This window comes from Bergeyella cardium, from assembly GCF_003614945.1.
In the GTDB taxonomy this organism is placed as follows: Bacteria; Bacteroidota; Bacteroidia; order Flavobacteriales; family Weeksellaceae; genus Bergeyella_A; species Bergeyella_A cardium.
In genome coordinates this window covers 1-57671 of record NZ_QYCZ01000002.1, presented here as the reverse complement: position 1 = coordinate 57671, position 57671 = coordinate 1, and the positions used below count along the sequence as shown (strand labels likewise).

The 57671-nt window shown below is 39.5% G+C and carries 54 protein-coding genes and 3 tRNA genes (1 of these 57 running past the window's edge); 41 read left to right on the top strand and 16 right to left on the bottom strand.

Going from position 1 to position 57671, the window contains the following annotated elements:
- Both D8991_RS08550 and D8991_RS08545 read left to right on the top strand, forming a co-directional pair.
- Positions 1-261: the end of an outer membrane beta-barrel family protein gene (locus tag D8991_RS08550; protein WP_120489798.1), read on the top strand. Its footprint begins 2097 nt before the window's first position; the window shows 261 of its 2358 coding nt (coding positions 2098-2358); its start codon lies beyond the left edge, outside the window; its stop codon occupies positions 259-261.
- Positions 261-632, top strand: a complete 372-nt coding sequence (locus tag D8991_RS08545) for a DCC1-like thiol-disulfide oxidoreductase family protein (RefSeq protein WP_245957222.1) — start codon at positions 261-263, stop codon at positions 630-632. The genes D8991_RS08550 and D8991_RS08545 overlap by 1 nt, the downstream gene beginning before the upstream one ends.
- Before the next feature lie 689 nt (positions 633-1321).
- Here D8991_RS08545 and D8991_RS08535 read toward each other — a convergent pair.
- Positions 1322-3478: a DUF5689 domain-containing protein gene (locus tag D8991_RS08535; RefSeq protein WP_120489795.1), complete on the bottom strand. Its 2157-nt coding sequence runs from the start codon at positions 3476-3478 to the stop codon at positions 1322-1324.
- A 22-nt stretch (positions 3479-3500) separates the two neighbouring features.
- Complete coding sequence (locus D8991_RS08530; RefSeq protein ID WP_120489794.1) at positions 3501-6332, bottom strand: TonB-dependent receptor; 2832 nt, start codon at positions 6330-6332, stop codon at positions 3501-3503.
- 232 nt (positions 6333-6564) lie between these two features.
- Here D8991_RS08530 and D8991_RS08525 point away from each other — a divergent pair, with 232 nt between their 5' ends.
- Positions 6565-7752, top strand: coding sequence for an endonuclease/exonuclease/phosphatase family protein (locus D8991_RS08525; RefSeq protein ID WP_120489793.1), 1188 nt, complete (start codon positions 6565-6567; stop codon positions 7750-7752).
- 76 nt (positions 7753-7828) lie between these two features.
- Here D8991_RS08525 and D8991_RS08520 read toward each other — a convergent pair whose 3' ends face one another.
- Positions 7829-8359 (bottom strand): SPOR domain-containing protein, encoded by a 531-nt coding sequence (locus D8991_RS08520; RefSeq protein ID WP_120489792.1) that lies wholly within the window; start codon positions 8357-8359, stop codon positions 7829-7831.
- A 475-nt stretch (positions 8360-8834) separates the two neighbouring features.
- Here D8991_RS08520 and D8991_RS08515 point away from each other — a divergent pair, with 475 nt between their 5' ends.
- The 7 genes from D8991_RS08515 to metF all read left to right on the top strand — a co-directional run bounded on the left by D8991_RS08515 (position 8835) and on the right by metF (position 18377).
- Positions 8835-10205 (top strand): cytochrome c3 family protein, encoded by a 1371-nt coding sequence (locus D8991_RS08515; RefSeq protein ID WP_120489791.1) that lies wholly within the window; start codon positions 8835-8837, stop codon positions 10203-10205.
- A 23-nt stretch (positions 10206-10228) separates the two neighbouring features.
- Positions 10229-13330 (top strand): TAT-variant-translocated molybdopterin oxidoreductase, encoded by a 3102-nt coding sequence (locus tag D8991_RS08510; RefSeq protein ID WP_120489790.1) that lies wholly within the window; start codon positions 10229-10231, stop codon positions 13328-13330.
- A gap of 25 nt (positions 13331-13355) precedes the next feature.
- The gene (gene nrfD / locus D8991_RS08505; protein ID WP_120489789.1) at positions 13356-14750 is read left to right on the top strand and encodes an NrfD/PsrC family molybdoenzyme membrane anchor subunit; all 1395 of its coding nucleotides are present in this window, start codon (positions 13356-13358) and stop codon (positions 14748-14750) included.
- Positions 14737-15258, top strand: coding sequence for a DUF3341 domain-containing protein (locus tag D8991_RS08500; RefSeq protein ID WP_120489856.1), 522 nt, complete (start codon positions 14737-14739; stop codon positions 15256-15258). The genes nrfD and D8991_RS08500 overlap by 14 nt, the downstream gene beginning before the upstream one ends.
- 1 nt (position 15259) lies before the next feature.
- Positions 15260-15946, top strand: a complete 687-nt coding sequence (locus D8991_RS08495; protein ID WP_120489788.1) for a c-type cytochrome — start codon at positions 15260-15262, stop codon at positions 15944-15946.
- A 15-nt stretch (positions 15947-15961) separates the two neighbouring features.
- Positions 15962-17308: a quinol:cytochrome C oxidoreductase gene (locus D8991_RS08490; RefSeq protein WP_120489787.1), complete on the top strand. Its 1347-nt coding sequence runs from the start codon at positions 15962-15964 to the stop codon at positions 17306-17308.
- Between the two features lie 109 nt (positions 17309-17417).
- Positions 17418-18377: a methylenetetrahydrofolate reductase [NAD(P)H] gene (gene metF / locus D8991_RS08485; protein ID WP_120489786.1), complete on the top strand. Its 960-nt coding sequence runs from the start codon at positions 17418-17420 to the stop codon at positions 18375-18377.
- 21 nt (positions 18378-18398) lie between these two features.
- Here metF and D8991_RS08480 read toward each other — a convergent pair whose 3' ends face one another.
- Positions 18399-19466 carry an arginase family protein gene (locus D8991_RS08480; protein ID WP_120489785.1) on the bottom strand — a complete coding sequence of 356 codons (1068 nt, stop codon included), beginning with the start codon at positions 19464-19466 and terminating at the stop codon, positions 18399-18401.
- A gap of 241 nt (positions 19467-19707) precedes the next feature.
- Between D8991_RS08480 and rseP the strand changes: the two genes are divergently transcribed.
- The 4 genes from rseP (at position 19708) to D8991_RS08460 (ending at position 23868) form a co-directional block, all read left to right on the top strand.
- Complete coding sequence (rseP, locus tag D8991_RS08475) at positions 19708-21177, top strand: RIP metalloprotease RseP (RefSeq protein ID WP_120489784.1); 1470 nt, start codon at positions 19708-19710, stop codon at positions 21175-21177.
- An 84-nt stretch (positions 21178-21261) separates the two neighbouring features.
- Positions 21262-21335, top strand: a tRNA-Asn gene (locus tag D8991_RS08470).
- Positions 21336-21470: 135 nt separating this feature from the next.
- On the top strand, positions 21471-23267 hold the full coding sequence (lepA, locus tag D8991_RS08465) for a translation elongation factor 4 (protein ID WP_120489783.1): 1797 nt from the start codon (positions 21471-21473) through the stop codon (positions 23265-23267).
- Between the two features lie 190 nt (positions 23268-23457).
- Positions 23458-23868, top strand: a complete 411-nt coding sequence (locus D8991_RS08460; RefSeq protein ID WP_160224143.1) for a hypothetical protein — start codon at positions 23458-23460, stop codon at positions 23866-23868.
- A gap of 68 nt (positions 23869-23936) precedes the next feature.
- Here the strand turns inward: D8991_RS08460 and hemH are convergent, their stop codons facing one another.
- Both hemH and D8991_RS08450 read right to left on the bottom strand, forming a co-directional pair.
- Positions 23937-24971, bottom strand: coding sequence for a ferrochelatase (hemH, locus tag D8991_RS08455; protein ID WP_120489855.1), 1035 nt, complete (start codon positions 24969-24971; stop codon positions 23937-23939).
- A 41-nt stretch (positions 24972-25012) separates the two neighbouring features.
- The gene (locus D8991_RS08450) at positions 25013-25894 is read right to left on the bottom strand and encodes a NifU family protein (protein WP_120489781.1); all 882 of its coding nucleotides are present in this window, start codon (positions 25892-25894) and stop codon (positions 25013-25015) included.
- A gap of 150 nt (positions 25895-26044) precedes the next feature.
- On the opposite strand from D8991_RS08450, the gene D8991_RS08445 reads away from it, so the two are divergent.
- The 14 genes from D8991_RS08445 (at position 26045) to rnpA (ending at position 36516) form a co-directional block, all read left to right on the top strand.
- Positions 26045-26581, top strand: a complete 537-nt coding sequence (locus D8991_RS08445; protein ID WP_120489780.1) for a gamma carbonic anhydrase family protein — start codon at positions 26045-26047, stop codon at positions 26579-26581.
- 245 nt (positions 26582-26826) lie between these two features.
- Positions 26827-27852: a rod shape-determining protein gene (locus D8991_RS08440; RefSeq protein WP_120489779.1), complete on the top strand. Its 1026-nt coding sequence runs from the start codon at positions 26827-26829 to the stop codon at positions 27850-27852.
- 23 nt (positions 27853-27875) lie between these two features.
- Positions 27876-28724 (top strand): rod shape-determining protein MreC, encoded by an 849-nt coding sequence (mreC, locus tag D8991_RS08435; RefSeq protein ID WP_120489778.1) that lies wholly within the window; start codon positions 27876-27878, stop codon positions 28722-28724.
- A 6-nt stretch (positions 28725-28730) separates the two neighbouring features.
- Positions 28731-29237, top strand: a complete 507-nt coding sequence (locus D8991_RS08430; RefSeq protein ID WP_120489777.1) for a rod shape-determining protein MreD — start codon at positions 28731-28733, stop codon at positions 29235-29237.
- A 166-nt stretch (positions 29238-29403) separates the two neighbouring features.
- Positions 29404-29796: a tetratricopeptide repeat protein gene (locus tag D8991_RS08425; RefSeq protein ID WP_160224146.1), complete on the top strand. Its 393-nt coding sequence runs from the start codon at positions 29404-29406 to the stop codon at positions 29794-29796.
- 133 nt (positions 29797-29929) lie between these two features.
- Positions 29930-31171 carry a bifunctional folylpolyglutamate synthase/dihydrofolate synthase gene (locus D8991_RS08420; RefSeq protein ID WP_120489854.1) on the top strand — a complete coding sequence of 414 codons (1242 nt, stop codon included), beginning with the start codon at positions 29930-29932 and terminating at the stop codon, positions 31169-31171.
- 32 nt (positions 31172-31203) lie between these two features.
- Positions 31204-31278: transfer RNA gene (locus tag D8991_RS08415), tRNA-Val, on the top strand.
- Positions 31279-31286: 8 nt separating this feature from the next.
- A tRNA-Val gene (locus D8991_RS08410) sits at positions 31287-31364 on the top strand.
- A 160-nt stretch (positions 31365-31524) separates the two neighbouring features.
- On the top strand, positions 31525-32802 hold the full coding sequence (gene hemA / locus D8991_RS08405) for a glutamyl-tRNA reductase (RefSeq protein ID WP_120489775.1): 1278 nt from the start codon (positions 31525-31527) through the stop codon (positions 32800-32802).
- Positions 32789-33694 carry a hydroxymethylbilane synthase gene (gene hemC, locus D8991_RS08400; protein ID WP_120489774.1) on the top strand — a complete coding sequence of 302 codons (906 nt, stop codon included), beginning with the start codon at positions 32789-32791 and terminating at the stop codon, positions 33692-33694. Before hemA ends, hemC begins: the two co-directional genes overlap by 14 nt.
- Positions 33695-34375, top strand: a complete 681-nt coding sequence (locus D8991_RS08395; protein ID WP_120489773.1) for a uroporphyrinogen-III synthase — start codon at positions 33695-33697, stop codon at positions 34373-34375. It abuts the gene before it with no gap.
- Between the two features lie 21 nt (positions 34376-34396).
- Positions 34397-35422, top strand: a complete 1026-nt coding sequence (gene hemE / locus D8991_RS08390) for a uroporphyrinogen decarboxylase (RefSeq protein ID WP_120489772.1) — start codon at positions 34397-34399, stop codon at positions 35420-35422.
- Between the two features lie 21 nt (positions 35423-35443).
- Entirely contained in the window at positions 35444-36172 is a 729-nt protein-coding gene (locus D8991_RS08385) for a tRNA threonylcarbamoyladenosine dehydratase (protein ID WP_120489771.1), read from the top strand.
- Entirely contained in the window at positions 36169-36516 is a 348-nt protein-coding gene (rnpA, locus tag D8991_RS08380) for a ribonuclease P protein component (RefSeq protein WP_120489770.1), read from the top strand. Before D8991_RS08385 ends, rnpA begins: the two co-directional genes overlap by 4 nt.
- 51 nt (positions 36517-36567) lie before the next feature.
- On the opposite strand, the gene D8991_RS08375 is transcribed toward rnpA, so the two are convergent.
- Positions 36568-37455, bottom strand: a complete 888-nt coding sequence (locus D8991_RS08375; RefSeq protein WP_162926764.1) for a glycosyltransferase family 2 protein — start codon at positions 37453-37455, stop codon at positions 36568-36570.
- A 21-nt stretch (positions 37456-37476) separates the two neighbouring features.
- On the opposite strand from D8991_RS08375, the gene D8991_RS08370 reads away from it, so the two are divergent.
- The 3 genes from D8991_RS08370 to D8991_RS08360 all read left to right on the top strand — a co-directional run bounded on the left by D8991_RS08370 (position 37477) and on the right by D8991_RS08360 (position 40099).
- Positions 37477-38547, top strand: coding sequence for a glycosyltransferase (locus D8991_RS08370; protein WP_162926763.1), 1071 nt, complete (start codon positions 37477-37479; stop codon positions 38545-38547).
- Entirely contained in the window at positions 38544-39623 is a 1080-nt protein-coding gene (locus tag D8991_RS08365) for a glycosyltransferase (protein WP_120489768.1), read from the top strand. The genes D8991_RS08370 and D8991_RS08365 overlap by 4 nt, the downstream gene beginning before the upstream one ends.
- Before the next feature lie 83 nt (positions 39624-39706).
- Positions 39707-40099 (top strand): sugar 3,4-ketoisomerase, encoded by a 393-nt coding sequence (locus tag D8991_RS08360; protein ID WP_120489767.1) that lies wholly within the window; start codon positions 39707-39709, stop codon positions 40097-40099.
- Positions 40100-40162: 63 nt separating this feature from the next.
- On the opposite strand, the gene D8991_RS08355 is transcribed toward D8991_RS08360, so the two are convergent.
- A complete protein-coding gene (locus D8991_RS08355) occupies positions 40163-40600 on the bottom strand; it encodes a hypothetical protein (protein ID WP_120489766.1) in 438 nt (145 codons plus the stop codon).
- A 10-nt stretch (positions 40601-40610) separates the two neighbouring features.
- Entirely contained in the window at positions 40611-42239 is a 1629-nt protein-coding gene (locus tag D8991_RS08350; protein ID WP_120489765.1) for an ABC-F family ATP-binding cassette domain-containing protein, read from the bottom strand.
- A 102-nt stretch (positions 42240-42341) separates the two neighbouring features.
- On the opposite strand from D8991_RS08350, the gene smpB reads away from it, so the two are divergent.
- Both smpB and D8991_RS08340 read left to right on the top strand, forming a co-directional pair.
- Positions 42342-42800 carry an SsrA-binding protein SmpB gene (gene smpB / locus D8991_RS08345; protein WP_120489764.1) on the top strand — a complete coding sequence of 153 codons (459 nt, stop codon included), beginning with the start codon at positions 42342-42344 and terminating at the stop codon, positions 42798-42800.
- A 76-nt stretch (positions 42801-42876) separates the two neighbouring features.
- On the top strand, positions 42877-44343 hold the full coding sequence (locus tag D8991_RS08340) for an OmpA family protein (RefSeq protein ID WP_120489763.1): 1467 nt from the start codon (positions 42877-42879) through the stop codon (positions 44341-44343).
- Between the two features lie 145 nt (positions 44344-44488).
- Here the strand turns inward: D8991_RS08340 and recA are convergent, their stop codons facing one another.
- The 3 genes from recA to D8991_RS08325 all read right to left on the bottom strand — a co-directional run bounded on the left by recA (position 44489) and on the right by D8991_RS08325 (position 47295).
- The gene (recA, locus tag D8991_RS08335) at positions 44489-45523 is read right to left on the bottom strand and encodes a recombinase RecA (RefSeq protein WP_120489762.1); all 1035 of its coding nucleotides are present in this window, start codon (positions 45521-45523) and stop codon (positions 44489-44491) included.
- A 203-nt stretch (positions 45524-45726) separates the two neighbouring features.
- Positions 45727-46359, bottom strand: a complete 633-nt coding sequence (locus tag D8991_RS08330; protein WP_120489761.1) for a 7-carboxy-7-deazaguanine synthase QueE — start codon at positions 46357-46359, stop codon at positions 45727-45729.
- A 48-nt stretch (positions 46360-46407) separates the two neighbouring features.
- Positions 46408-47295 (bottom strand): bifunctional 5,10-methylenetetrahydrofolate dehydrogenase/5,10-methenyltetrahydrofolate cyclohydrolase, encoded by an 888-nt coding sequence (locus tag D8991_RS08325; RefSeq protein WP_120489760.1) that lies wholly within the window; start codon positions 47293-47295, stop codon positions 46408-46410.
- Between the two features lie 149 nt (positions 47296-47444).
- Between D8991_RS08325 and ytxJ the strand changes: the two genes are divergently transcribed.
- Positions 47445-47777, top strand: a complete 333-nt coding sequence (gene ytxJ, locus D8991_RS08320; RefSeq protein ID WP_120489759.1) for a bacillithiol system redox-active protein YtxJ — start codon at positions 47445-47447, stop codon at positions 47775-47777.
- 430 nt (positions 47778-48207) lie between these two features.
- On the opposite strand, the gene D8991_RS08315 is transcribed toward ytxJ, so the two are convergent.
- From D8991_RS08315 to D8991_RS08305, 3 genes are read right to left on the bottom strand one after another with little or no spacing between them, the layout of a single operon-like run.
- Entirely contained in the window at positions 48208-48939 is a 732-nt protein-coding gene (locus D8991_RS08315; protein WP_120489758.1) for a YebC/PmpR family DNA-binding transcriptional regulator, read from the bottom strand.
- Between the two features lie 30 nt (positions 48940-48969).
- Positions 48970-49710, bottom strand: coding sequence for a uroporphyrinogen-III synthase (locus D8991_RS08310; RefSeq protein ID WP_120489757.1), 741 nt, complete (start codon positions 49708-49710; stop codon positions 48970-48972).
- Between the two features lie 8 nt (positions 49711-49718).
- Complete coding sequence (locus D8991_RS08305) at positions 49719-50363, bottom strand: DUF4271 domain-containing protein (protein ID WP_160224162.1); 645 nt, start codon at positions 50361-50363, stop codon at positions 49719-49721.
- A gap of 89 nt (positions 50364-50452) precedes the next feature.
- Between D8991_RS08305 and D8991_RS08300 the strand changes: the two genes are divergently transcribed.
- The 7 genes from D8991_RS08300 (at position 50453) to D8991_RS08265 (ending at position 54877) form a co-directional block, all read left to right on the top strand.
- The gene (locus D8991_RS08300) at positions 50453-51169 is read left to right on the top strand and encodes a polyprenol monophosphomannose synthase (RefSeq protein WP_120489755.1); all 717 of its coding nucleotides are present in this window, start codon (positions 50453-50455) and stop codon (positions 51167-51169) included.
- Between the two features lie 21 nt (positions 51170-51190).
- Positions 51191-51586 (top strand): DUF4296 domain-containing protein, encoded by a 396-nt coding sequence (locus tag D8991_RS08295; protein WP_120489754.1) that lies wholly within the window; start codon positions 51191-51193, stop codon positions 51584-51586.
- Positions 51587-51675: 89 nt separating this feature from the next.
- Entirely contained in the window at positions 51676-51987 is a 312-nt protein-coding gene (rplU, locus tag D8991_RS08290; protein WP_120489753.1) for a 50S ribosomal protein L21, read from the top strand.
- Positions 51988-52042: 55 nt separating this feature from the next.
- Positions 52043-52300 carry a 50S ribosomal protein L27 gene (gene rpmA / locus D8991_RS08285; protein WP_120489752.1) on the top strand — a complete coding sequence of 86 codons (258 nt, stop codon included), beginning with the start codon at positions 52043-52045 and terminating at the stop codon, positions 52298-52300.
- Positions 52301-52387: 87 nt separating this feature from the next.
- Positions 52388-53170, top strand: coding sequence for a threonine/serine exporter family protein (locus tag D8991_RS08280; protein WP_120489751.1), 783 nt, complete (start codon positions 52388-52390; stop codon positions 53168-53170).
- Positions 53154-53711 (top strand): threonine/serine exporter family protein, encoded by a 558-nt coding sequence (locus D8991_RS08275; protein WP_120489750.1) that lies wholly within the window; start codon positions 53154-53156, stop codon positions 53709-53711. The genes D8991_RS08280 and D8991_RS08275 overlap by 17 nt, the downstream gene beginning before the upstream one ends.
- 701 nt (positions 53712-54412) lie before the next feature.
- Positions 54413-54877 carry a PEGA domain-containing protein gene (locus D8991_RS08265; RefSeq protein WP_120489749.1) on the top strand — a complete coding sequence of 155 codons (465 nt, stop codon included), beginning with the start codon at positions 54413-54415 and terminating at the stop codon, positions 54875-54877.
- A 43-nt stretch (positions 54878-54920) separates the two neighbouring features.
- Here D8991_RS08265 and alaS read toward each other — a convergent pair whose 3' ends face one another.
- On the bottom strand, positions 54921-57518 hold the full coding sequence (gene alaS, locus D8991_RS08260; protein WP_120489748.1) for an alanine--tRNA ligase: 2598 nt from the start codon (positions 57516-57518) through the stop codon (positions 54921-54923).
- Positions 57519-57671: the final 153 nt, after the last annotated feature.

Sequence of the window (57671 nt, the reverse complement as noted above, 5' to 3'; positions counted from 1 at the left end):
TCTTTCTATGGACTAAGTTTAGGAATTAATCGTAATTTTATGAATAATCAGCTAAGATTTTCATTAACAGCTAATGATGTATTTAATAGAAAGGAGATTAAGAACCATTTATTGGCACAGGAGCAGAGCTATTTCTCTCGACAAACCTTTGACTCTCGATGGATAAGGCTCTCCCTAACCTACATTTTTGATAAAGGTACAAAGAATAATACCTCTTATGATGAAGATACAGTAGATAAACTAAAATCAAGACTTAAATAATGAAACTCATTATCCTTTATGATAACTGGTGTCCTAAATGTACCTCCTTTGCAAAGCTTATCAGTAAATTAGATTGGCTTCATTTGATAGATTGTAGAGAGCTTAGAAATATAGAAGAGCATTCATTAGATGAACAAGGACTAAATATTTTACTCGCTAAGCAACAAATGGCATCATTTACAGATAAATGGCAGTATGGTTTTACTTCCATCTATCTTATTTTTCTAAGATTGCCTGCTTTTTGGATATTTCTTCCTGCAATTATTCTCTTAAAGCTAACAGGAATAGGACAAATCCTATACAAAAACTTTGCTGTCAATAGAAAAATAATACCTCTCCATTGCGATACCTACTGCAAGAAGGAGGCATAGCCTCTTTCTTTGAGGCATCGCCCCTTTCTTTGAGGCATAGCCTCCTTTTTTGAGGCATCACCTCCCTTTTTATTCTTATAAAAAAAGAAATTATATACAAAAAAATATAAAATGGGGTCTTAGACCCCTTTTGTGTATGCAACAATTTCATAAATCGGACAATTTGTCCTTTTGTGTATGCACAAAAGTGCAAAATGAAAAGAAAAAATACTTTTGTGTCGACACAAAAGCGCAAAATCAAAATAAAAAATGGTTTTTTGTATGCAATAATTTCATAAATCGGACAATTTGTCCTTTTGTGCATACACAAAAGTATAAAATGGGGTCATTGACCCCTTTTGTGTCGACACAAAAGTATAAATTTAAAAGAAAAAATGGTTTTGTGTATGCACAAAAGTATAAAATAAAAATAAAATATAGTTTTGTGTAAAGACAGAAGTATAAAATGAAAATAAAAAATGGTTTTGTGTCAGCATAAAAATATAAAGTGGGATCTCTGACCATAAAATAGGGGGCTCAGACCCCTGTTTTTATCTTAGAGGAGAGAATTATTGTTAAGAGGATAGGGATTTGGAGAGCAGGGGAGGGGAGTATAGCAAATTGGAGAGGGATAATGAGAAAAAGAAAGCGGTGCTGGCAAAGCCAGCACCGCTAACAGTAATTAAAAAATCACTTTAATTATGAAGATATTATTTTTTATTTGCTTTTACGATAACATTATCTACTTCCCAACGGGTAGATTTGCCGTTTTCGGAAGTATATTTGAAGGCAATTCTTATGTTTTTGCCAGCAAAGTTATTCAAACTAAGCTTGCCGGAACCTACGAAACCTTTAAATCCAGATAAATCTGTATCAAAAACAGCGCTTGTGATTTCCGTCCAGCTTGTTGTAGTGGCATCACCTGTATAGTTATCGGTTACGAATACCTTTAGAGGGTTGCCATCAAAGGCTCCATCGGTTTCAAAGGAGAAATAAGCGGACTTAAATCCATTGAGCGAGATTTCTTTGGAGATAAGCCAGTCGGTATTTTTCTTTTTCTTCCCGTCGAAGAAAGCAGAAGGCTTCGGATTTCCGAAAGTTGTGGTTGTCCAAACCTCATCTCCCTCAATACTTACCGCAGTCCAGTCATTGAGATTCTCAAAACCTTCGTTAAATAATGTTACATCTTTGGTTGGGAGTGTACCATCACATCTTGGATTGTCTAAATCTGCCCCTCTAAGGTTAAGAATCCAGAGCTGAAACTTACCATTATAGTAACCGAGCACACCTGTTACATCTCCTTTACCTGTATCTACTTCTACATCGCTTGCGAGGAGCTTGTTATCATTTGTCCCGAAGTTGGCGCGCCCATTTGTTCGGAGTAGAATGGTATTCCCAGCGCAGTCTTCAAGGGTTCTGTTGCTGGTATTGGTTCCATCGGCATAGGTTTTCCCTAAATCGGAGCTTACAAACTGTAAGTCTTTTATTTTAATGTATCTACCGACATCATTAATGCTAAGTTCGGGGAGGGTTTTCAGTGTTGGGGTTACATTAATCAGAGGCTTCTCTGTACGGAAGAAGTGTTTGTATTTATCAACATCTTCTACACGGCTTACTTCACCCTTGTATAGTCCGCCCAATTGTATTTCTCCGTTTTTGGAACCGATGTATAGGTCCTTTAAATTGACTGTAAGCGTTCTACCTACTTGGAATCGTTGGTCAGAAAACAGTCCCGTACCACTACGATCGGCAAATTGCTGATGAGAAGCGATATTAATTTTGATACCTCCTGTGTTGTCTTCCACATAAACGAATCCTGTATGCTGCTTTCCATCTTTAAAGTTGTATGCTGCGAGGTTCCCAGACTCATCGTTTGCTGTTACAAGGGCAGTAAGGGTAGCATTTTCGGAGATTTGGGTAAGATTGCCTTGTAGAAGGGCTTTTACTTCGGCTACGCTGAGGGCAACGGCATCTGCACTGGCTTCGCACGGCGCAATAATCTTATCTATCCTCTCTTGATTCATATTCAAGTCAGCATCATCTACGATATAGAGCTGATAAGTGGTATTAAACTTGCTGAAAATACCCACGATATCTCCATTTCCAGAAGGAATGGTCTTAAGGGCAAAGGATGCATAGCCGCTCATTCTCGCTACTTTGTTGGCCGTAGTGCTTGTAGCGTCTATTAATTGTTTATCTGCACTCGAGCCTGTAGGAGCAAACTGCTGACAAAGGTGTTTAGCGGCAAATTCTGCGTTTTCTATCTTCACTAAACAGCCAAGATACTGCTCGTTTCCTTTAATCATATCACCTAAAGTCATTACTTTCGGAACGATAGTCTCTTTTTCAGAGCAAGAACGGATAATAACTTTTGGCAAATCGGATTCAAGGATTCTGGAAACCGAAGTTGCATTTTTTTCATTACCAAACTTCACCCCTAATTGTATTACGCCACCATACTCACCGATGGATAGCCCTGCAAGTTTTATATAAACCTTTGAGCCTTGAGGATAATGGTTGTAGGTAGAAGTAGCATCTACTGTGATTGTCAAACCTTGCGTAGGGTTTTCAGGTTTGTCCTGTATGAAAATGCTTTTGTAGATGTTACCCGTGTGGTCAGACGAAGAAACATAGCCCTCGATGTAGCGATTATCATCTTTCGGGAAGTCAAAAGTCTTTTTACCATCGTATAATTTCTTTAAGTTCTCCAAAGAAATTAAAGATAGGCTTGTGTCTTGGGATAAATCACCGCACTGATAGGTATTTGTATCTGGAATATCGAATTTATCTTCTTGTACGCAGGCTGTGAAGAGCAGCACAGAGGCTACAAGAGAAATCTGCTTTATTGTATTGAATATGTTTTTCATTTCTGATGATTTAAAAAGTTAATTAAAACCTAAGATATACATTAGCAAAGAACGTAGTACCCCTGTCATACCACAGTTTTGGTCCAAATATAGGGGTGCCTCTTTGACTTTCTACATAGGCATCGCGGAAATTAGATTTCCTGCCTTGCTCGAAGCCCCCCGTTACATAGTTTCTATTGTTGAGGATATTGTTTACACTTACGCTAATACCCATTCTGTACTTACCGAGAAGGAAAGATTTGCCCGCATTAGCATTGAGCATAAACTGGTCATCAAATTTTGTCTGCCTTACGAGGGGTTCAACGGTTTCAGGAGTAGCTTCTGGGATGCTGATTCCCGTTTTTGGATCTACGATAGCGGTGTAATTGTCGCCTGTACTTGGGTCGGTATAGAATTTATCCGTTCTGTTGAGCACAGAAATATCCAAATACTGATCCATCAAGTAGTTTGCACTTGCACCTATCCACCAGTATTTCGGGGAGTTGTATTTAATCCCTACCGAAAAAGCAGATTGTGGAGTGCCAGAAACCCTGTAATTTTTAATATTTGCTTTTCCAAGGTATTCAAAACCTCGTGCATAGTTCTCATTATCTGCACTTACATACACATTAGGAGTGTTTTTGTACTTATATTCTCCCCAGCTACCTGCAGCAGTTAGATTAAGGGTAGAAGAAAGTTTTAAATCTATTCCCAGCTCTGCACCTAAGTATTGTTTATGGGTTCCCGTCATAATTTCAGAGACGAAAGCATCCTGAGGCGTCTGTGAGCTACCGAGCTGAATACCTTCTGCATAGTATCTTGATACTTCTACTGCATTTTGAATGTCTGTAAGGTAGCCTGTAAGCCTTAGTTTAAGAGTCTGACCTCTCAATATGTAGCTCAAATCATTTGCATTTACGATCTGACTGGAAAGTTCAGGGGTAAGGATGTTTGACACCCTTGGGTTTACGAAGATTTCGTTTAAAGTAGGTGCTGCAGAGTAAAGCGTACCATTATATACGATGAAGTTTTTACCATTAATTGTATAGGTAACCCTACCTTTTAGCCCTGCATTGAGAGAATTGTACTTTGCACTCTTGCCTTTGGAATTGTCAGCATAGAAATGATTCCTGAATTTGCCCTCTCTTTGAGACTCGGAATAGGAACCGAATATGGAACCAACGACATTCCATCGGGATAAATCTACTTCTGTGGAAGCATTAAAGGTATAAGAGCTCCTAAGAAGGTCGTAAGAATACTGAGTTCTGTCTCCTTCTTTCACTTTTGTATTTGGGTTGTCTAAGTCATAAGGTTTATCATTGCCGAAAGCATTTACATTATTTGCGAATGCCGCTCCAAGGAGGTCTTTTATCTCTCGGAAGTTATCGGAGACCAAATTTTGATACGCAAAGTTTAAGTTGAGCCTCCAATTGCTTGCAAGTTTAGTATCAAAGTGAGAGATAAAGTTGAAAGTTTTGTCTTTATTCACATCTTCTACGATGGAATACCTTGCGCCTTTATCATAGTTGAGACGATTCATATTATAGAGTGCCTCCCAATTAATTTGGCTCTTATTATTGAGGAAATCATTCCTTTGAGCATCAATAATGGCTTGTTCTATGTCTGTAATATCTTTTCCGCCAAGGCTATTGTTCTCTTGGAATTTAGAAATCCAGTAGCTTGGGAGATTTCTGTAATAAGTAGGGTTTGGATCTGCGGCGTGGAACCAATCAAGGCGGCTTCTTCCGTCTCTACCGAACTGATAAGAGAATGTGTTGTTCCAATTTGAGGTTTTTCCCAGTTTATTATAGAATTGTAGTTGGAACATAGGCTCGTGCATCTTTTTGATTCTCGAGTTTCTCTTTTCACCATTCTGCCAGCCCCAGTAAGCGTTGTAGTTTTTACCCATTAAATCATATACTTCTTGGGTATTTGGACTGTTTGATGCCCTATAAGTAGGAGCTCCAAAGGCGGTTAGGTTAATAGAGAATCTATCGCTAAATTTCTTCTCGATAGAACCGAAATAGGCATAAGAATCTTGGTATAAACCATCAATAATACCTGTATTTGCCCATCTTCTACTTCCTGAGAAAGTAAATGCCCAGCCGCTTTTGCTCATACCAGTGGAGTAAGTAGCCATTAGTCTGTGGAAATAGCTTCTGTTAGTAAATGAATATGCGAGGGAAGTGCCTTTTCTGTAAGAAGAAGCCCTTGTGTTGTAGTAAATAACCCCTCCTAAGTTACCGAAAGTATATTCTGATGGGGTGATGTTGTCTGCATTCTCTATCGGATAACGGGTTACATCATTTAGCCCACCCCAATTTGAGAAGTCAATTCGTCCATCATCATTTTTAGACATAGGAACACCGTTGAACAAAACATCTTCATAGCGGTTATCTACCCCTCTTGGGCGGAACCAATATGCTCCTAATTCAAATGCAGCTACACTTTGGAAAGCATCTTTGCCTGCATTTAGGAGACCTACGGTTGGTTGCATAGAGCCACCGTCATCATCAGACATAGATTCATCTACCATCATAACACCAGAGTCCATAGCTCCTGCCATAGGCACTAAGTTGATTACCCCAAGGTCTTTTCTCTTTTCATTTGCAGTTACACTAAACTGGATAATCTGAGTCTCGAATCCAAATTTGGAAATAGTTACCTGGTACTGGCCTGGCTTTAAATCCACAAATTGGAAATAACCGATTTTATCGGCAGTAACATCATCATTAGACTGTAAAAGGTCTACTTCTGCTCTTTCTACCGGTTTACCGTGGTTATCTTTTACATACGCATAGACCGTGGTTTGTGCATAGTAAAAGGATGCAGGTAACAAGGTAAATAAAGAGATGAGAGATAAGTTCTTTATCATAGCATATCATTATTTAATTATCTTATTAGAATTGAATTTAGAGGGACAAAGATAAATCTATTTTTGAATATTGTTAATTTCTATTAACATTTTAGCTATGGTATCAATACTAAAAAACTAATGCTAAAACTTCAATATAAATCTCTGTTTTATTAATTTTGCCACAATTTATAAGGGGATAATTAATGTAGGAGTTAATTATCATTTCTGATAACATTTAACATTTTTAAAGATGAAGAAGTATGTATTATTCGGGCTGTTAAGTTTTACACTTATGCAGGCTCAGCAAAAACAAGTTCAGCGTGCTGCAATTGGTTTTATGAATGTGGAGAATCTATGGGATATTTATCCGTCTGCTGATTATATAGATGGTACTTTATCTCCCGATAATCCTGCTTTTCATAGGAGTGTGCTATTAGATTCATTGCAATACCTTCCTGTTACAGAAGAATACAGAGGAGAGTGGAGCGATGAGAAGCTTATCGGTAAAAAAGTAGTGAGAAAACAGATTTTAAGTGATGATTTTACTCCACTAAGCCCTAAAAAATGGGATAAAAAACTCTATGATGATAAAATGGGAAGGCTTGCAAAAGTGATTTCAGACCTCGGTAGAAAATATACGAATACAGCACCTGTGATAGTCGGGCTTATAGAGGTAGAAAACAGACAAGTGGTGGAAGAACTTACCAAGCAGCCCGCTCTCGCAAGGTATGATTACGGTGTAGCTCATTATAATTCCTATGATGCAAGGGGGATAGATGTAGCAATTATTTATCAGAAGAAAAGGTTTCTGCCTATTAAAATTTCCAAAAAGGAGATGAAAATCTACAGAGAAGATGGTAAGAGAGAATATACTCGTGATTTATTAATCGTTCAAGGGCTGTTAGACGGCGAGAAAATCGCAGTTATAATGAACCACTGGCCATCGAGGAGAGGAGGTACGGCCTCAAATCCTAAGAGAAATGCAGCTGCGGTCTATCTAAAAGAAGAGATGGACAGGCTGAGAGCAGAAATCCCAGGTATAAAAATATTAGCAATGGGAGACTTTAATGATGACCCCGATAATGAGAGTATCACTAAATATTTAGGTGCTGTGGGTAGAGAGAAAGACCTCTCTGAGACTTCTCCTTACTTCAACCCTATGTGGAAGCTCTTCAAAAACGGTGTGGCATCTTATGCTTACAGAGATGCACCTAATATGTTTGATCAGATTATTATGACTAAAAATCTCGTTCAGAATAAGGATAAGAAAACCTACGCTATGTTTACTACCAACATTTTTGCACCGTCTTATCTTATTACAGATTCTGGGCAGTATAAGGGGTATCCTTTCCGCTCTTGGGCAGGAGATCAATATACAGGTGGGTATAGCGACCACTTCCCAGCATTTACGGTTCTCCAAAGGGAGTTTTCTAAATAGAATTTAATGTTTTACTGTATAAAAAATGCTTGCTGAATCTATTCTCAGCAAGCATTTTTTTTTGTTAGGTTACTTTTTATTTTCCTTCCTCGCAGAAGATGTAGTATTGTACAGCTACTGCGGATTTAAAATGCGCCTTTATACTTTTTAAATCCCCCGAAGCGCTTTCTTTTGTAAAGTAGCTCCCCGCTAAAATTTTATAATTAGGTCTTAGGGAGGCGTCTACTATCGTTTTTGTATGTGGGAATTTCTGTCTAAAACTCGCCTTTATTTCATTTGCTTCTTTATTGCTTTTTACTACCGCTACTTGTATCTTGTAGCCCAATACTCGTGGGTTTTGCCTGCAAATCTCAGCAGTAGAGAGCTTCCTTTTCGGAACGGATATTCTTCTTGAGTCTAAGTCATCTGTATAGGAAAAACTACTATCATTTGTTGACCTTTTACAGTTATTGCTATCCATTTTGTTTATCAGTTCACTTACTTTTGGGCTTGCGGTTATCGTTAGTGGGGTTCCGTTTATTGTATCCACCTTCGTTACCGTTTGAGCGGTGCTGAAAATAAAAAATGAGGATAGATTAAGGCTGAGAGCTAATATTAATTTCTTCATCACGAAAATATTTTGAGCAAAAATAATAATAAATTTGATATATTATAGGAGTTCTGAGCTCTTAAAGATTGAGACCTAATTTTTTTATAAGGGATATATAGAAATATAGATAAAAGATGTGCTTATCAGAATGAATTATTATGAGTTTTGTAATTTTGTTCAGATCTCCTTTCATCATTGTACCATTTTGGTGTGTTTTGAGGATTTAGATGGTGAAGGTTAATATTTTTGAATATTTTATAAAGAGGTTTTTAGTTAAAAATCTTTATTATAATTAACAGTTTGATAATGCTTGTGTGTTTATTTAATTTATTGATTTTTAATGTAAATAAAGTGCGCTTGCAATTTAGACTACATACAAATTTAACTCGTATAAGGAAACAGGGGGTGGGGGTCTCTTAATTTTCTGTTAAATGTTATATTTTTGCCGGCGAGAAATAAAATTCATTTTTTTCATAACCCAATTTTACTATAAATGATTAGTTGGAGAAAGCATTACAGGAAAGCATTGGTAGCAATAGGTCTATTGCTATCTACGAGTGCTTCTATTTACGCGCAAGATGCCGCTACAGGTGATCCTAAAAACGGGGAGACTTTGTTTAAAACCAATTGTGCTGCTTGCCACGCATTGGATAAGCAGTTGGTAGGTCCGTCATTAGGAGGAGTTGTAGAGCGATTAGAAAAAGAACACGGTCTTGGGAAAGATTGGCTACACAAGTGGATTGTTAATTCTATGGATGTAGTAAACTCAGGAGATAAATACGCTAATGAGGTGTTTGAGAAGTTTAACAAAATCCCAATGTCTCCGTTTCCTAATCTTTCTGAGAAGGATATAGATGATATATTGGCTTATACTTCTAACCCTCCTGCACCAGAGCCAGCAAAACCAGCTGCAGCTCCAGAAGGTGCAAAACAGGCAAATGAAGAATTAGCACAGGAAAGCAAAGCGGATTTACAGTCTAAATTGATTATAGGTTCTCTACTTGCAGTTGTAGGCTTGCTTATCTGGGTTCTGCTCAGGTTAAGAGGGCTTATCAAACTTCAAAGGTCTGGTAACTTAGACCCTGAGAGAGCAAGAAAGGTAGAACGCCTTTATAATAGATTTAACCTCGTAGGTAATGGTTTGATGACCGTATTGGCAGTGGTAGCGCTCTATGGAGTTTGGAACTGGCTGATGTGGATTGGAGTTTATAAAGGATATAAACCAGAACAACCGATTTACTTCTCGCATAAAATTCACGTGGGAGAGAATAATATTGATTGCCAGCTTTGCCACTCTGGGGCTAAATATGGCAAGGTCTCCGAAATCCCGTCTATGAATGTTTGTATGAACTGCCACAGAGGTATTTCAGAATACAAAGGGGCTTATATCGAGCCAGGAAAAACAAAAGAATTCTATGATGGTGAGATTCAGAAAATCTACCAAGCTACAGGTTGGGATGCAGGTAGCCAGTCCTACACAGGGAAAACAAAACCTGTACAATGGGTGAGAATCCATAATATGCCAGATTTTGTATTCTTCAATCACGCTCAGCATGTGGTGGCAGGAGAGAAAGCGATTATTGATTCTCATAACAAGAAAAACCCTAATGATAAAATAGATGTTGTTTGTAAAGCCTGCCACGGCAAAGTAGATGAAATGAATGTGGTACAAATGGCAAATGATTTTACGATGGGATGGTGTATAGAATGCCACAGAACTACAGAGGTAGATATGACCAACGGATATAATAAAGAATATTTTGCGAAGCTGCACGATAAACTTAAGAAACAATATCCTAAATCTCAAGGTAAGATTACGGTAGATGCTATCGGAGGACTTGAATGTGGTAAATGTCATTATTAATAACGAAAAAATTAGAAGTATAAATGGCTTCAAATAAAATACAATTCAGAAGTATTCACGAACTAAAAGACCCAACGCTTACACAGAAGTTGGCTCAGAAAGAGTTTATAGAGGAAATCCCAGTAGATGAAATAAACGCTGCTGAGGAAAATGCAAATACTCCTCTCACTTCACGAAGAGATTTCCTTAAAATAGCTGGTTTCTCCACTGCAGCTGTTGCATTAGCGGCTTGTGAATCGCCAGTGATTAAGACAATTCCTTATGTGGTAAAACCGCATAATATTATACCGGGTGTTCCTAACTATTACGCTTCGGCTTACTATGATGGGTATGACTTTGCGAGCGTTTTAGTAAAAACAAGAGAGGGAAGGCCTATTAAAATTAATCCAAATCCTGCTGCAAAAGGTTTCGGTTGTACCAATACAAGAGCTCAGGCTTCTGTGCTTTCACTTTATGATAATGATAAGGTAAAACAACCTAAACTCGATAAGAAAGACGCAACCTTTGATGCACTTGATACTTACGCATTGAAGTCCTTAGAGGGAGCAGCGGCAAGTGGTAAGAAGATTGTTCTTCTCTCCCACTCATTACCTTCTCCTACATTTAAGAAGCTGTTTGCAGATTTCAAAGAGAAATATCCTACAGCAGAATTGGTGATATATGATGCAATCCCACTCGCTGCAAATCTTGATGCTGCACAGGAAGTTTTCGGAATGAGAGCATTGCCTGTTTATGACCTTACAAAAGCAGAATTGGTAGTATCCTTCCAAGCAGATTTCTTAGAGATGTTTAATGGTCAGAGCTTAGAGCATTCTTATGCAGAAGCGAGAAAACCAGGTAAGGGAATGCTAAGGCACATCCAAGTAGAAGCTAATATGTCTCTAACAGGAGCTAATGCTGATACAAGATACAGACTAAAACCAAGTGCGGTTCTCAATACATTGGTAGAGGTTTATAAAGGACTTGATGGAGAAACTTCTAACAAGGAGGCAAAAGAAATACTAAAAGAGCTTAAAGCAAAAGGTAATAAAGCTGTTGTTTTAGCGGATGGTTCTAAGGCGGCTATCGTTCTTTCTCACTTAATCAACCAAAAACTTGCATCAAGTGCATTTACTGGTGAGGCTTGCTTCCTTAAAGAGTATGATGGGGAAAGATATAAGCAATTGCTCTCTTGGCTTAATGCTGGTGAGGTAGATACGCTAATCATTAATAATGTAAACCCGATATATTCTTCCAACCAAGGGGAAGCATTCAAAACCGCAGCTACCAAAGCTAAAAATATCATCTCTTTCTGTGATAAGAAACACGAGGTTTATGATATTTCCAAAGCGGTAATCCCAGTAGCGAACTGGTTAGAATCTTGGGGAGATATCGCTCCACAGACAGGAGTTTATGCACTTACCCAGCCTACAATCCAAAAAATATTTAAGCCAAGACAATTAGAAGAATCTCTATTGGTTTGGATTAATGGAAAAGATAGCGAAGCGAATAATTATTACGATTATTTAAAAGCTAATGCTACAACTATCTTGCATAATGCTACATTTAATCAGGCTTTATATCACGGTATTAATGAAACTCCAAATATTGCTGGAAGACTTTCTTATACTGGTGGAGATGCAGAAGCTGCGATAAATGAAATAGCATCATTTAAAGCGACAGACTTTGAATTAACATTATATACAAATTCTATCGGAGATGGTACTCAGGCTAATAACCCTTGGCTTATGGAGCTTCCAGATCCTATTACGAGACTTTCTTGGGATAATTACTTGACCATTTCTCCAAAAGATGCAGAGAAACTCGGTATTAAGAATAAACTCAATGCAAGAATGCAGCTCGATGGAGATAAAGTAAACCTCTCCGTAAATGGAAAAGTTATACTGAAAGATGTTCCTGTATTTATTCAGCCTGGTCAGGCAGATGGTTCTTTAGGTATAGCTCTTGGTTATGGTAAGAAAAATTCAGGTAAAGTAGCTGCTACAGGTATTAATGCTTATCCACTCTTTGATGGGGTAAACTTTAATATCAATAATATTAAGATTGAAAAAACAGGCGAAGACTATGAATTCGCTGGAATGCAGCTCCAGAATACATTAATGGGTCGTTATGATATCGCGAAAGAAGTAAGCCTTAATGACTTCATTAATGTACCATTTGATGACCCTAAAAAAGGTTGGAATAAGCCATTGGAATATCATACGCTTAATGGCTCTCTACCTGCTGAAAAAATCACCCTTTGGGATTCTTATGATGATACAGATGGTCATCACTTCAATCTCTCAATAGACCTTAATGCTTGTACAGGATGTGGTGCTTGTATCATTGCCTGCCAAGCAGAGAATAATACTCCTGTAGTAGGTAAGCAGGAGATGAGAATGTCAAGAGATATGTACTGGTTGAGAATCGACCGTTACTACTCTGCTGATATTCCAGAAAACTTGGATACTGATAAAGACGGAAAATTAACGCCTGAGGAAGCAGTAGCTGGAGGTCTTGATGTTCCAGGTATGTATGGTAACGCATTTACAGATGGAGGTATCTTAAACCACGCAGCGGAAAATCCAAAAGTGATCTTCCAGCCTGTGATGTGCCAGCACTGTAATAATGCACCTTGTGAGAATGTATGCCCAGTAGCGGCGACTTCACACGGTAAGCAAGGTCAGAACCAAATGGCGTATAACAGATGTGTGGGTACCAGATATTGTGCAAACAACTGTCCATACAAAGTGAGGAGGTTCAACTGGTTCAACTATGCAATGAACGATAAGTTTGACTACCAAATGAACAACGACCTCGGTAGAATGGTTCTTAACCCTGATGTAGTGGTAAGAACAAGAGGGGTGATGGAGAAATGTTCTCTATGTATCCAGGAAACTCAGGCTACTATCTTAAAAGCTAAGAAAGAGGGCAGAAAAGTAACAGACCAGGAATTCCAGGATTCTTGTGCTTGTTCAGCAGCTTGTTCTTCCGGTGCTATGGTCTTTGGAGATATGAACGACAAAGATTCTAAGGTAAGAGAACTGTTTGCAAGTGATAGAAGATACTACCTATTAGAAGAATTAGGTGCAAGACCAAATGTATTCTATCATACAAAAGTGAGAAATAACGGAGTAGAAAATTAAAGTTTAAATAATAATAAGCTAAAAAATGTCACATTACGAAGCCCCGATTAGGGTACCCTTAATTAAAGGACATAAGACCTATCGTGATATCACAGAAGATATTGCAAGACCTATTGAGGAAAGAGCTGGTAAATTATGGTGGATTTCTTTATACGCATCATTGGTTCTTTTCATTTATGGATTTGGCTGTATTGCTTACACCATAGGTACAGGTATTGGAGCGTGGGGATTGAACCGAACCGTAAACTGGGGTTGGGATATTACCAACTTCGTGTGGTGGGTAGGTATTGGTCACGCAGGAACATTGATCTCCGCAGTATTATTATTATTTAGACAGAGATGGAGAATGTCCGTAAACCGCTCCGCAGAGGCAATGACGATTTTCGCCGTAGTACAGGCAGCAATCTTCCCTGTAATACATATGGGGAGACCGTGGTTAGGTTATTGGGTATTCCCTCTTCCAAACCAATACGGTTCTCTTTGGACGAACTTTAACTCTCCACTCCTTTGGGATGTATTTGCGATTTCTACATACTTCTCAGTATCGGTAGTCTTCTGGTTCATCGGTCTTATTCCAGACTTTGCAATGATTAGAGACAGAGCCAAAACTCCATTTACTAAGACAATGTATACTTTCCTTGCATTTGGCTGGGGAGGAAAAGCAAAACACTGGCAGAGATTTGAAGAGGTGTCATTGGTATTGGCAGGTTTGGCAACTCCGCTTGTATTCTCAGTACACACTACGGTATCCTTTGACTTCTCCACATCGGTGATTAAAGGTTGGCACTCTACAATCTACCCTCCTTACTTCGTTGCTGGTGCGGTATTTTCAGGATTTGCAATGGTACAGACGCTCCTCTTGGTAGCGAGAAAAGTTTGCCACTTGGAAGATTATATCACCAAGTATCATATTGAGATTATGAATATCGTCATCATTGTAACAGGAGGTATGGTTACTGTGGCTTATGCTTGTGAATATTTCATCGCGTGGTATTCTGGTTCAAGATATGAAGACTTTGTATACCTCTCTCCAGGTGCAGCAACTGGACCTTACTGGTGGGCATTCTGGGCACTTATTATCTGTAACCTTGTAGTACCAGCAGCATTCTGGTTCAAAAAAGTGAGAACAAATATTATAGCTACATTCCTCATTGCATTGGTTATTAATATCGGTATGTGGTTTGAGCGTTTTGATATTATCGTAATCAACCTTTCAAGGGATTACTTACCAGGTTCTTGGACTATGTTTAAACCAACGATTATAGATGTGGGTACATATCTTGGAACTATTGGATTCTTCGGAATTTTATTCCTACTCTACGCAAGAACTTTCCCAGTAATTGCACAGGCGGAACTAAAATCTATTTTGAAAATTTCAGGTGAAACTTATAAAGCAAAAGAAGGAGATGAGCACCACTAAAACTATATACGGAATTTACGCCGATGATGATGATTTAATGGCAGGAGTAAAAGCGTTTAGCGATAAAGGAATTAAAATTAATGAAGTCTATACTCCATTCCCTGTTCATGGGTTAGATAAAGCACTTGGTCTTAAAAAGACAAGAATCTCTGATGCTGCTTTTATCTACGCAGTTTATGGATTACTCATAGGGGGTATTACCACTTGGTATATGATGAATCACGACTGGCCGCAGAACATCGGGGGTAAGCCAGCGTTTGACTGGGCACATAATATGCCAGCATTCGTAGTGCCTATGTTTGAGCTTATGGTATTCTGCTCTGCACATATGATGTCTGTTACTTATCTTATCAGAAATAAAATGTATCCGGGAGCACCGGCTCAGAATCCAGATCCAAGAACTACTGATGATAAGTTTATGATCGAGTTTAAGAGTGATGATGTTGAAACTATAAAACAACTCCTTATAGAAACAGGAGCTGAAGAAATTTCTGTAAAAGAAGCATAATATGAAAAATTATATCATAAAAATTTCTGCAATATTGGGAGTTTCTGCTTTGGCACTTACTTCTTGTGGTCCAAAAGAAAATCCACCATTGGTTTACTTCCCAGATATGTACTTCCCAGTGGCATACGATCCATTAATGAAAGCTGAAGACCCTTATGTAGATCATAAAAATGAAATACCTGCTTTCGTGAAAAATGATGGAGCTACAGGCTTAGTTCCAGTAGATGGTACAGTGGCACAAAATGAGGACGGAGTAGTAGAAGTAAATGATGCAAGACCTCTTAGCCCTACGCAGTATAATGAGGGTTATGATGCATCTAAACTGGTTACTGCTTCACCGCTTAACGCTTCTAATCTGGATAAGGATGTAGCAAGAGGTAAGGATTTGTATAATAAGACTTGTGCAGTTTGCCACGGTACAGCAGGAGATGGCCAAGGTTCAATCGTGAAATCTGGAGCTTATGTAGGTGTGCCTAACTTTAAAGACAGAGAGGTTACATTGGGCTCCGTACACTATGTGCTCTCTTATGGTAGAAACTCTATGGGCTCTTATGCTGGGCAGTTAAAACCTGGTGACAGATGGAGAGTGGCAATGTATATAATGAAAGAATTTAAAGGTCAAAAAGATTTTGCAGGTAGCCCAATAGCTGCTGCAAAACCAGTTGCTGACTCTACTCAAACTAAATAATTAAAAGAGAAAAATATGTATACTTTTTCATCTAAATTAAGATTATTTTCAATTGTACTTTTAGTAGCGGGGCTTGTGCTCTTTGGTGCAGGCTATATGATGAATCATAAGATTGATGATGCTCAGATAGAGCAGATGATGGCAGATTCTCACAAGAGCGGTCATAATGCTCCTACTCATTCCCACGAAAAAACAATTGATAAGAATACAAAAGACCACGCGGATAAAGGGCACGATGCTCATATGGATCTTGCGCATCATCAGGTGCATAACCGTCCTTGGGCAGCGCTTCACACTGTTGCGGTATTCCTTTTTGGTTTGAGTGCTTGTGCTTTGTTTTTCTATGCTATTCAGAATGTAGCACACGCAGGTTGGCCAATTATTGTACTTAGAGTAATGGAAGCGGTTTCTTCTTTCATTCCTTATGGAGGGGCACTTTTACTCCTTATAATGGTACTGAACATTACTCATAATGCACATATGTTCCATTGGATGGATCCAAGTCTTGTAGATCCAGAATCCGATCACTTTGACTCTATTATTTTTGAGAAAAAGATATTCCTCAATATTCCACTTTATGTTTTCAGAAATATAGTATATGTTTTCGGGTCTATCTTCTTCCTTTGGAAATTGAAATCTCTCTCTAAGAAATTAGATCAAACTAAGGACAGAAAAGATTACAGCAAAATGTATAGCTGGAATGTAGGTTATATCGCTTTCTTCGGTTTTGCATCTGCATTTTGGGCTTGGGACTGGTTGATGTCTATTGACCCTCACTGGTACTCTACAATGTACATCTGGTATTCTATGGTAAGCTGCCTTACTTCTGCTGTTGCAGTTATCCTGATAATAAGTGTTTATCTCAATAAAGCAGGTTTCTTACCACAGTTTAATGATAACCACTTGCACGATTTAGGTAAATTCCTCTTCGCTACGGCTATGCTTTGGACTTATACTTGGTTCTGTCAATATATGCTTTACTGGTATGCGAATATACCTGAGGAATCCAACTACTTCTTTGGAAGATTCGAGCATTACAGCCAAACATTCCTTCCGATGCTGATTTTCAACTTTGCTATTCCATTAGCAGTAATGGTAAGTTCAAGCATCAAGAGAAGAGCTTGGGTAATGGTTCTAATGGCGGTGTTTATCCTTATCGGGCACTGGATGGATTACTTTAATATGGTAATGCCGGGTACAGTAGGTATTTTCTGGGGTATCGGTCTATTAGAAATAGGTGCTGTATTATTTGTAGGAGGCTTATTCGTCTTAACGGTAATGTCTGCACTCTCTAAACTGAAACTCATTCCTGAGGGGAACCCTTACCTTCACGAATCAAAAATATTTGAATATCCTTTCTAATATTCACAATTAAGAAGATAATGAAAATAGAAGTCTCCCTTGCGTTTCGTGAGGGGGATTTTGTTTTTGATGGGGCAGAATTTATATTTGTAGGCTTAATGATATTAAAATGAAGATTACAGAGCATATACAGAATGCTGATGGCAAAACGCTTTTCTCATTTGAGATTGTTCCTCCTCAGAAGGGAGTAGGCATTTCGGATTTGTATAAGAATATAGACCCTCTTATGGAGTTCAAGCCGCCGTTTATAGATGTTACCACCTCTCGGGAGGAGTATATATTCCTTGAGCGGGAGAATGGGTTGGTAGAGAGAAAGGTTACCAGAATGAGACCTGGTACTTTGGGGATTTGTGCTGCCATTCAGTATAAATATAGCGTAGATACCGTTCCTCATCTGCTCTGTGGAGGCTATACCAAGGAGGAAACCGAATATCTCCTTATAGACTGTATGTATCTTGGGATTCAGAATGTGGTTGCTCTAAGGGGGGATGCAATGAAAGGTGAAAAATACTTCAAACCCGCATTAGGTGGGCATTCTTATGCTTCGGAGCTCGTTGAGCAGATCGATGCCCTCAGGTGCGGTAGATATCTCAATGAAGATACGGGCTATAAAGGCTGTGCTACCGATTTCTGTATCGGTGTGGCGGGTTATCCAGAGAAGCATATAGAAGCACCGTCTATCAATTACGACCTTCAAATGCTCAAAAAGAAAGTAGATATGGGGGCAGATTATATTGTAACCCAGATGTTTTTTGATAATCAGAAATACTTTGATTTTGTTAAAAAAGCAAGAGAGATGGGAATCACCGTCCCGATTATTCCTGGCATAAAGCCTGTCTCCACTAAAAAACACCTCCAGCTCCTCCCGCAAGCGTTTAAGATCGACCTGCCAGAGCCTCTGATAAATGAAGTTGCAAAATGCAGTGATAATAATGCTGTGCGCCAAGTGGGGATAGACTGGGCGGTGCATCAGTGCAAGGAGCTTTTAGATTTCGGAGTGCCCGTTTTGCATTTCTATTCTATGGGCAAGAGTGATAATATTTACAAAATTGCAAAGGAGCTGTTTTAGTAGGGGAAAGATTTAGGATGGCTACCTAAACCTTTTATTAAGAATCCCTCGTTTTGCATTTTCGTAGTCTTGGGGGGCGCAGGGCGTCCAGTTTTTGGGATTATCGCCAGTACCGAAGTACCACAGCCCGCTAAAGCTATCTTTTTTAAAGCTCCATTCGGTGTCATCTATCATCACGAGGAAGGTCTCATAGCTTCGTTCTTTGGGGTGGGTTTTCTGGATATTTACCCCTTCTATCAGGTACCAAATCATTTGAGCCAGAAGCTGATGATTGAGCAAATTTTTCGACTGAATATTAAAATTAAACAGTCCGAAAGAGGCTAAATTCTCACCCAAGCCTATTTCTTTCATATAGGCACAGATTTCTCGCCTGTTCAGCCCATTAATCTGAGGTTGGGTAGAGAATCCACCAGCAAAGCTTTCCACTGCATTGCAATTGAGGCTCACCAGATTGGCTCTCCTTAGGAAGGGTTCTGCTCTTTCGGTGATATTCATCATTTCCGAAAGGCGAAGGAGGTCAAACTGAATATCATTGATGAGTTTCAATGCCTCTACATCGTTTAAATGTTTCTGATAGCCCAGCAGGTGGAAGCTCCTGAGCATTGAGCTTTTCTCCGTCAGGATTTTGTTTAAGAAATTGAATTCAGTGAGCTCGTTTCCGCCTTCATCAAGATGTAATATATTGGAAATTTGAGCATAATCAATGTCTCTACCTTGTAAATTAAGCGCTGAAAATAGCGAATGGGTAAGGTCAATACTCCCCCCAATCACCACAGGGAGGGTCTTTTTTCTATGGCAGAGGCTTAGGATTTCCTGCAAAATATAGTGGGTATCTTGTGGTGCTTTCCCAGAAATCAGCTCGCCCAAATCGCAGATAGGCACTTCAAAATCATAGCCCGAGAGCCTGTACAGGTGCTCCCTCATCAGGTTATAGGGGCGCACCTCTGCGCTACCGCCCCCACCTCTATGGTCTGAGACGAAGATTAGAGCGATTCCTCCCTCCTCAATCGTGTGGCTTATCTTGCTTCCGAGCTGCCATTTCTCGGTTTTAATGCTTGGCGGAGCTAAAAAAATATCTTCAAAATTCATAAGTACAAAAGCGAATGCTCCCAATCGTATTCGCCGCACGAAAGTAGCAAAATAAAACCAACTCCCCAAGAGAGGATTTATTTAGAAGACTATATTAATAGGAGCTTCCCTGTTTTTCTTCGAGTCTGAAAAAAGTTGGATAAAAAGGTAATACTCTTAATAAGTTTTAAAAAAGGCACTATACCGTTCACTGGCCCAGGAAATATTTGTACTTTTGTGCGGTTTTATTAAAAAATATTCAATGGAATTAGCACTGAAAATCTTTCAATTTGTACTTTCAATCTCAATTTTAGTCCTCCTCCACGAGCTGGGGCACTTCCTCCCTGCAAAGTGGTTCAAAACAAGGGCAGAAAAATTCTTCCTCTTCTTTGATGCGTGGTTCTCTATCTTCGCAATGAAGAAGATTAATGGAAAATGGCAGTTTAAATTCTTTTCTAAAAATCAGCCAGATACAAAGATTATTAAAGTAAATGGAGAGAAAAAAGAAGTGCCTATTAATATAGCGGAATTAGATGATAATGACTGGCGCAAGCACCCAGAAAGCACGAAATACGGCATCGGATGGCTACCTATGGGCGGCTATGTGAAAATCGCAGGGATGGTAGATGAGTCTATGGACCTCGAGCAGCTGAAAAAGCCCGCTCAAGACTGGGAATTTCGCTCCAAACCCGCTTGGCAAAGGCTGATTATAATGCTCGGTGGGGTTACGGTTAATTTCTTCCTCGCTTGGTTTATCTACTCTGCATTGGCGTTCTATAAAGGAGAGAAATATATAGATATCAGTAAGTTTGATAATGGGATTGCAGCCTCCAAAGCAGCTGAAAAAATGGGCTTTAAAGAGGGTGATAAAATCATTAGCATAGACGGGAAGCAGGAAAAAAGATTCGGAGTAGCGGCTATCAATATCTTGTTTAGCAATGAAGTAACTGTGCTTAGAGACGGTAAAGAGCAGACCTTCCCCATAAATGAAGAAGGCGTTGCGGAGGTCATCCGTTCCCGAGAAGTGCAGGCATATCTCTCCCCGAGAATACTCCCAGTAGTAGATTCTGCAATTGGAAACGCCGCAAAAGCGGGGCTAAAAAAAGGAGACCTCATCCTCTCTGTAAATGCTAAGGAAACGCCGTTTTTTAATGATGTTGAAAGCATTATAAGAGCCAATAAAGGCAAAACCGTAAGCGTAGAAATTAAAAGAAATAATACGACAGAAACCCTGAATATCCCTGTAAGTAAGGAAGGGATTATCGATATCATACCAGAGGTGGATGTGATAACTCGGCAGGAGTATTCGTTCTTAGAATCCGTTCCTGTAGGCTTTAACCGAACGATTTCTGCACTTACAATGCAGGTAAAGCAGTTTAAGATTATCTTCAACTCTAAGACTCAAGGTTATAAAAATGTAGGTGGACCTATTGCCATCATCAATCAGATGAATGTAGACAAAGACAAAGAAGGAAATTTGAGTATCAATTGGGAGATTTTCTGGAGCTTCACGGCAATGTTCTCCGTATGGCTGGCATTCCTCAACCTGATACCCATCCCAGGCTTAGACGGTGGGCATGTACTCTTCACCCTTTGGGAAATACTTACTGGAAAGCCCGTACCACAAAAGGTATTAGAGAATGCACAAACAATTGGGGTTATTTTTCTATTAGGCTTAATGGTTTTAGTATTTGGGAATGATATACTTAAATTAATATTAGGAAAACTATAGAAAAATATTTTCAAAAAAGTGGAGCTAAAATTTGGTAGATATAGATAATGTTTTTACATTTGCACCACTGAAAACAACACAGTAGCCTTTTTAGCTCAGTCGGTTAGAGCATCTGACTGTTAATCAGAGGGTCGCTGGTTCGAGCCCAGCAAAAGGCGCTTTTATTCAATAGAGTATCAGTTTTAGAACTGGTACTCTATTATTTTATTATTTTGCTTAATAGCTCGTATAATACTCCTTAACCTCCCCATATTCTATGAAAAAAACTATCTTTGCAACCACTGATTTTGAAGATGAAAAACATTAGGAATTTTTGCATTATTGCACATATTGACCACGGGAAATCTACCCTGGCAGATAGACTTTTAGAATACACCAATACCGTTACCCAAAGAGAATTGCAAGCCCAGACTTTGGATGATATGGACTTGGAGAAAGAACGAGGGATTACCATTAAATCTCACGCCATACAGATGGACTATGAGTACAAGGGCGAGAAATATGTCCTCAACCTGATTGATACCCCTGGGCATGTGGATTTTTCTTATGAAGTTTCCCGATCCATAGCGGCTTGCGAGGGGGCTTTGCTCATCGTAGATGCAGCGCAGAGCATACAGGCGCAGACAATTTCTAACCTTTATCTCGCTTTGGAAAATAACCTTGAAATTATTCCTATTCTTAATAAAATAGACCTTCCTTCGGCTAATCCCGAGGAAGTTACAGATGATATTGTCAACCTCCTTGGCTGTAAGCCCGAAGATGTTTTACGCGTTTCTGGCAAAACAGGTGAAGGTGTTCGTAAGCTCCTAGAGCAGATTGTAGAAAGAATCCCAGCACCAGAGGGCAACCCTGAGGCACCGCTTCAAGCGCTGATTTTTGACTCTGTTTTTAATCCGTTTAGAGGGATTGAGGCTTATTTTAAGGTGGTAAATGGCAGTATTAAAAAGGGTCAGAAAGTGAAATTTATGGCAACTGACCGCACCTATGATGCCGATGAAGTTGGCACACTCAAGCTAAAACAAGTCGCTAAGCAGGAGATTAAATGCGGAGATGTGGGCTACATTATCTCTGGAATAAAAGATGCCCGAGAGGTGAAAGTGGGAGATACCATTACCTCTGCTGAGAACCCTGCACCAAGCCCAATAGAAGGTTTTGAAGAAGTGAAGCCAATGGTTTTCGCGGGGATATATCCGATAGAGTCCGAAGACTTTGAGGAGCTTCGTGCATCGTTAGAAAAGCTGAGGCTGAATGATGCTTCCCTTGTTTTCGAGGCGGAGAGCTCGGCAGCCCTTGGTTTTGGTTTCCGTTGTGGCTTCCTCGGGATGTTGCATATGGAAATCGTGCAAGAGAGGCTAGACCGAGAGTTTGGAATGAATGTCATTACTACCGTTCCCAATGTGTCTTACCACGGATATACTAAGAAAGAGCCCGATGTGCCTATCCTCATCAATAATCCTTCGGAGATGATGGATCCAACGACGATGGACAGGGTAGAAGAGCCGTATATAAAAGCATCAATCATTACAAAATCCGACTTTGTAGGTCCAGTAATGACCCTTTGTATTGAGAAAAGAGGAGAGATTGTTAATCAAAGCTACCTCACTTCCGATCGTGTGGAGCTTATCTTTAATATGCCGCTTTCCGAAGTGGTGTTTGATTTCTACGACAGGCTGAAATCCATCTCCAAAGGTTATGCATCGTTTGATTATCATCCCATCGGTTTCCGCCCATCGAAATTAGTGAAGATGGATATCCTTATTAATGGCGATATGGTAGATGCACTTTCCTCCCTCATCCACGATACAAATGCTTATACGATTGGAAAAAAGATGTGCGAAAAACTCCGAGAGCTCATCCCAAGACAGCAGTTTGATATTGCCGTACAGGCAGCTTTGGGTACGAAAGTCATCGCTCGAGAAACCATAAAAGCCCTAAGAAAAGATGTAACGGCGAAATGCTACGGTGGTGATATTTCCCGAAAGAGAAAACTCCTCGAAAAGCAGAAAGAAGGTAAAAAGAAAATGAAGCAAATTGGTCGTGTAGAAGTACCACAATCTGCATTTATGGCGGTATTGAAGTTGAATGATTAAATTTTTCAGCAATAAAATCCACAGTTTTTCTGTGGATTTATATTAGATTAAGAATTAAAAAATGAGAAGCATATATCATTTATAGCGATTAACTTATGGCAACCACTGATTTTATTAATAGTATTTATGATGGTTGTTTAGCAGTTAGAGGTGTATTAAAACTATATTAATGTTTTGAAATACTGATGATATGAAGAGAGTAATAGTATTTTGTCTGATGATTTTATTATTTATTTCGTGTAGAAGCTACTCAGAAAAGGACTTAATAGGAGTTTATACACCTGTAAACTATAGGAATACATTTGATACCATACACCTAAAAAAGAATAACAAATATTACAGAACGGTTTATAATAAAAGTAAAGAGCGTGTAATTGAAATAAGGGGAGAGTGGAGTGTAAGGGAAGATGTAATAGAGTTTAAATCTCCATACTTTCTCAATCTGGATAGAGACCTGGTTATGTATCCTGAACTTTTGCAGGATACGGAAAGTAATGGCTTAGGTTATATTTGGAAGAAGGTTGGTGTATTTGAATTTTGTGTCGGATATTTTGGGGTAGACTTACCTAATCAAAATTGTTATCGTAGATTGAATGATTAAATAAACTGTAAGAAGAAAAAATTTTAAATTTTTCTTCCCTCACCCAATAAATCCCTTTTCAAAATCTACTAAAATAATTCCTGATGGTTTCCTACTTCAGTGGATTCACTTACTAAGGCTTTAATAACATCTATCCAGCGGTCTTCATCATTGAGGCAGGGGATGTAGTGAAAGGTTTCTCCTCCTGCATTTAGAAAGATTGAGCGGGCTTCTACTGAGATTTCTTCGAGGGTTTCAAGGCAGTCGGAGACAAATGCAGGGCAGCAAATAACCAATTTCTTTTTACCCTGCTTGGGGAGGTTTTGAAGGGTAGCATCGGTATAGGGCTCTATCCATTTATCTTTTCCAAGGCGGGATTGGAAGCTGGTCTGAGCCTTTCCATCTAAATTGAGACGAGAAGCAATGGCTGCGGTAGTGTTAAGACATTGTTGTTTGTAATCAATTTCATACAGAGGTTTGCCTTGGTCTTCACCCCAGTTGGGAATAAGCGAGGTTATTTTTTTATCAACTTTTGGAAGGTGCCGCTCTGGAACGCCGTGGTAGGAGAAGAGGAGGGTATCAAAATCTTCGGGGAGTTTTTCTTTAATGCTCTGTGCAAGGCAGTCTAAATAGAGCTCCTGTTGATAGAAAGAACCGACATATTTAATACTGAGATTAGGGAATTTTAATTTTCTTACTTCCTCGGCTTTAGCAATAACGGTCTCTGTAGTACTCATAGCATACTGTGGATAGAGGGGGAAGAGGATAACTTCGGTTACACCTTGCTCGGCGAGTTTTCTAAGCCCTGTTTCTATGCTGGGCTCGGCATATCTCATCCCTATTTCTACGGGCATATCTACCTTTTGCTGAAGTTTGGTTTTTATTTTTTCGGTATAGACGATAAGTGGAGAGCCTTCGCTTGTCCAGATGGTTTTGTATGCCTCTGCGGATTTTGCAGGACGGGTCTTTAAGATAATCCCACGAACCAAAAGATAACGAAAGAACCATCTGTAATCTATGACTCTTTCATCCATCAGAAATTCGTCCAGATACTCCTTTACATCTTCTATCGAAGTAGATTTTGGGGAGCCTAAATTTACCAGTAGAATACCTCTTCTCATTATTTTATTTAAACCTGTCGGTAATGTATTGGTTATTAATTTTATTATCCGTTTACGGCTTCTACTACTTCTACTAAGTCTGGTAGGAATTGTTTCAAAATGTTTTCTATCCCATTTTTCAGGGTAATTCTCGAACTTGGGCAGCCCGAGCAAGCACCTTGTAGGAGCATTTTAGCTACTTTATTTTCTTCATCGTAATCTATAAGGGAGATTTTCCCTCCGTCGTTTTCCACTGCTGGAGCCACATACTGAGCGAGTACATCTGCGATTTGCTGTTCCTTTTCGGTATAGTCTCTCTCGATGATTTTCTCTACTGGGCTTTCGTGCTTTTGAGGTTCAATATGGGTTACTTTACCACCGTCTTGCAAGTATTCTGCGATGACGCTTCGTACGGCATTCATCACTTCGTGCCACTCTACGCTGCTGTTTCGGGTAACTGCCACAAAATTATCGGAAACGAAAACTTGAGTAACGAAATCAAACTCATTATAGATGGCTTCGGCAAGGGGTACATCTGGCGTGCGGTTCTCTACTTTTACTTCTATAAACCCATCGAGGATGAGCTTAGGAGAGACGAATTTCATTACATTGGGGTTGGGTGTCATCTCTGCATAGATTGGGAACAGCTCCTTTCTCTTCGTTTGTCGGTAGATTCTTGGGTTTGCGAGCAGCTCGTCTTGTATTACTTCTCTCAGGCTTTCGGCTACGCTCTCCCAATCTACGCTATCGGCTTTCTCTACTGCAATAAAATTAGCAGTGATGAATATTGATGAGATAAAAGGATATTTAAAAAGCTCTTGTGCGAGCGGTATTTCTGATATGTCGGAATCTCTGTGCAGTTCCAAACCACCGGGGATAAGGGTATAATCTACCACGAACTTTGTTACATTCGCATTTTCCGTAGGTTCTATATGTACATTCAGCATTTTATTATTAATTTTGAGGGGCAAAAATAAGGATTACTTATTAGATTTATGCTAAGGAATCATAAGACTTTATCAATTTAGATTTTAGGTTCGGTAGATTTTAAGCCTTGATAAATCATTTATCTAACAAATTCAAAATACCTGTAAAATATGGCACTTATAAAAGATGTTTTAGGCAAAAGCCCTGTGATAGGCAAAGGGACTTACCTCGCAGAGACGGCAACCGTAATTGGTGATGTACAAATGGGAGAAAACTGTAGCGTGTGGTTTAATGCCGTTATCCGTGGCGATGTACATTCCATCAAAATCGGGAGCAAAGTAAATATTCAGGATAATGTAATGCTCCACTGCACCTATCAGAAGTCTCCACTAAGCATTGGGAATAATGTATCCATCGGGCATAATGCCATAGTACACGGCTGTACAATAAAAGACAATGTCCTCATCGGAATGGGGGCAATCGTGATGGATGACTGCATTATAGAAGAGAAATCCATCGTAGGTGCAGGCTCCGTAGTTACCAAAGGTACCCACATAAAATCAGGCGAAGTATGGGGCGGGATACCCGCAAAAAAAATAAAAGACATCAATGCTGAGCTCCTCGAAAACGAAATCCACCGCATTGCTGATAGCTACATAAAATACGCCAGCTGGTATACCCTGACGGGTGGGACTTTTATTAAATAAAACAGGAAATATTTGCTTAAAATAAAGGCTTGGTCTGATTCATCGCGTTTTAATCTTTTTAAAAATCAAAACTGATGTAGATTAACAATAAAACAAAGTTTTGATAGTTATTAGAAACAAAAGTTATTTTCAATAGCATTTAGTGTAGGTTTAATAAAAATTTAACCAAATTTTTTGTAGGCTCTAATATCTAAAATGCACTTAAATTTATATCTTTGTCATCTTAAAAAAATTAGAAAAGAGAAATGGGGTTATTTGATGTATTTACGCAAGAAATTGCAATAGACTTAGGAACAGCAAACACACTGATTATCCACAATAATAAAATCGTTATAGACCAACCTTCCATAGTGGCTATTGACCGTAATACAGGTAAACCAATAGCTGTGGGAGAGCCAGCAAAACATATGCAGGGGAAAACCCACGAGGATATAAAAACTATTAGACCACTGAAAGATGGAGTTATCGCAGATTTTCAGGCATCTGAGCATATGATTCGTGAGTTTATAAAGCAAATTCCAGCTGTGAAAGGTAAGCTCTTTCAGCCTGCACTTAAAATTGTAATTTGTATACCATCAGGCATTACAGAAGTAGAAAAAAGAGCGGTGAAAGATTCTGCTCAAAAGGTAAATGCTAAAGAGGTACGCCTTATCTACGAGCCTATGGCGGCAGCAATAGGTGTGGGGATAGATGTACAGAAACCGGAAGGGAATATGATTGTAGATATAGGTGGTGGTACTACCGAGATTGCAGTGGTCTCCCTCGGTGGTATTGTGTGTGATAAGTCTGTCAAAATCGCAGGAGATGTATTCAATAACGATATTGCATACTATCTAAGAACTCATCATAATCTCTATATCGGTGAGAAAACTGCGGAGAGGATTAAGATAGAAGCAGGCTCGGCTACCGAAGATTTGGATGTAGAATTAGAAGATATCAGTGTGCAAGGACGAGACCTTATTACAGGCAAGCCAAAAGAAATAATGATTAATTACAGAGAAATTGCAAGAGCTCTGGATAAATCCATTATAAGAATAGAAGATGCTGTGATGGAAACCCTCTCTATGACCCCACCAGAATTGGCAGCAGATATTTGGAAAACAGGAATCTACCTTGCAGGAGGAGGGGCTTTGCTCAGAGGCTTGGCAGATAGGCTTCATAAGAAAACAGGACTGCCAGTATTTGTAGCAGAAGACCCTCTAAGAGCCGTAGTAAGGGGTACAGGCATTGCTCTTAAGAATATGGATAAATTTAATTTCCTTATAGGTTAAACAAAATTTCAGTATAGAATTTTATGGGCATATTACTAAGGTTCTTTTCAAAGAACAGCCTGTTTTTATTCTTTCTGTTTCTGCAAATCATCTCCCTTAGTTTGATGTTTTGTATGAATACAATGCAAAGGTCGTGGATTGCTGCTCAGTCCGCGGCTTTTAATGCTTGGATAGCTGGGTATATAGATGAGGGAGCGTCTTATCTAAAACTCAAACAAGCCAATGAAGAGCTCATAAAACAGAATAAAGAACTGATGGAGCAGCTCTATGGAAGGGAATACTCATCTTCATCAAAACCACGAGTAATAGCAGACTCCACTCAGGGGAAGCAGATGTTTACCATTATAGATGGAGATGTTATTAATAACAGTATCAATAGGAAAAATAATTATTTTACCATCAACCGAGGGAGTAAAGATGGGGTGGAAGATGATATGGGCGTGATTTCTCCTAATGGAGTTGTGGGTATTGTGGTGAATACAACGGCTCATTATTCCCTTGCTCAGTCGGTTTTAAGTGTAGATAAGATAAAAATCAATGCTTCACTGAAAAACTCAGGATATTTCGGCACGCTCACTTGGAATGGGGAAGACTCTCGGCTGATGCACCTTGCTGATATCCCTAAGTATGTATCCTTAAAAGTTGGAGATACCGTAGTAACCGATGGTAAATCGGCAATATTTCCACAAGGAAAAATGATTGGAACCGTTGCGGGTTTTGAAGTAGATAATAAAACTGGATTTTGGGATATTTCGGTGGAGCTAAGCGAGAAAATAGGAAAACTCAGCAAGGTATTTATAGTAAAAAACCTGAAAAGAGAGGAGATGAAGCCTATACAGGATAGTTTAATGAAACACCAAAAAGCAGAATAAAAGGATATGATAACCAGAAATATTTTTTCAGATATAATTTTCATTTCTGTGCTTGCTGTTTTTCAGGTAGTGGTACTGAGCAGAGTTAATATTCTCGGAGAGTATACTCCTGTAATGTATCCTATGTTTGTTATGTTTTATCCTTTTTTTAGAAATAAATATATCTTTCTTTTGCTCAGTTTTCTTTTGGGATTTGTAATAGATGCCAATATTGGCACTTGGGGAGTAAATGCCTTTGCAACTACTCTTATCGCCTATTTTAGAACGATTATTTTCCGTACTTCTACAGATTCGGATACTGATTTCTTCTCTTTCCAGTCTATACAGTGGTCGCAATTCATCTTTTTTATATTGATGAGTGTTTTTCTGCATCAGTTTATTGTGCAGTTCCTCGAGTATTTTAAACTTTCAAGAGCGGTAGATATACTTATTAATGTATGTATTACAAGTATTATCTCTTTCTTTTTTATACTGGTTTATGCCATTGCATTTAGAATAAAAGAAAAAGTATAAATCTTCTTAAAGGGCTTTTTATAGCCCTTTTTTATTTTGTCATAAGAGAAGTTTTTGTCCAATTGTTAAAATTTCTCATAAAATTTGTTAGTTTAATCTAACTTTTTATATTTGCAAGGTCAATTAATGCTGAAAACGCTTTATTAATCACTAAAATCTTTAATAGATGAGTAGTTCTTGCATTTTGCACATCAAAGAGGCTTGGGAACTGAAAACAAAATCTGGGGATAAACTGATGAAATCAGGAAACTATAAAGAAGCCTTGGAATTTTATAAGGAAGCCTTGTACCGTGCTGAGGTTCTGAATTTGCATACTTATGCGTGCAGGAGTATAAAGGTGTCTTTTATGAGTCTGCTGGTTTCTTCATTTAAGAATATTATTCATATTTATGAGAGGATGAATTGTATAGAGCAGGCAGAAGAAATGATGAAAAAGATGATTGCCTATATTATAAAGCTCTTTAAAAATAAAGAAATTACAGAACAAGAATATCAGACAGAGATAAAGGTTGCCCTTGTAAGTTATACCGATTTTATCAATAAATACCAATTAAAATAGAAGATATTTTCATAGATAATACTTTTTTACAACCAATATTTATTTGTAAAGGAATTGTTCGCACTGAATGATTCCTTTGTTTTTATGTTTCGCAGGCTGGCTGCCAAATGTGTATCTTTGGCAAAATCTTTCTATGAACGAAAAAGACTATCAGGAGGCAATAGACTGGCTCTTTGTGCAAGCACCCAATTATCAAATTAATGGTAAAAAAGCATATAAACCAGGCTTGGAAAACATTCGTAGGCTCTGCGATTTCTTTGGAAATCCACAAGAAAAGATAAAGACCATCCACATAGGGGGTACCAATGGTAAAGGCTCTACCAGTAATATGCTCGCCTCCGTCTTGCAGCAGTCGGGCTATAAAGTGGGCTTATTTACTTCCCCTCATCTCATTGATTTTACAGAGCGGATAAAAATTAATGGTAAAAACTGTGATAAGGATTTTGTATTTGATTTTATACAAAAGTTAAAATGTCTTCCAGAAGACATTAAGCCCTCTTTTTTTGAATATACTACTATTATGGCGTTTGATTATTTCTACAAGAATCAGGTAGATTTTGCCATTATAGAAGTGGGGCTTGGTGGTCGTCTGGATTCTACTAATATCATCCTCCCGATGCTCTCCGCTATTACCAATATATCCCTTGACCATCAGGATATCTTGGGCGAGACTCTGGAGCAAATAGCACAAGAGAAAGCAGGAATTATAAAGCCCGATATTCCTATCGTTTGCGGCAGTGATGATGCCATTGTAAAGGAAATCATCAGAAAAATAGCAGATGAAAACAGAAGCCCATTCATTGATGCTACAGAGCGGGATTCTCCTTTTACCACCGATTTAAAGGGAAGGTATCAGCAGAAAAATATCCGTGTAGTCTTGTCTCTTATCGATGTTTTAAAGGATTTGGGCATCATCATCACCGAAGAGGATATCGCTGCTGGGCTAATGAATGTACAGAAGAATACAGGTTTTATCGGTCGCTGGTATAAGTTCTCTCGTGCGCCACTCACCATTTGTGATACGGGGCATAACCAAGCGGGATTAGAGGAGGTTTTTTCCCAGCTTTGTTCAATGCCTGTCTTTAAGCACATCATTTTAGGCTTTGTAAATGATAAGAAAATAGATAAAGTCCTCTCCATTCTCCCGAAAAATGCGTGTTATTATTTCGTGAAACCATCGGTAGAGCGGGGGAGAAATCCAAAAGAATACGAAGATTTATTGAAGGCTCAGCAAATCTCTTATCACCTATTCGATGCTGTAAATGATGGATATACAGCTGCATTAAAATCCTGCAAAAAAGACGAAATGATCTTTATAGGAGGGAGTAATTTTGTGGTTGGAGATTTTTTAAAAGAAAATTTGGAGGGTAAATAAAAAACTGTATATTTGCACCACTCAAAACGAGAGGGCGGTTAGCTCAGTTGGTTCAGAGCATCTGGTTTACACCCAGAGGGTCGGGGGTTCGAATCCCTCACCGCCCACCGAGCAAGGGTTCTTAGCTCAGCTGGTTCAGAGCATCTGGTTTACACCCAGAGGGTCAGGGGTTCGAATCCCTTAGAACCCACCAAAGTCTAAAATCATCAGGTTTTAGACTTTTTTTATGCAATAGGAGGGTCATTATCTATTCTTGGGGAGAGTTTGCTATAATAATATAAAGAAGAGGGTGAAGTCTCATTTTTATTGATTAAAGAGATTATGTCCCCAAAAAAGAAGTAAATTTGCACGCAATGAAGCAAAATCTGGACATACACAAGACCTCAAACTTTTCTGTGCTGAGCATTAGCTATGAAAAAGCAGATGCCGAAACGCGCGGGAAGTTTGCTTTTTTTGATGAAAATGTAAAGGAATTTGTACGAAGGATAAGCGAGAAACAGCTGGGAGATGCTTTTGTGGTTTCTACCTGTAACCGAACCGAAATCTATACCACTACGCTCAACTATATCTTCATCGTGGAGGAATATTGTAAGCTAATAGGGGTGCATTTGCTCGATTTTATGCGCTTCGCTACGGTGCTCAACAGGGAAGATGCCCTGAACCACCTCTTCCGAGTGGCGGGTGGATTAGAAAGCCAGATTATTGGCGATTTTGAGATTATTGGGCAGATAAAAAATGCGTATAACCGATTCAAAAGAGAGAAAAAAAATTCTAATCCTTACCTTGAAAGAGCGATTAATTCGGCAATTCAGATTTCCAAACGAATAAAAAATGAAACAGGAATCTCAAATGGTGCAGCATCGGTCTCGTATGCGGCGGTGCATTATATTTTGAACCATCAGCAGAATGTCTCGGAGAAGAATATCCTCCTGCTCGGAGTGGGAGAGATTGGTCAGAATACGGTGGATAATCTCATTAAGCACATCTATCAGCCTAAGATTAAAATCGCCAACCGCAGCAGTGAGAAGGCAGAGAAAATCGCAGAGAAATATCATATCCCGAGCATCCCTTATGAGCGCCTGAATGATGAACTACCCCAAACCGATATACTCATCGTAGCTACAGGAGCCAAAACACCTATTATCAATAAAGAACATTTCCCAAATAATGGAAAGAAAACCCTTATTATAGACCTTTCTATCCCGAATAATGTGGATAAAACCGTTCTGGAAAACCCGAATATCACCTTGATAGATGTAGATCAGCTCTCGGTACAGATACAGGAGACAATGGAGCAGAGGAGAAAGGAAATCCCCAAAGCAGAGCAAATCATTAAACTGATGATGAAGGATTTTTTTGAATGGGAGAAGACCAGAAAAATGGCTCCGAAGATTCATCACTTCAAAGCCGTACTCAAAAATATGGAGAGAAACGAAATGCATAATATCCATAAAAAACACAGATATGTGAATATAGATGATATGGAGCTTTCGGAGAAAATAATACAGAAAATAACCAATCGTTTTGCAAAATATATTATAGACCACCCTTGGAAAGCGGAGGAAGTAAGTAAAATGATGCACGAGATTTTAGTAGAACAACCCAATAAGGAGTTTAATGAGAAGCATTAAAATAGGGACTCGTCATTCGCCATTAGCACTATGGCAAGCCCGCGAAGTAGAGCGTAGATTACAAGCCTTGAACCTAAGTACAGAGGTATTCCCCATCATATCCACAGGAGATAAAAACCTCTCTCAGCCTCTCTATTCTATGGGGATTACAGGGGTTTTTACCAAAGATTTAGACCTGGCACTTCTCAATAAAGAGATTGATATTGCAGTACATTCACTTAAAGATGTGCCTACTCAGCTTCCAGAAGGGATAAAAGTATTGGCATATTTGGAAAGAGATTTTCCTCAAGATGTATTGGTGCGCAGTACGGCAGCTAAAGATAAGCCGCTTCAAGATTTGAAAATCGCTACCAGTAGCCTGAGAAGAAGAGCTTTTTGGGCAAAGCAATTCCCCAATACGAGTTTTGTAGATATCAGAGGAAATGTAAATACCCGCCTCCAAAAAATAGAAGATGGCTTGGCAGATGCTACCCTGTTTTCATTGGCGGGAATTAAGCGCTTAAACCTCAATATAACCTATGAAGAGCTTCCATTTATGATTTCTGCACCTTCTCAGGGGGTGGTAGTGGTAGTCGGGAGAGATGGAGATAATGATGAGGTAAATAATCGAGTGAAAGAAATCAATCATCTTAATACCCAGTATTGTGTAGAGGTAGAGCGAGATTTTCTCCAAACATTGGAAGGTGGCTGTACGGCTCCCATCGGTGCTATTGCCGATATACAGGGCAGTGAGATGGTATTTAAAGGCAGATTATGCTCCCTTGATGGAAAAAAATGTATTGAAATAAACGAAAAATTCAGTTTTAGCGTTAATCAAAAATATGGTAAAATATTAGCCGAGCAGGTTTTAAGGCAAGGAGGAGAAGAAATAATGAAAAGCCTCAAATTATAGATGAAGAAAATTCTATTCACAAAGAAAATAGACGAACAATTAGTTTCCAATATACTTGGAGGCTCGTTTTATTGTGAATATATAGAGGCTATCCGAATTAAAAACAGGAAAGTAAAACCCTTTAATGTACGGGGGAAATCCATCATCTTTACCAGTGTAAATGGCGTAAAATCATTCTTTGAAAATGGTTTTGTTCTTAATCAGGATTTTACCAACAGGCTGTGCTTTAATAGGGTCTATGCCGTAGGTATTAAAACCAAAAGAGAGCTTAGGAAGTATGGAGTAAATACTTATAAGGTCTTTTCTTATGCCTATGTGCTTATAGATTTTATTATCAATAAAGCCAATGAAGAGTGCTACATTCATTTTTGTGGTAATCTGGCTTTGGATCTGTTTAATAACAAGCTCCCATTGCAAAATATTAGTTATAGAAGGATAGTGGTGTATGATACCGAACTTTTCTATCCAGAAATTAATGAAAACTATGACGGCATCGTCTTTTTTAGCCCAAGTGGCGTTCGGAGTGTTCTAACAAATAATGATATAGGACAAGCAAAAGTCTTTGCTATTGGGCGAACTACTGAAGACGAACTCAAAAAATACAATATCAAGAATATAATAACCAATAATGAGGCAAACTTAGATGGGATTTTTCATTCCATAAAGAATACCGAATTCTAAGTTTGTGAGTATAGAATAATTATGATTAAAAACGACTTATATTTAAGAGCTTTAAAAGGTGAAACGGTAGAAAGGCCTCCCGTTTGGATGATGAGACAGGCAGGGAGATATCTCCCAGAATTTATTGCTCTAAGAGATAAATATGACTTCTTCACTCGGTGCCAAACTCCAGAATTAGCAGCCGAGATTACCGTACAACCCATTAGACGATTTCCGTTAGACGCTGCAATTTTATTCTCAGATATCCTTGTAGTACCGCAGGCGATGGGTATAGATTTCAAAATGAAGGAAGGTATAGGTCCCTGGCTTGAAACCCCTATCCGAACGCAAGCACAGGTAGATGCCATTAAACTTCCCCAAGTAGATGAAACCTTAGGCTATGTATTTGATGCCATAGAGCTCAGCCTCCAAATGCTGAATAATGATATTCCGCTTATAGGTTTTGCCGGTTCTCCTTGGACGATTCTCTGCTACTGCGTAGAGGGAAAAGGTTCAAAGGCATTTGATATCGCTAAGTCTTTTTGTTTTCAGCAGCCAGAAGTTGCTCATCAGCTCTTGCAGAAGATTACAGATACCACCATCGCCTATCTCAAAAGAAAGGTAGAAAAAGGAGTTTCTGCGGTTCAGATTTTTGATTCTTGGGGCGGTATGCTTTCCCCAGAAGATTATAGAGAATTTTCTTGGAAGTATATCCATCAGATCGTAGAGGAGCTGTCTAAGGTTACCCACACTGTAGTTTTTGCTAAGGGCTGTTGGTATGCTTTAGAGGAGATGTCTCTTAGTAAAGCATCGGCTTTGGGAGTAGATTGGACGGTGAGTCCAGAGCTTGCGAGGCATTTTACTCAGAACAGAATTACCCTGCAAGGGAATTTTGACCCTGCCCGACTGCATTCATCACCAGAGGTAATTAAGCGAATGGTAGGCGAGATGATTCATCGCTTTGGAAAAGACAAATACATCGCAAATCTCGGGCACGGAATCCTGCCGAATATCCCTCTGGAAAACGCCGAAGCCTTTGTTCGCGCTGTGGTGGACTGGAAACCTTAATCGAGATTGATGAATTTATAAATGATGGCGAACTGGCTTGAAAGAACCGAGCTTCTCATAAAAAAAACTGGTGTAGAGAGGCTTCAGAATGCGAATATTTTAGTCGTTGGGCTCGGTGGGGTAGGAGGCTTTGCAGCCGAATTTATTGCAAGAGCAGGCGTAGGCAAAATGACCATCGTAGATGGCGATACAGTGGATATTACGAATATTAATCGGCAGCTACCCGCCCTGCATTCCACCATTGGAAAAGCAAAAACGGAGGTCATCTCCCAGAGGCTTTTGGATATCAACCCTTATCTTCAGCTTACGGCTCTTCATCAGTTCCTCAATCCTGAAAATATGGAGCCCCTGCTCGATGGGCAAGATTTTGATTATATTCTGGATTGTATCGACAGTGTTTCGCCCAAGATTGAGCTCATAAAAGCTGCCCGAAAACGAAAGATAAAACTCGTAAGTGCTATGGGTGCAGGCGGCAAGACCGATCCGTCTATGGTAATGGTGAGAGACATCAGCAAGACGAATAATTGCTTCCTTGCCAAGCAGATTCGCAAAAGGCTCAGAAAGGAAAATATAAACAAAGGTTTCCGCTGTGTGTTCTCTAATGAGATTCAGGCGGAGGATAGCCTTAAAATGACCGATGGCTCGCAGTTTAAAAAATCATTCTACGGCACAATGAGCTTTATGCCTGCCATTTTTGGGCTTTATGCCGCTGCTGAAGCCATCAACCATATTTTAAAAATTGAAGATTGAAAAAGTACGCCTACCCTCGCTCGGAAAAACTGAAACAAGATAAAGACTTCGCCCTTCTTTTTAAAAAGGGGAAATGGCGTACGGCAGGTGCCGTAAGGCTTGTTTTCACCTCCTCCGATGAGGTACAAAAGCCCAAAGTAGGGGTCTCTGCCTCTAAAAAACTCTTCAAACGCTCCATAGACCGAAACAGGGCCAAGCGCCTCCTGCGAGCGGTCTATCGCCACCATAAAGAAGCCTTTGCACAGAAATTCGGCAGCCAAACCCTCGCAATGCTTTTCTGGATTTCCCCAGAGCTTCCCCCCAACTACCAAACCGTAGAGGCTGACTTCCTAAAACTCCTCTGAAATACCTCTCCTTTTGGGTTATTTATTCCATTAAATAAAATATAAAGACCTTTACCTAAAAAGGCAATGGACTTGGCAGAGGAATTTTAGGTAAGTAAAGCGGAGGAGGTCTGCCCAGAGGCGGTGCTGAAAGCAGACGCTCATACTGTAATGTATCCTTTGGAGGAGGGCTTTGTTCTCTTTTGGGGAGTTGTAGGAGATGGCAGAGCGGTAGATTTTTATCAAGGAGAGGTTGAGGAGGTGGGTGTGTTTTCCTTTGGCATCAATCTGGGCGCCGAGCGAGTGGTTGAGCTGGCGTTTTTTTACCAAGAAATCATCGATAAACCGTATTCTGAAGCGTCTCGAGAGGCGGTACCAGTAGTCTAAATCTTCAAAGAAGAGGCTTTCATCGTAGCCATTGAGGGCGATGAAGTGGGTGCGGCGCATCATAGCACTCACCGAGCAGAAGGTCTTTCCGCTGTGGAGCATCAGATAGTAATCAAAGCTGTGGAGACGGCTGTCGAGCACCTTTCCTTCATTATCTACATCAAAAAAAGGCGTGGGGTTTTGTCCATTTTCATCGATAAGGTAGGCATTTCCGAAAACGATGCCCGTGCTATCATCCTGTTTTTGGAAGAAATCTACCTGCTTTTGAACGCAGTCGGTCAGGAGTACATCATCCGCAGAAAGATCGATGAGAAAATCTCCATTGGTATATTTAAACATTGTATTGAATGCTTTGGGGAGGGGGAGGGGCTCATTGAGATGAATGAATCTGACCTCTGGGAAGTCTTTTAAATAGTCTCGAATAATATGGAGGGAATCGTCTGTACTGCCATTGTCCAGAACAATTAATTCTATATTTTTGTAAGTCTGCTGTTGTACGGACTGTATGGCTTCCAAAACATACGGAGCGTGGTTGTAGCAGTTGCAAACAATGGAAACAAGAGGCAAGTCCATAAAAAGATTTTCCCAAAAGTAATGAATAAAAACTACAAAATAGCAATCGTTATCTATAAGTTCTCGGAAGGGGGACTGGAGCGTATCGTTTCCAACAGTACTTTTGCTTTTCACCAGATGGGCTGTGAGGTTCATCTCTATGTGCTGAGTTCTCAGGTGGGATATCATTATGCGGGCAGGTTACATCAGTACCCCATAGATGCACTGAGTGGAGTGAGTAAGATGAAGGCTTATATGCGGTTTGCAAAATCCTTAAAGCAGGAGGATTTTGACTTTATTATAGACCACAGATGCAGGCTTAATCTTTTGATGGAGTTCTTCTGGTCAAAGTATATTTACAGAAATCAAAAGGTATTTCATTATATACATTCGGCAGATGTGGATAGCTTCCTTTTCAGGAGTGAAAGGCTGAATAGGTTTCTCTACAGTGGAAATTTTATCTGTGTATCCAAAACATTGGCTCAGTCGTTACAAAAGAAATTCCCGAGTTTAGATTTTCATACGATTTATAATCCCGTAGGTTTTAGTAAGGACTATTCGAATAACAGAGGTGAGTATATCATTACCCTCTCCCGAATGGCAGATGACAATCAAAAGCAAGTAGATGTATTGCTCAGTTGCTATGCAAAGAGTCTCCTACCATCTAAGGGTATACGGCTGATGATTATAGGTAATGGTAGCCAAATGCAAATGATGAAAGAGCTGGCAAATGAATTAGGAATACAGCATTTGGTGGATTTTAAAGGTTTTATCCCAGAGCCCTACCAGTATATTGCTGATGCAAAATATACCGTGCTTTCCAGCAAATATGAAGGATTGCCTACCGTGCTTATAGAATCATTAATGCTGGGAACTCCTGTCATTGCGTTTGATTGCCCCACGGGTCCAGCAGAGATTATCATTAATAAGGAAAATGGTTTGCTCATAGAAAACCAAAACGAAGATGAATTTATAAAAGGAATGAATCTTCTGGCAGAAGACCATAACTTATACGAGTATCTAAAAGCCCATACAAAGGAAAGTGCAAAGATATTTAGCGTAGAAAATTTTATTTCCGAATGGAAAGAATTATTTAAAAAACACAAAAGATGAGGTTGTTATACATCAGTACAGGGATTACCAACTCTGGTGGAGTCTCCCGAGTGCTTTCCTTAAAGGCAAATGCGTTTGCTGATGCTTTGGGCTATGAGGTGCATATCTTTTCTACGAATGATGATAGCCAAACAACCTTTTTTTCTTTTTCTGAAAAGGTAAAGATTCATTTTTCTAAGTATAAAAATATCGGTTTGCACAATATTTTTGGTTTCAGAAAGGAAGTTCGTGAGCTCAATAAAGCCTTAAACCCAGATGCGATTTTCATTACCGATAACGGGCTTAAAAGTTTCCTCATCTATGATTGTCTGTACCCCAAAGCAATCAAGATGTATGAAATCCATTCCTCTACCGATGCGTTTTTAAATCAGGCATATTATTCTGGTATTAAAAATAAAATCTATCAGTGGCTTATCAGGCATCAGATAAAGAAATTTGATAAGATTATTGTCCTCAAAGAGCAGTTTAAGCTCGGATTTGTTCCTGAGAGTAAGCAATTGGCAATCCCGAATCCTATTCCCTTTTTGGTAGATGCCCAGTCTTCTCTTCATCATAAAAAAGCAATAGCTGTAGGGCTCATCACCCCACGAAAAGGCTACGAAAGAATGCTACGCTCTTGGAAAAAAGTAGTACAGAAGCATCCCGATTATCAATTGGAAATCTATGGAGAAGCCACTGGAAACTATTCAATAATGCCTTTGATTTCTGAGTTGGGCTTAGAAAACCAGGTGAAAGTCTTTCCTCCTGTTCGAGATATTGAGCAGAGGTATTTAGAGGCGGATTTTCTCTTACATTCGGCATATTCTGAACCTTTTGGAATGGTCTTTATAGAGGCTATGGCACTTGGGCTTCCTGTTGTTTGCCACAAAACAGAGGCAGATGATATCGTTATCAATGGTAAAAACGGATGGGTAGCAGAAGATGAAGATGACTATACCCAAAAAATCCTCCAGCTGATAGAGCACCCCGAGCTCCTCCATTCCTTTTCAGAGAATGCGGTAGAGACTTCAAAACGATTTCAGCTGAAAGAAATAATGCACCGCTGGCAAGTCCTCCTATCACAAAGGAAAACTTAGCCAGCTTATTTCAATAAGAATGATAATTTATGTAAATTGCCTCGATTTTTTAGGTTAAATAAAGCCTCATCAAAAATATAATTATGAAATTTAGAATGATTAGCTTACCGAAGATAGAAGACCCAAGAGGTAATCTCTCGGTTATTGAGAAAGATATTCTCCCATTTGTGTTTAAGCGGGTATATTTCCTCTATGATGTACCCAGTGGAGCCGAGCGTGGAGGGCATGCCCACAAGGAGCAGCAGGAATTTCTCATTGCATTGAGTGGCAGTTTTGATGTGATTCTTAATGATGGTAAAGAGACCTCTACCATACACCTGAATACTCCGAATAAAGGGCTTCTCATCCCCAATGGCTACTGGCGAGAGCTAAAACATTTTTCCTCTGGAGCGGTATGCCTCGTTCTCTCTTCCGATGTTTATCAGGAAGAAGACTATATCCGAGACTATGATGAATTTATTGCAAGCCGTAGGTAGTTACTTTATAAAGGAAAGCTAATATTTTTAACAAAAAAGAGCGCTTAATTGCGCTCTTTTTTGTTAGTTATCAGTTGTGGGTTTGTCTACAAAATTAATTTCTTGGTTGAGTTTGTCCAGCTTGCGCTGTACTTTATCAATTTGTTTTTGCAGATCAGCAATTTTAGCTTGGCTTTTTGCCAGTTTTTTATTGGCAGTCTCGGTTTTTTCGAGAAGCTGAGCTGTTTGCTTGGCATCTTTTGCGGTAGTAGCCGCATCGGAGGAAGAGAAGCTGGTAGTCTGTGCATTTGCCTGATAGTTGAGAGAAGATGCTTCTGCATTTAGCTCTTGTGAGCTGTTTTTCTCTTTTTCTAATTCAATCTGAAGGCTGTTGAGCTTCGTGTTGAGTGCTAAAATCTCTTTCTGTGTTTCTAATTTTTGAAGTTGTGGGTCTTGCGTACCTCCGCAAGAAACAGCCACAAGTGCAGCGATGAGCGCTGTGCTTAAGAATGTTTTTTTCATAGATTGTTACTTATACATTATACATTTGTTCTCTTAGTTCTTTTACTTTTTTGTCTTCGAGGTACTCATCGTAGGTCATCTCCCTGTCGATAAGTCCTTTTGGTGTGATTTCTATTACTCGGTTACACACGGTTTGAAGCAATTCGTGGTCGTGTGAAGCGATGAGGATATTCCCTTTGAAATTCGTCAGTGAGTTGTTTAGCGCCGTGATACTTTCCAAGTCAAGGTGGTTAGTAGGCTCATCGAGGAGAAGTACATTGGCTCTTTGGAGCATCATTCGGCTAAACATACACCTCATTTTTTCTCCTCCCGAGAGTACGGTGGAGGATTTTAATGCCTCATCTCCCGAGAATAGCATCCTTCCGAGGAAGCCACGGATGAATTCTTCGTGCCTTTCCTCATCATTTTTGGTGTATTGTCTTAGCCAATCTACGAGGTTAAGGCTTTGGTCTTTGAAATAATCGGTATTATCGAGTGGCATATAGGACTGAGTGGTAGTAACTCCCCATTTGTACTCGCCTTTATCGGCAGGAAGCGTCCCTGAAATCACTTGAAAAAACTCCGTAATCGCCAGTGAATTTTTAGAAATAACGGCTACTTTATCTCCTTTTTTAAGGTTGAGATCTACAGCAGAGAAGAGCAGTTCTCCATCTTTTGTTTTTTCCAATCCTTTTATTTCAAGGATTTGATCGCCCGCTTCTCTTTCCATATCAAAGATAATGGCAGGGTAGCGTCTGGAAGTAGGTTTAATCTCCTCGATATTGAGCTTATCGAGCATTTTCTTTCTTGCTGTAGCTTGCTTTGCTTTTGCTACATTTGAGCTAAACCTTGCGATAAACTCTTGAAGCTCTTTTTTCTTTTCTTCGGCTTTTTTGTTTGCCTGAGCTCTCTGTTTCGTAGCGAGCTGAGATGCCTGATACCAATAAGAATAGTTCCCTGTATAAAGGTTGAGCTTGGAGTAATCTAAATCTCCGATATGGGTACAAACAGCATCTAAGAAGTGACGGTCGTGAGACACTACAATCACCGTATTTTCATAATCCGCAAGGAAATCTTCCAACCACGCAATGGTATCAATATCTAAGTCGTTGGTAGGTTCGTCTAAAATCAGCACATCTGGATTACCGAAAAGCGCTTGAGCAAGGAGTACGCGGACTTTGTCTTTGTTCTCCAGTTCGCTCATCATCTGATAGTGCATATCTTCTTTTATACCTACATTGGATAGCATCGTTTGAGCATCGGTTTCGGCATTCCAACCGCCCATTTCATCGTATATCACACCGAGCTCGCCAGCTTTTATCCCGTCTTCATCGGAGAAATCAGGTTTTGCATACAGGGCGTCCATTTCCTCTTTAATTTCAAACATCTTTTTATTCCCTCTCAGTACGGTTTCTAATATCGTAAACTGATCATAAGCAAAGTGGTCTTGCTCCAAGACAGACATCCTCTTGCCTGTTTCTAATGAAACATTTCCCGTTGTAGGCTCTTGCTTCCCACTTAGTATTTTTAGGAAAGTAGATTTACCTGCACCATTTGCCCCGATAATCCCGTAGCAATTGCCTTTGGTAAATTTTATATTTACTTCATCAAAAAGGACTCTTTTTCCGAATTGTAAAGATAAGTTTGATACTGTTAGCATAAGGTTTTGTAAATTTGCGGCAAAAGTACAAAAAGAAAATAAATATTTTGAGCTGATATACAAAGCTGAGTCTATGGAATATAGATAACCAAAAACATTGAAATGAAGATAGAAAAAAGCGTAACAATACTCAATAAACGAGCTAGATTCGAATATGAAATCCTCGAAGACTTGGAAGTAGGAATAGTCCTCACAGGAACAGAAATAAAATCATTAAGATCATCAAAGGCTTCCATTGCAGAGGCTTTCTGCCAGATTATAGATAGGGAGTTATACATTATTAATATGCTTATAGATGAATATAAACTCGGGACTTTCTATAATCATAAGATAAAAAGAGAGCGGAAGTTGCTATTACACCGCCGTGAGCTTTATAAATGGGAACGAAAATTAAAAGATACAGGAATAACCATCGTACCTCTTAAGCTATATATAAATAATAGAGGAAAGGCTAAGCTCGTCATTGCTTTGGCGAGAGGGAAAAAATTATATGACAAAAGGGAATCTATAAAAGATAGAGAAAATAAGAGAAATTTAGACAGGATCTTAAAGAAAGGTTAAAAAAAACACATAAAAACCTTGTACATAAGGAAATTTTATATTTATTTTGCACAATCAATTATTTAATCATTTATCTATGAAAAATCTAAAATTAGGAATTGCAGCATTGGCACTTACAGTTGCTTCTTCTGTATTCGCTCAGACTACTTCGAATCCGTGGTTGATAGGAGTAGGAGCACATGGGGTGAATCATGCTGCAGCTAAAGGCGGTGTAGGGAAATTATTTGATAACCTTACAGGAAAACACTTGTTTAATATCAATAATTACACAATTACTCCACCATTATCTAAATTAACTGTTGCTAGAAATTTAGGTAAAGGTTTTGTACTTGACTGGCAGACTTCTGTTGGTAATATTGATAACAAGAGATTTGAAACTGACAAGGAATTTTTCTTGATGACAGGTCTTGGTCTTCAAGTGAAAGTTGCTGGTCTTCTTTTCGGTAATGAAGATTCTTGGTTTGATCCTTATTTAAGAGTTGGAGCTAACTACCTAAGACATGATTACACAAATATGACATTCCCAGCAAGAGATGTTGTTAATGATGTAACTTATGCAGGTTTCCAATCTGCTCCTGCAACTCAAAGAAGAAAAGATTTCTTTGCTGTTAATGGAGGTTTAGGTTCTAACTTCTGGATTACTAAAAACTTTGGTCTTGGTATTCAAGGGGATTATGTATCTACAGTAATGGATAAGTCTGATGTGCCACACTTCTGGCAGGCTTCTGCTTCATTATTATTCAGATTTGGAAATACCGATAGAGATAAAGACGGTATCAAGGATAAAGATGACCTTTGTCCAGATGAACCAGGTCTCCCAGAATTCCAAGGTTGCCCAGATACTGATGGTGATGGCGTTCCAGATAAAGATGATAACTGCCCAGATGTAGCAGGACCAGTTGAAAACAACGGATGCCCTTGGCCAGATACTGATGGTGACGGTGTTCTTGATAAAGATGATGCTTGTCCAGATGTAGCAGGACCAGTTGAAAACAACGGATGCCCTTGGCCAGACACTGATGGTGATGGTATCTTAGATAAAGATGATGCTTGTCCTGAAGTACCAGGTGTTCCAGAATACAACGGTTGTCCTAAACCAACAGCAGTTGCAGTTACTGAGACATTGAAAGATATCTTATTTGATTTCAACAAAGCAACCATCCAAGCAGGATCTGCTTATAAACTGGATGAAGCAGCTCGTATCATCAAGAATGCTCCAGCTGAAAACTTTATCGTAATCGGTACTACTGATGCGAAAGGTAATCCAGCTTACAACTTGAAACTTTCAAGACAAAGAGCAGCAGCTGTTGTAAAAGCTCTTGAAGCGAGAGGTGTAAATCCAGAAAACCTTAAATCTATCGGTCTTGGTTCTCAAGAAGCTACTGTACCAGCTACAGCATCTGATGAGGAAAGACAAGCAGATAGAAAAGTAATCGTAAGAGCAATCTCTGGTGCAGAGTGGGAAACTTATAAAAAATCAGATTTACCATCTACTCCAGTGAAGAAAAAAGCAGTTAAAAAAACTTCTAAAAAGAAGAAATAAGATTTAACTGATAAATTTAAAGTGGTGCAGCATACAGCTGTACCACTTTTTTAATGTATAAACATTTCCCTATCTCTATGGAGAGATGAGAAACAAAAAACTCCCTGCGAGACCGCAGGGAGTTTTTCTGTATTATTAAAGGAAATTATTTATTTGCTAACGCTTCTTTAATCTGAGCTTCCAATTCTTCAGAGAGCTCGGGGTTATCTTTAATAAGGTCTTTTACTGTATCTCTACCTTGCCCGAGTTTAGTCTCTCCATAGCTAAACCACGCACCACTTTTCTTCACGATATCGAGCTCTACAGCATGGTCAAGGATTTCTCCTGCTTTGGAAACTCCTTCTCCATACATAATATCAAATTCTGCTTGTTTAAATGGAGGGGCAACTTTATTTTTCACGATTTTTACTTTCACTCGGCTTCCGATAGCTTCTTCACCTTGTTTGATAGGAGCTGCAGCTTTTCTAATATCAATCCTTACCGAAGCATAGAATTTAAGTGCATTACCACCTGTTGTTGTTTCAGGATTTCCAAACATTACCCCGATTTTTTCCCTTAGCTGGTTGATGAAAATTACGGTACATTTCGTCTTGGAAATGGTAGATGTCAACTTTCTCAATGCCTGAGACATCAGCCTTGCGTGGAGTCCTACTTTGGAATCTCCCATTTCTCCTTCAATTTCGGATTTTGGGGTAAGGGCAGCCACTGAGTCTATTACCACAAGGTCAATAGCTCCGGAGCGGATGAGGTTATCGGCTATTTCCAGTGCCTGCTCGCCATTGTCTGGCTGGGAGATGATGAGCTCATCCAAGTCAATACCGAGCTTACCAGCATAGCTCCTGTCAAATGCGTGCTCGGCATCTATAAAAGCAGCCGTGCCTCCTTGTTTCTGGGCTTCGGCAATCGCGTGGAGTGTAAGAGTAGTCTTACCAGAAGATTCTGGACCAAAGATTTCAATAATCCTCCCCTTAGGATAGCCTCCGATGCCAAGGGCAATGTCTAACCCCAGCGAACCCGAAGGTATCACTTCTATGGAGGAATCAATAGAGCTATCGCCCAATTTCATTACGGTACCTTTGCCGTAAGTTTTGTCTAATTTTTCGAGCACTAGAGCCAGTGCTTTCTTTTTATCATCTACCTTTTCAGGTTTTTCGGTAGTTTTTTTAGTTTCTGAAGCCATAAATCACAATTTTTGCCCAAAAATACATAAATAAATCGGAAAGTATTACTTTCAGTACCTTTCTGACTATAAAATGGGTGATGCTTTGAGATAAAAAAGGATTGATAATAAAACCTAGTTTTCTTTGGATTTAGGGTATAATCTTTATTTTGGTAAGACCAAAATCATTAGGTAAAATAAAAAAGGGTCAAAGACCCTTTAGGTTAGGGGATATTAAGGTATTTATGAGTTTGAATGGACGAGCGCCATTGAGGGTGGGAGAGGATAAAGTCGGTGATTTTAGGATAGATTTCATTTCTTTTGCTCCACTCGCTTTGCAGGTAGAGGAGGCAGTTTTCGGAAACTTTTTCGGATTGCTCTAAGGCGAATTTAAAATCGTGGTTGTTGAAAATAATCATTTTCAATTCATCGGCTTTGGAATAGACTTCTGGGAGGGGCATTTTGGTCTTTTTGGGGGAGAGGGTAATCCAGTCTAAGTGGCCACTAAGAGGATGTGCTCCAGAGGTCTCTATGTGTATGGTGCAGCCGCTGTTTTTTAAGGCTGTGGTAAGTGGGCTGAGGTTCCACATTAGGGGCTCACCACCTGTGATGATAATGGTTTTGCAGTGCTCGGAAGCGGTTTTTGCGAGGCTGGTTACATCTAAAATGGGGTGTAGCTCGGCGTCCCAACTTTCTTTTACATCGCACCAGTGGCATCCTACATCGCAACCTGCCAGTCGGATGAAATATGCTGCTCTTCCTGCGTGGAAGCCCTCTCCCTGTATCGTGTAAAAATGCTCCATTATGGGGAGCATTTTACCTTGTTTCAATAATTCGCTTTGCTTGTCTTTTGTCATTAAAATCGTTTCTTTGGGATAGCTTTTTTGCTATCGTATCTCTTCTCGTTAGTCGTTATAAACCGAAGTTTTGTAGGCGAGAATGGTGTTTTTCATCAGCATTGCTCGGGTCATCGGTCCTACGCCGCCAGGTACGGGCGTTATCCAGCTGGCTTTGTCTTTACAGCTTTCAAAATCTACATCGCCTGCCAGTCGGTAGCCTTTGGGTAGGCTGCTGTCATCCACTCTTGTAATCCCTACATCTATAATGATGGCACCGTCTTTTATCATATTGCCTTTAAGGAAATCTGGCGTCCCAAGTGCAGTGATAACGATATCTGCGTGCTTGGTATACTCCTCTATATTCTGAGTGTAAGAATGCACGAGGGTTACAGTGGAGTTGCCCGGAAAGTCTTTCCTGCCCATTAAGATACTCATTGGTTTTCCTACGATTCGGCTTCTACCGATGATTACGCAGTGCTTTCCTTTTGTATCAATATTATATCTCTCGAGGAGGGTGAGGATTCCGAAAGGCGTAGCGGGGAGGAAAGTATCCATCTCCAAAGCCATTTTACCGAAATTCTCAGGGTGAAAGCCATCTACATCTTTCCTTGGGTCAATAGCGTTGATGATTTTCTCTTGATCGATTTGCTCTGGAAGGGGGAGTTGCACGATGAAGCCATCTACTGCTTTGGACTTATTGAGTTCATCTATTTTCTCTAATAGTTCTGCTTCGGAAACCGTATTAGGAAACTTGATGAGAGATGAGGTGAAGCCTACCTCTTCGCAATCTTTTACTTTGGAATTTACATAAGCCTTGCTCGCTCCGTTGTTTCCAACCAAGATAGCTACAAGGTGTGGGGCTCTTCTTTTCCTCGCTAAAATTTTTTCTACCTCTTCTTTAATCTCGGATTTGATTTGTTTAGAAAGGGCTAAACCATCAAGAATCTGTGCCATTTTACTCTGTTTTAGATTTAAAATTTTGAGCCGCAAAGGTAATTAAATTTACCAAAACAAGGGGTTTTCTTTCTTTAGTTTTTTGTAGAGCTGGGCATTGCTCCTCTCTATTAAAATGGATACATTTGCGGGCATTAAAAGCAGAAATTATGATAAAAACAGAGCTTTGGAAGGTGATTTCCTCAATCGAAGATTTAGATAAGGCAGTGGAAGAATCTCACGAGAGAACGGTGGTGATTTTTAAACATTCCACTCGCTGCTCCATAAGTAAAGGTGTGCTTTCTAAATTTGAAGAGCAGATAGAAGAGAGCAATGCAGATGCAGCGTATTATTTTCTTAGTCTGCTACGGTATAGGGATATTTCTAATGAGATTGCCGAGCGTTTTGGTGTGGTGCATCAGAGTCCGCAGATTATCATTTTGAAAGACGGAAAAGCCGTAGCAGATGCCTCGCACAGAAAAATTGATATTTCATTGCTTTAGCTACCCACAGCGTGGCACCTTGCGGGTGATGTACAGCTTCCAGCTGACGGCATTTTGCAGGTGGTGCACTTATTTAATACCTTATATATAAGGTATAGAAATCTAAAAATTCGTTACAAACCAAATCAAGATATTTGCTCACAAGCGAAGATGTGAGCGAGGCGAATCAAGATGTTCGCTCGCAAGCGAAGATGTTAGCGAGGTGAATCAAGATGTTCGCTTGCAAGCGAATTGCACACGCAATATGGGCAAGATTAAAAACATAAATTTTTATGATATTTCAGACTGTTTTGTTATTGATTTTGTAAAGAAGTGAGGAGATTATTAGATAGGATGAATTTTTTTTCTCGCTTTTTTTCTTCAAAGGGGGCAAAAAAAACATCTTTAAATAGTTTTAAAGATGTTTTTGTTTTACGGAGCTGTCTTTCATTTAGATGAAATCAGCAGGGATTTCCATATTGTGATAGACATTCTGCACATCATCGTCTTCCTCAAATCTTTCGAGCATTTTCATATTGATGTTAAACTGCTCTTCGCTCACTTCTTTTGTATTGTTTGGGATTCTTTGCAGCTCGGCGCTTTTTGCTTCTATTCCCATTTCATCGAGTTTGTGAGACATTGCCCCGAAGTCTTCAAATGCAGTGGTAATCATTACTTCTTCATCATCGCTGTCGATTTCCTCTGCACCTCCGTCTATCATTTCTATCTCAAAATCCTCCCAGTCTATGGTGATGAGGGATTTGTCTATCGTAAAGATTCCTTTTCTATCGAAGATGAAGGAGAGCTCACCGTTTTTCCCGAGGTTACCATCAAATTTATTGAATATCGCTCTTACATTGGCTACGGTTCTGGTAGGGTTGTTTGTGGTGCATTCTATAAAGAAAGCTACGCCTCCTTGCCCGTATCCTTCGTAGGTAATCTCATCGTAATGCTCGGCATCTGCACCAGAGGCTTTTTTTATGGCTCTTTCTACATTGTCCTTCGGCATATTTGCTCCTTTTGCATTTTGTATACATCTTCTGAGGGCAGGGTTAGATTCTGGGTCTGCTCCTCCTGCTTTTACTGCTATGGCGATATCTTTCCCGATTTTGGAGAAGGTTTTTGCCATTTTATCCCATCTTGCGAGTTTAGATGCTTTTCTGTATTCAAATGCTCGTCCCATTATTCGTTTGGTTTTATTTAAGTCTGTTTGTTATTTATTTATTTTTTTGATGTACTGCTCTATCGCCATCGTCATAGATGGAGTTTCTTTTGTAGGTGCCATTAGATCTACTCTTAGCCCTGCTTCTTCTGCTGCTTTTTGGGTGTTTGCCCCAAATACGGCAATTTGTGTATCTCCTTGCTCAAAATCTTTGAAATTTTCTAATAGAGATTTAATGTTTTGCGGGCTGAAAAATACCAGCATATCATAATCCTTGATGGGGATATGAGCTACATCAGAGCTTACGGTACGAAACATAATCGCCCGTTTCCATTCTATTTTTGCGGTTTCTAATATTTTGGGTATTTCTGGGCTTAGCACATCGGAGGATGGCAAGAGGTACTTATCATCTGGATATTTCTTGAAAAGTGGCATCATATCCTTAAAGGTCTTCTGCCCGAAGCTGATTTTCCTTTTCCTGTAAACGATGTGTTTTTGCAGGTAGTTGGCAATATTCTCAGCTTGGCAAATGTACCTCATACTGTCGGGTACTTGAAAGCGCATTTCCTCTGCTAATCTGAAATAATGATCTACGGCACTTTTACTTGTGAGTATTACTCCTGTGTATTGGGAAAGGTCGATTTTCTGTGTTCTCAAATCCTTAGAATCAGCTCCCTCTATGTGGATAAACGGTTGGAAGTCTATCGTTACCTTTTCTTTCTTTGCAATTTCCCAATACGGAGAAGGTTCGTTTGGCGTTGGTTGTGAAACCAAAATTGAGCGTATTTTCATTCTTTAACTTAATTAAAAAAGACTAATCTCCATAGTACAAACATCGGTGCGATTTGGAGCGTGCAAATATACAATATTTTATAAAACCATTCTTTGGGCAGAGCCCCCCTCTCATTCAGACTATAGGTTAATAATTTGAAGAGATACAATACAAACATCCCTGTAATTAAATAGGGGAAGAGCATTTTTCTATCCAAATCAAAGTAATAATTAATGAATACCAGCAGGATTAAAACAATACTCCCAGAGAAGTATAATCGAGAGGCAGAAAATTGCATATTCATAAACCTCTTCTTCTGGTTGATACACTGGTAGAAAATAAACGAGAGTATTGCTTTTATCAGATAAAATAAGGGCACTACTATAAGGCAATAGCCTAATTTGTTAAGCGATATTCCTAATATATTCAGCTCATCTACAAATTTTGGAACTATGGGGATATACTGCGAGAACAAAACCGATGAAAGCAGGCAAAATACAGCGGAAGATATCACCCAGCTAAGAAAAACATTGGAAGAGCCCTCTGCCTTTTGAGTGATAAATTCTTTTATAGAACTCCCTCGGTTGAGAGAAATAAGTACAAAAACCAGTGCTAATATACTCAGGAAAAGGCTTGCAGTAACCCAATCATTATTTTCTACTAATCTTACCAACTTCAAAATTTTAGCAAAAATATTTATTTTTTTTAGAATAGAGATGCTACAAGCTAATCCTCATATACATATATTTGCAGACAGATAAGATGAAAAAAATAGTCATAATCCCCACTTACAACGAAAAAGAAAATATAAAAGCCATTGTGGAAGCGGTATTTGCTTTACAGGAGGGCTTTCATATTTTGGTGGTGGATGATTCCTCGCCAGATGGCACTGCACAGATTGTGCAAGAGCTCCAAAAATCCTATGCTGATGAGCTCCACCTCGAGCTAAGAAAGCAGAAAGATGGTCTTGGTAAGGCGTATATCCACGGGTTTAAATGGGCATTGGAACGCGGTTATGACTATATCTTTGAGATGGATGCTGATTTCTCCCACAATCCTGCTGATTTATCCAAACTCCTCGATGCCTGCCAAACAGCGGATATGTCCGTAGGTTCGCGGTATTCTCAAGGCGTGAATGTGGTCAATTGGCCTATGGGTAGGGTATTGCTTTCATATTTCGCTTCAAAATATGTCCGTTTTATTTTAGGAATCCCCATTTATGATACTACTGCGGGTTTTGTTTGCTTTAAAAGAGAAACCCTGATGAAGATAGACCTAGATCAGGTGAAATTAAAAGGCTATGGTTTTCAGGTGGAGATGAAGTACAGGGTCTTCAAAAAAGGATTAAAAATAAACGAGGTTCCTATTATTTTTACCAACAGGATTTTGGGCGAGAGTAAAATGAATGGCGGTATTATCGGTGAAGCGGTGCTGGGGATTCTGAATCTCAGGTGGAAATCTCTCCTTGGTAAGTTATAATCTTTGAATTCTTATTAAATAATGAAAAAAATACTGCTTTCTTTCGTTTTTTTTGCTACGCTATCCTGCTCAGAGGTGGTAGATAAACCCGAGAACCTCATAGATGAAGATACAATGGCAGAGCTTGTGGCAGAGCTCGCAATTAATGACCAACTCGCCATCCTCAATCAGCAGGGAGATATGGAAATAAGTTCCAAATATATATTAAATAAGTACAAGGTAAAGGGCAAAGATGTTATAGAGAGCCATTCGTACTACCTTACAAAGCCCGATAAAATGTCGAAGATTTATGACAAGGCGCAGGACATTATCCTCAATAAAGACCCGAAAATAAAGGCAAAGCTGGAAGCAAAAATTAAAAAAGATTCAGAAGGTAATACACCACCAGATGAAAATATCCCGTTTCAGGTGAAATAAAAAAATGCGGCAGGACTTTGTCATTCAAAAAAAAAATGTATTTTTGCACCCTCAATAACGAATAATAATTAATTAAAATTTTATAAACAATGTTTGCAATTGTAGAAATAGCAGGGCTTCAATACAAAGTTGAGCAAGACCAAAAGTTGTTTGTAAACCGTTTAAGTGGAGAAGCAGGAGATAAAATCTCTTTTGATAAAGTGCTTCTTACAGTAAATGGTACAACCACAGTAGGCGCCCCGGCTGTAAGCGGTGTTAGTGTACAAGCTGAAATCTTAGACCATTTGAAAGCTGACAAAGTAATCGTTTTCAAAAAGAAAAGAAGAAAAGGCTATAAAGTAAAAAATGGACACAGACAGTCCTTAACTCAAATTAAAATCACTGGTTTCTCAGGACTTTAATTCTAAGAAGTAATAATTGATTTATTAACATTTAACCCAAAAACCTTAAAATAAAATGGCACACAAGAAAGGAGTTGGTAGTTCCAAAAACGGTAGAGAGTCTCACTCCAAGAGATTAGGAGTTAAGATTTTCGGAGGACAAGAAGCTATCGCAGGAAACATCATCGTGAGACAAAGAGGTACTCAGCACCACCCTGGTAAAAATGTAGGTATCGGTAAAGATCACACTTTGTTCGCTCTTGTAGATGGTAAAGTGGTTTTCACTAAAAAAGCAAATAACAGATCTTTCGTATCTGTAGAACCTAACGCATAAGATTGGTTATACCATAATAATGAGGTCCTGCTTTTGGCAGGGCTTTTTTTATTTCTTTATTTGGTGGATAACGATTAAATTTGCCGAATGACTTATCAACCTGAAAAACAAAACATAAAACTTGTAGGAGCTTTGCTTACGGATATTGCCGTGCTACTCCTCTCAAATGGAGCTAATTCCACCCGAACCTCCCGCAATCTTCATCGTATCGCAGCCCATTTTGGCTATGGTGTGGAGCATTTCTTCTCCCATTCCGCCATCGTCATCACCCTGCACAATACCTCCGATGGAGATGTCTTCACAAAAACACGAAGCATTCCGCATTATGCAGTGAATTATTCCATCGTTTCTGAAATCAGCATCCTCAGCTGGAAGATTGCCGATGGTAAATTATCTTTTAGCGAGATAGAATCCGAGATGCGGAGGATACAAAACATAAAGTCTTACCCCGAGTGGGTCAAGATTCTCTTCGTGTCTTTCGCTACGGCAGCCCTTTCCAAAATGTTTGATGCCACACCGCTTGAGTTTCTCGTTTGCTTCCTGTCGGCGGCTTTGGGCTTTCTTGGTAGGCTACTCTTCATTAAAAAGAAATTCAATGTCTATATATGCTTCCTCGTAGGGGCGTTTGTTTCTACTTCGGTGGTCAATGTGTTCAGGGTAGTAGGGATACAGGATTTCCACGCGGCGCTTACCGCTTGTGTGCTCTGGCTCATCCCTGGTGTGCCGCTTATCAATGGTTTTTTAGACATCGTCAGTGGGCATATTATCAATGGTTGGGCAAAGGTCGCGATGGGTTTTATGCTCGTGTTTATGATTGCTGTAGGGTTTTATATTTCACTTTTTATGTTTGGATATGGATATACTGTATAGTTTTGAGGTCAAGATTTTCTGGTCGGTGTTCGTTGCACTCGGTTTTGCGATTTTGTTTAATACCCCTCGCCGAGCACTCTGGGCTGCGGGGCTTCTCGGTGCGATAGGCTTTGCTGTGAAATCATTTTTTATGAATTCGGTCATCCAAGACCATATCGTGATTTCCACCCTTGCGGGGGCTTCTACGGTGGGCGTTCTCGGGATATATTTCGCTCACAAGGTGCATACGCCGCCCATCGTCTTTACTGTGCCTGCCGTTATTAGTATGATTCCCGGAAAGTTTGGTTATGAGTTTATCATCGGTATGCTAAAAATCGTGATGGTGAGCAAAAATAATGAGGTGAGTTTTGATTACTTCCTCGAGGTTTTTAATAGCGGGATGAAAACGGGGCTCATCCTAATGGCGCTTGCTTTCGGCATTATTTTTCCGATTCTCTTCTTCAATACCCGCACGGCAAAGGGGAAGGATTTTGATAGGTTCATCGCTGAGAAAATCTTCTTCCGATTGGGCATTCGCAAGCGCAAAAAAGGAGAGGACTGATGCAGCACGCCTGCCGATAGCTCCGTATAAAAATTAAAAGACCGCAGTTTGTGCGGTCTTTTGTTTTGTGGAGGGGCTTATTTTTTTGATGACCTTTCTTCTCGGAGGATTTCATTTCCCACCACTCCGCTGAGATAAAATCTTTTCGGATTTGGTTTATTTTCTTTGATTATTATTGTAAATTTTGATGATAATTATCATCTTATTTATCGCGTATTTACTTGCTTTTTATCAATATTTTATCAATATTTGTGCAACTAAAAAATAGCGCGATGGATATTAAAAATCTACTCTTCGCCTCCCTAATCCTAATGGGGGGGGTATAGCTAATAGCTGTAGCCCAAAAATCACTTCAAATCTAATCAACAAACAATCCGAACTATCCTCAGAGGATAAAGTTGCATTCTTAGACACTAATCACAAGCTTCCCGATTCTACAATTTTAGTGGGAAATTTACGATTTCAAGATTCTGGTTTTACTACGAATTGTAGTTTCAATAGCCTTATGAATCAAGCCCGAAAAGAGGCAAGAAAAAACGGTGCAAACATCATAAAAATCACTCAGAAAAGATTGCCCGACATATGGAGCAGTTGTTACAGACTGAAAATAGAACTCCATCGATATGAGGGAGATCTCTCCCAGTTGAAACAATTCCAACTATCATTAGATTAAATTAAAATCCAATAAATTTTTAAGTACTATGAGAAAAGTAACCTTTACTCTTATGGTAGGGGCTTCGCTATTGCTAAGCTCTTGCGCAACTATCGTGTCTGGTTCAAGACAAACCGTGAAATTTGATTCAACGCCTTCCAACGCAATGGTTTATATCAACGAAATGGAAATAGGTAGAACACCCCTTGAACACAAACTAAGCAGAGACCAAGATTATGATGTAATGATTAAATTAGATGGGTATACACCATATAAAACGAGACTTACCAGAAAATTCAACGCTTGGTATATTGGTAATATTCTCTTCGGAGGACTGATTGGTTTAATCATTGACCCTATTACTGGCGCAATGTATAAACTCTCACCAGCAGAATTAAATGCAAGATTAGAAGGCGAAACAGCCTTTGTAAAAGGAAAGAATATTTATCTTGCGGTATCTCTTGACATTGACCCTAATTGGGAAAAAGTGGGACAACTAGAAAAAATAAAATAACCCAAAATAAACGCCCCCTCTCAAATTTGAGAGGGAGGTGCTTTTATATCTCCTGTGCTTTTTGCAAAGCTTTGTCTAATCCATCTAAGTTTTTACCTCCTGCTGTAGCGAAGCCAGGGTTTCCACCGCCGCCGCCTTGTATCTCTTTGGCAAGCTCTTTCACGATGTTTCCCGCGTGATATTTTCCTTCTAAATCTGCGGATACCCCTACGCTAATCATTGGTTTTTCGCCTGCATCTGATAAGATAACGATCACCGATTGAGGGATTTCCTTTTTCAGTTGGAAGACGATGTCCTTCACCGTACCTGCGTCTAAAGAGGTTCTTTTCGCGAGGAGTTTTTTGTCTCCTTTGTCCGCAAAATCATTTTTCCAATTGGCTGTTTCGCCCTTAGCTTTTTCCTTCTTAAATGCCTCCAACTCTGCTTTTAGTTGGGTATTTTCGTCCTGAAGTTTTTCTACGGATTTCACCAAATCTTTGGTTTTAAGAATTTGGCTGAGCTTCTCTACTTTGTCTTCTAATTCATAGAAATAAAGTTTCACTCTGTCCCTCGTAATCGCTTCTATACGGCGAATTCCTGCTGCTACGGCACCTTCGGAAACAATTTTGAAATGCCAAATATCCGAAGTGTTCTTCACATGCGTACCTCCGCAAAGCTCTTTACTCTCCCCAAACTGGATCATTCGAACTCTGTCGCCATATTTTTCTCCGAAAAGAGCCATTGCTCCTGCATCCAGAGCCTGTTGCATCGTGATGTTTCTATGCTCTTGAAGCGGGATTTTCTGATGTATGCGGTCATTTACTTTTTTCTCAATTTCGCAGAGCTCTTCATCCGTTAGCTTTTGGAAATGAGAGAAATCAAACCTGAGAGATTCCATATCTACTCGCGAACCTCTTTGCTCCACATGATTACCCAAAATCTCCCTTAGGGCTTGATGAAGCAGGTGCGTAGCAGTATGGTTTGCCTCAGCGAGGATTCTACCGTGCACTTCGGCTTTTAGAGGTTCATCGATATTCGTTGGGAGTGTCTCCACGATGTGGATGATGAGGTTGTTTTCCTTTTTGGTATCAATGATATAAGTGATGTTGCCATTCGCGGAAACCACAAAACCTTTATCGCCAACTTGCCCACCTCCCTCAGGATAAAATGGCGTAACATTAAATACCAAATGATACTGAGTGCCATCTTTTTGGCTCTCCACTTTTCTGTATTTGGTTACTCGGACTATGGCTTCTAAGGTATCGTATCCGATGAATTCCTCCTCGTCATCTTCGCGAAGCACCACCCAGTCGTCGGTCTTCATCTGTGCTGCAGCGCGTGAACGCTCTTTTTGCTGTTGGAGCTTTTCCTCAAAACCTGCTTCGTCCAGCGTAAAGCCTTTTTCGGTAAGGATAAGCGCTGTGAGGTCGATCGGAAAGCCGTAAGTATCGTACAATTCAAATGCTCTACCGCCAGAGATCACCTTATCCGTAGCGCTATTCATCATAGAATCGAGCATTAAAAGCCCTTGCTCCAATGTTCTAAGGAAAGAGATTTCCTCTTCTTTGATTACATTTTTGATAAGTTCGTACTGCTTGATAAGCTCAGGAAAGGCATCTCCCATTTGATGCGCCAGCGTGGTAACCAATTTATAAATGAAAGGCTCTTTCTGCCCAAGGAAAGTGAATGCGTAGCGAATAGCCCTTCTTAAAATTCGTCGGATAACATAGCCCGCACCGTTGTTGGAAGGTAATTGTCCGTCGGCTATTGCAAACGAAACTGCACGGATATGATCTACTATCACTCTGATAGCGATGTCTTTTTCATCGTCCAACTTCCCAGTATATTTCATTTCGGAGAGCTCCTCTACCTTTTCTATTAATGGAGTGAAGACATCCGTATCATAGTTGGAAGATTTCCCTTGAAGCGCCATACACAAGCGCTCGAAGCCCATCCCTGTATCTACATTTTGTTTTGGTAACTTTTCGAGGGAGCCATCAGCCTTTCGGTTGAACTCCATAAACACCAGGTTCCAAATTTCCACTACTTGCGGATGGTCGTTATTTACCAGTTCTTTCCCTGAAATTCTCGCTTTTTCCTCTGGGCTTCTAAGATCTACATGAATCTCAGAACACGGCCCACAAGGTCCCTGCTCGCCCATTTCCCAGAAATTGTCTTTTTTATTTCCGTTGAGGATTCTGTCCTCTGCAATATGCTCTTTCCAATAGTTGTAGGCATCCTGGTCTCTTTCCAAATTCTCAGAAGAATCACCCTCAAATATGGTTACATAAAGGTTTTCTTTTGGAATTTTATACACTTCGGTAAGTAGCTCCCACGCCCAAGCAATAGCCTCTTTCTTAAAATAATCCCCAAAAGACCAGTTGCCCAACATCTCAAACATCGTGTGGTGATAGGTGTCTCGCCCCACATCATCAAGGTCATTATGCTTTCCAGAAACCCTTAAACACTTTTGAGTATCTGCTACTCTGCGGTTTTTGGGTTCTTTATAGCCGAGGAAAAAATCCTTAAACTGCGTCATTCCCGAGTTGGAGAACATCAGTGTAGGGTCATCTTTTAAAACTATCGGTGCCGAAGGAACAACCTCGTGCCCCTTGCTTTTAAAAAAATCTAAAAATTTTTGTCTTATTTCTTGTGAAGTCATATACCTTATATTATAGCTTGCAAATTTAATGTAAATGAAATAAACCGAAAATATGGAACTTTATTTTTATAATATTTCCAGCATTTCCTTTATTATCTTTCTCCCCTAATTTTTTTCATATTCATTATCAATTATTTATATAATAGGGTTAAT

Excerpts from the sequence above, each read along its gene's own strand:
- D8991_RS08525 (WP_120489793.1), top strand. The coding sequence starts at position 6,565 with ATGAAGAAGTATGTATTATTCGGGCTGTTAAGTTTTACACTTATGCAG.
- D8991_RS08325 (WP_120489760.1), bottom strand. The coding sequence starts at position 47,295 with ATGGCACAGATTCTTGATGGTTTAGCCCTTTCTAAACAAATCAAATCC.
- D8991_RS08265 (WP_120489749.1), top strand. The coding sequence starts at position 54,413 with ATGAGAAAAGTAACCTTTACTCTTATGGTAGGGGCTTCGCTATTGCTA.
- rpmA (WP_120489752.1), top strand. The coding sequence starts at position 52,043 with ATGGCACACAAGAAAGGAGTTGGTAGTTCCAAAAACGGTAGAGAGTCT.
- D8991_RS08300 (WP_120489755.1), top strand. The coding sequence starts at position 50,453 with ATGAAAAAAATAGTCATAATCCCCACTTACAACGAAAAAGAAAATATA.
- D8991_RS08545 (WP_245957222.1), top strand. The coding sequence starts at position 261 with ATGAAACTCATTATCCTTTATGATAACTGGTGTCCTAAATGTACCTCC.
- D8991_RS08340 (WP_120489763.1), top strand. The coding sequence starts at position 42,877 with ATGAAAAATCTAAAATTAGGAATTGCAGCATTGGCACTTACAGTTGCT.
- D8991_RS08495 (WP_120489788.1), top strand. The coding sequence starts at position 15,260 with ATGAAAAATTATATCATAAAAATTTCTGCAATATTGGGAGTTTCTGCT.
- smpB (WP_120489764.1), top strand. The coding sequence starts at position 42,342 with ATGAAGATAGAAAAAAGCGTAACAATACTCAATAAACGAGCTAGATTC.
- D8991_RS08350 (WP_120489765.1), bottom strand. The coding sequence starts at position 42,239 with ATGCTAACAGTATCAAACTTATCTTTACAATTCGGAAAAAGAGTCCTT.
- D8991_RS08430 (WP_120489777.1), top strand. The coding sequence starts at position 28,731 with ATGATAACCAGAAATATTTTTTCAGATATAATTTTCATTTCTGTGCTT.
- D8991_RS08385 (WP_120489771.1), top strand. The coding sequence starts at position 35,444 with ATGATGGCGAACTGGCTTGAAAGAACCGAGCTTCTCATAAAAAAAACT.
- D8991_RS08515 (WP_120489791.1), top strand. The coding sequence starts at position 8,835 with ATGATTAGTTGGAGAAAGCATTACAGGAAAGCATTGGTAGCAATAGGT.
- D8991_RS08490 (WP_120489787.1), top strand. The coding sequence starts at position 15,962 with ATGTATACTTTTTCATCTAAATTAAGATTATTTTCAATTGTACTTTTA.
- nrfD (WP_120489789.1), top strand. The coding sequence starts at position 13,356 with ATGTCACATTACGAAGCCCCGATTAGGGTACCCTTAATTAAAGGACAT.
- rplU (WP_120489753.1), top strand. The coding sequence starts at position 51,676 with ATGTTTGCAATTGTAGAAATAGCAGGGCTTCAATACAAAGTTGAGCAA.
- lepA (WP_120489783.1), top strand. The coding sequence starts at position 21,471 with ATGAAAAACATTAGGAATTTTTGCATTATTGCACATATTGACCACGGG.
- hemE (WP_120489772.1), top strand. The coding sequence starts at position 34,397 with ATGATTAAAAACGACTTATATTTAAGAGCTTTAAAAGGTGAAACGGTA.
- D8991_RS08420 (WP_120489854.1), top strand. The coding sequence starts at position 29,930 with ATGAACGAAAAAGACTATCAGGAGGCAATAGACTGGCTCTTTGTGCAA.
- D8991_RS08315 (WP_120489758.1), bottom strand. The coding sequence starts at position 48,939 with ATGGGACGAGCATTTGAATACAGAAAAGCATCTAAACTCGCAAGATGG.
- D8991_RS08500 (WP_120489856.1), top strand. The coding sequence starts at position 14,737 with ATGAGCACCACTAAAACTATATACGGAATTTACGCCGATGATGATGAT.
- D8991_RS08460 (WP_160224143.1), top strand. The coding sequence starts at position 23,458 with ATGAAGAGAGTAATAGTATTTTGTCTGATGATTTTATTATTTATTTCG.
- D8991_RS08535 (WP_120489795.1), bottom strand. The coding sequence starts at position 3,478 with ATGAAAAACATATTCAATACAATAAAGCAGATTTCTCTTGTAGCCTCT.
- hemA (WP_120489775.1), top strand. The coding sequence starts at position 31,525 with ATGAAGCAAAATCTGGACATACACAAGACCTCAAACTTTTCTGTGCTG.
- D8991_RS08395 (WP_120489773.1), top strand. The coding sequence starts at position 33,695 with ATGAAGAAAATTCTATTCACAAAGAAAATAGACGAACAATTAGTTTCC.
- D8991_RS08375 (WP_162926764.1), bottom strand. The coding sequence starts at position 37,455 with ATGGACTTGCCTCTTGTTTCCATTGTTTGCAACTGCTACAACCACGCT.
- D8991_RS08355 (WP_120489766.1), bottom strand. The coding sequence starts at position 40,600 with ATGAAAAAAACATTCTTAAGCACAGCGCTCATCGCTGCACTTGTGGCT.
- D8991_RS08275 (WP_120489750.1), top strand. The coding sequence starts at position 53,154 with ATGGATATACTGTATAGTTTTGAGGTCAAGATTTTCTGGTCGGTGTTC.
- D8991_RS08360 (WP_120489767.1), top strand. The coding sequence starts at position 39,707 with ATGAAATTTAGAATGATTAGCTTACCGAAGATAGAAGACCCAAGAGGT.
- ytxJ (WP_120489759.1), top strand. The coding sequence starts at position 47,445 with ATGATAAAAACAGAGCTTTGGAAGGTGATTTCCTCAATCGAAGATTTA.
- D8991_RS08450 (WP_120489781.1), bottom strand. The coding sequence starts at position 25,894 with ATGCTGAATGTACATATAGAACCTACGGAAAATGCGAATGTAACAAAG.
- D8991_RS08365 (WP_120489768.1), top strand. The coding sequence starts at position 38,544 with ATGAGGTTGTTATACATCAGTACAGGGATTACCAACTCTGGTGGAGTC.
- rseP (WP_120489784.1), top strand. The coding sequence starts at position 19,708 with ATGGAATTAGCACTGAAAATCTTTCAATTTGTACTTTCAATCTCAATT.
- D8991_RS08425 (WP_160224146.1), top strand. The coding sequence starts at position 29,404 with ATGAGTAGTTCTTGCATTTTGCACATCAAAGAGGCTTGGGAACTGAAA.
- alaS (WP_120489748.1), bottom strand. The coding sequence starts at position 57,518 with ATGACTTCACAAGAAATAAGACAAAAATTTTTAGATTTTTTTAAAAGC.
- D8991_RS08440 (WP_120489779.1), top strand. The coding sequence starts at position 26,827 with ATGGGGTTATTTGATGTATTTACGCAAGAAATTGCAATAGACTTAGGA.
- D8991_RS08280 (WP_120489751.1), top strand. The coding sequence starts at position 52,388 with ATGACTTATCAACCTGAAAAACAAAACATAAAACTTGTAGGAGCTTTG.
- D8991_RS08370 (WP_162926763.1), top strand. The coding sequence starts at position 37,477 with ATGAATAAAAACTACAAAATAGCAATCGTTATCTATAAGTTCTCGGAA.
- D8991_RS08310 (WP_120489757.1), bottom strand. The coding sequence starts at position 49,710 with ATGAAAATACGCTCAATTTTGGTTTCACAACCAACGCCAAACGAACCT.
- mreC (WP_120489778.1), top strand. The coding sequence starts at position 27,876 with ATGGGCATATTACTAAGGTTCTTTTCAAAGAACAGCCTGTTTTTATTC.
- D8991_RS08330 (WP_120489761.1), bottom strand. The coding sequence starts at position 46,359 with ATGACAAAAGACAAGCAAAGCGAATTATTGAAACAAGGTAAAATGCTC.
- D8991_RS08520 (WP_120489792.1), bottom strand. The coding sequence starts at position 8,359 with ATGAAGAAATTAATATTAGCTCTCAGCCTTAATCTATCCTCATTTTTT.
- metF (WP_120489786.1), top strand. The coding sequence starts at position 17,418 with ATGAAGATTACAGAGCATATACAGAATGCTGATGGCAAAACGCTTTTC.
- D8991_RS08445 (WP_120489780.1), top strand. The coding sequence starts at position 26,045 with ATGGCACTTATAAAAGATGTTTTAGGCAAAAGCCCTGTGATAGGCAAA.
- D8991_RS08510 (WP_120489790.1), top strand. The coding sequence starts at position 10,229 with ATGGCTTCAAATAAAATACAATTCAGAAGTATTCACGAACTAAAAGAC.
- hemC (WP_120489774.1), top strand. The coding sequence starts at position 32,789 with ATGAGAAGCATTAAAATAGGGACTCGTCATTCGCCATTAGCACTATGG.
- recA (WP_120489762.1), bottom strand. The coding sequence starts at position 45,523 with ATGGCTTCAGAAACTAAAAAAACTACCGAAAAACCTGAAAAGGTAGAT.
- D8991_RS08530 (WP_120489794.1), bottom strand. The coding sequence starts at position 6,332 with ATGATAAAGAACTTATCTCTCATCTCTTTATTTACCTTGTTACCTGCA.
- D8991_RS08480 (WP_120489785.1), bottom strand. The coding sequence starts at position 19,466 with ATGAATTTTGAAGATATTTTTTTAGCTCCGCCAAGCATTAAAACCGAG.
- D8991_RS08295 (WP_120489754.1), top strand. The coding sequence starts at position 51,191 with ATGAAAAAAATACTGCTTTCTTTCGTTTTTTTTGCTACGCTATCCTGC.